This is a genomic window from Promicromonospora sp. NPDC110617 (genome assembly GCF_055598465.1).
The window spans coordinates 674,601-732,271 of record NZ_JBVKBM010000003.1; the positions used below are offsets into that span (position 1 = coordinate 674,601).

The following is a 57,671-nucleotide window of genomic DNA, read 5'->3' on the forward strand; positions in this document are numbered from 1 at the left end:
GTCAGACCCTGCTCGAAGAGGTCGACGAGCGCCTGCGCGAAGTGCTCCGCGTCGAGGCCCGGGTCGTCCTCCCGCGCCTGCTGGTAGCCCTCGACCGCGCAGAGGATCGCATGCGCCGTCCACTCGACCTGGACCGGGCGGACCGTGCCCGCCGCGCTGCCGGCCCGCAGGACGCCCACGAGGGGGTCGCGGAGCAGCGCCTCGTCGAAGGCGGCGGGCTCCCCCGGGCGCTTCCATCCCGCGGACAGCCGCCACAGCGCGTTGACCCCGTCTCGGTGGGTGTCCTGCCAGCGCACGAAGGACGTCAGGTAGGCCGCGAGCCCTCCCTCGGGGGAGCCCGCGGCCGCCACGGCCTCCTCGATCGCGGCCACGCAGTCGCCCAGGACGGTGTCGCAGAGCACCGTGAGCAGCTCGTCCTTGTCCGCGAAGTGGTAGCTGATCATGCCCGGGCTGGACAGGCCGGCCTCGGCCGCGATGCGCCCGAACGTCGCCTTCGACAGGCCCTCGCGCGCGATCACGCGTACCGCCGCCTCGACGATCTGGGCGCGGCGCGCCGTGGTCGTGAAGGACCGGCCTGTCTGCATGACCAGGACTCTAGCCGGGCTACTGAGGCTCTTCCTGCAGCGCCCGCACCTCGATCCGGGACTGCAGGGCCGCCGACGCACGCTCGGCCCAGCCGAGCGCGGCCTCCTGGTCGGCGACGTCGACGATCCAGAACCCGCCGACGTACTGCGGCGCGTCCACGAACGGCCCCGGGACGCGCGTGGGCTCCGCGCCGGTCGCGTCGACGGTGACCGCCGTCGACGGCGGGTGCAGCCCGCCCGCGGTGACGAACGACCCGGACTCGTTGAGCGCGGTGTTGAACGCGTCGACCGCGGCGATCACCGCCTCGAGCTCGGCGGGGTCCATCTCCTGCATCGACTCCATCGTCGGCTCGTCGGCCGTGTCGTGCGGCATGGTCAGGAAGAACTGGGGCATGAGACGTGCTCCGTTTCTGTTCGGTTGACCAGAAATTAGGTCACCCGAGCAAGAGGCGCAAGGAAAACGAGCCGGTACGGGGAGTGCCGGCCCGGAGATCACCCGCCCTCGGCCGCCATGCCGCGCCACGCGACCCGGATGCCCTCGCGGCAGCGGGCCAGCGCCTCGGGGTCGTCCAGGGTCACGCCGCGCACCACGAACTGGTAGTAGAAGACCCCGTTGACCAGGTCGATGCAGGCGTCGACGTCGATGTCGGGGCGCAGCACGCCCCGGTCGATCCCGGCCCGCAGCACCGCGACCATGCCGGCGCGGCGCCGCGAGACGTGCGACCGCCAGTACGCCTGCGCGAGCTTGCGGTCCGTCATGGCCAGCCGCATGCGCAGCCGGAACCGCTCCTCGGAGTACGTCTCGCGCGTCGCGGTCGAGGACCCGGTGGACGACGACGTGGTGGACGACGACATGGTGGACGACGAGGTGGTGTACGCGTCGAGAACGTTCTGCAGGAGGTCGCCCTCCAGGGGGATGGTGTGCGGCGCGCGGCCCCGGTCCAGGGCGGTGGCGACGAGATCGGTCATGCTGGGCCACCGCCGGTAGATCGCCGCCCGGCTGACGCCGCTGCGCTCCACGACGCGGCTGACCGTGATCTCCTCGCCCCGCTCCAGGAGCTCGACGGCGGCGTCCACGATCCGCTCGTCGTGCCCCTGGGCGCGGGGGCGGCCGGGGCCCCGCGGGGTGTCGTCCGCCACCTACGCGGCGTCCGGGCCCGGGCCCGCGAGCGCGCGGGCCCGCAGCTGGGCGACGAGCCCGTCGGTCAGCCCGGCGGCGCGCAGCGGCGCCAGCGGGTCGCCGTGCCGCTCGGTGAGCGCCGCGAACAGCTCGCGCATGGGGGCCGGCGAGAACTCCGTGCTGACGGCGGCCAGGGCCGCGGCGTCCAGCTCGATGCCGAACCGGCTCATCAGCGGCTGCATCACGGGCGAGATGCGCGCCATGATGGCGGCGGAGTTCCCGCCGGTGCGCACGTAGTCGGCCACGATGTGGTCCTGGTCCGCGCCGAGCGCGAGCAGCAGCGACGCGGCGAGCACGCCGGTGCGGTCCTGGCCGGCGGCGCAGTGGAACGCGACGGTGCCCGGTGCGTGGGCGATGATCGCGAGGGCCGTGACGATCTGCGGGGCGGCACCCTCGTACATCCGCAGGTACATCCGGCCGAACCGGGTCTGGTCCATCATCTCGGCCGCCATCCCGGCGGGTTCGGCCTGGTGGGTCGCGGGGTCGCCGGCGGCCGCGCCGATGTCGGCCAGCAGGGGCACGTGGTGGTAGCTCACGTTCGAGTGCGTGCCGAGCGGGCCGCGGCCGGTCACACCGAGCTCGTCCGTCGAGCGCAGGTCGATGATCGCCCGCACACCGCCGTCGACCAGGCCGCGGGCGACGTCGTCCGGCACCAGGGCGAGGTCGTCGGCACGGAGGGCGAAGCCCTCCCGGACGACGCCGCCGGCGACGGGGATGCCACCCAGGTCGCGCAGGTTGACGGGGGCGCTGAGCGTGAGCGCGGGGGTGGTGGTCATGTGATCTTCCTTCGGATGACGGCGCTGGCCTGGTCGATGACCGTGACCAGCACGATGATGCAGATGACGATCGCGCTGAGATGACCGTAGTCGTACATGCGCATGGCCGTGGTCAGCTCCAGGCCGATGCCACCGGCGCCGACCATGCCGAGGATGGTCGCGCCGCGCACGTTGCCCTCGAAGAGCAGCAGCGTGTACGACACCAGCAGCGGACCGGCCTGGGGCAGCACCCCGTACTGGACGACCTGCCGCCGGGAGGCGCCGACCGCGCGCACGGCGGTCACGGGGCCGTCGTCGACGGCCTCCATCGCCTCCGCGAAGACCTTCCCGATCGAGCCGACCGAGCCGACGGTCATGGCGAGGATGCCGGCGAAGGGCCCCAGCCCCACGGCGGAGACGAACATCAGCGCGAACACCAGGTCGGGCAGGGAGCGGATCACGTTCATGACCCACCGCGTGGGGTAGTACAGCCAGCCCGGTGCGATGTTCGACGCCGCGCCGAAGGCAACCACCAGCGAGAGGACCGCGCCGAGCACGGTGCCGACGATCGCCATCTGCAGCGTCTCGACCAGCAGCTCGACGATGGTGCCGAACTTGTCCCAGGTGGGCGGGAAGAGCCGCAGCAGGAAGTCGCCCATGTTCACCGTGCCCTCGCCGAGCTTGGCGAAGTCGAACTCCGCGCCGACGAACGACCACACCAGCAGCACGGCGGCGACTGGCAGGCCCAGCAGGAAACGCGCGCGGGGCACGTTGACGGCGCGTTCCAGGCGGGCGCGCGTGCGCGGGTCGAGCTGCGGCTCCGGGGTGGTCGGGCGGCTCCGGCCGGTCCCGCCGCGCCGGGGCGCGGTCGGGGCGGCGGGATCAGACGAGATCGTCGACACGGGGAGCCTCCTGGTCGTACAGCACGTCGAGCGCCGCGGCGTCGAGTCGATCGGTCGGGGCCGAGACGAGCACCTTGCCGTGCCGCAGGCCCACGATGCGGTCGGAGTGCTCCAGCGCGAGCGGCAGCACGTGCAGGCTCACGAGCACGGGGATCCCGTCCTGGTGCGCGATGTCGCGCAGCAGCTCCAGCACGGCGTGCGACATCCTCGGGTCGAGCGAGGCGACGGGCTCGTCGGCGAGGATGATCCGCGGCTCCTGCATGAGCGCGCGGGCGATCGCGACGCGCTGCTGCTGCCCGCCCGAGAGGGAGCGCGCCTGCTCGGTGGCCTTGTGCGCGATGCCGACCCGGTCGAGCAGCTCCAGCGCGCGCCGACGGTGCGCGCCGGAGAAACCGCCGGCGAGGTTGAGCGGGCCGGCGTCGTGCAGCGCCCCGGTCAGCACGTTGGTGAGCACGCTGAGCCGGCCGACCAGGTTGAACTGCTGGAACACCTGGCCGGCCGACGCGCGCACGTCGCGCAGCCGGCGGCGCGGGAGGTTCGTCAGGTCGTGCCCGACGACGTGCGCCGAGCCGCCGGTGATCGGCGCGAAGCCCGTGAGGCTGCGCATCAGGGTCGACTTGCCGGAGCCGGACGAGCCGAGCAGCGCGACGATCTCGCCCGGGAACAGGTCGAGGTCGACGCCGTCGAGCACGAGCGGGCCGTCGCCGTAGGCGACCCGCAGGTCGCGCACCGAGACGAGTGCTGGGCCGGTCACGGTCAGCCCAGGTCCGAGATGTCGACGTCGGCGATCGCGGCGATGTCGACGAAGGGCTGGAAGATCGACGGGTCGGGGTCGACGATCGGCTCCGTGCCCTGCATCGCCTCGAACATCGCGCCGAGGGCGTCGGCGTTCTCCTCGACGAACACCTTCGGCAGGGCCTGCTGGAGCAGCTCGCGCTTGTCGTCGGCGAGCTCCTGGTCGGCGAGCACGGTGACGGCGACCGGCATCGACGCGCTCTCGCCGATCGAACGGGTCTCGCCCTTCTCGAACGGGAACATCGGGTCGCCCAGGCCAGCCATCGCCGGGAAGATCGTGGACGTGCAGGCCACGTCGACCTGCCCCTCCTTCAGGGCGGTGAAGCTCATGTCGTGCCCGCCGCTGAACATCGGGGTGTAGTCGGTGTCCTGCTCCAGGCCGGCGTCGTGCAGCATGGCGACCGGCATGAAGTAGCCGGAGCTGGACGCCGGGTCGGCGAACGCCACGACGGTCTCGGGCGCGATGTCGTCGAGCGACCGAAGGGGCGAGCCGTCGAGCACGAGGCAGGTCGAGACCGGGTCGTCGTTGCCCGGCCAGGCGACCAGCGAGTCGACCTCCCCCGTGTTGACCGCGAGTGCCGACGGGAAGCCGCTCATGAAGCCGATGTCGACGTGGTGGCTGCGCAGGGCCTCGACGACGGCCGTGTAGTCGGGCACGTCGACGATCTCGACCTCGCGGCCGGTCTCGGCCTCGACCAGGCCGGCGAACGCCTCGATGGGGTTCTCGGCGCCGGGGTCATCGCCGAGCGGGGTGGTGGCGAAGGTGATCGGGGCGTCGGGGTCCGACGCCGCGGAGTCGGCGGAGGCCGTGCCGGAGCAGCCGGTGAGCAGGACGGTGGTGCCGAGGGCGAGCAGGCCCAGAGCCGGGAGTGCGCGGGGGCGCATGGGCGTTCCTTTCGGGAGGCCGACCGGTGGCCGGCGGGATATCGCGACTGGCGATATCGATATGGAACCCCCCGCAGATGGCCGCGAATTACGAGACCGCGGTCCTGTATCGGAAGCGCGGATGAAGATCGGGTGTCGGTTGCGTCGTGCGGTGGTCGTACGGTGGTCGCTCGGTGTCCCGTGCGCACACGTCGGGGTGCCTCGGTCCCCGCTCAGAACGGCGGGTCGGCGGGTCGGCGCGGGGTGCCGGCTTCGGATGCGTGCGCCGGTGCGGGCTGCGCTGCGGACTGTGCTGCGGACGCTGAACCGGCCGTGGCGTAGGCGCGGGGCAGGCGGCGTCCGGTCATGGCACGCAGTGTGAGGTCCTGGCTGGTGCCCGGGTCGATTTGGTCCAGGTCGACCCGGGTGTCCAGGACCGTCGGCGGGCGCGTGTGCGTGCTGCCCGGGGGCGTGGTCCAGGTGGTGATCCCGCTGGCTGGGTCACGTTCGACGCCCCAGCCCGCGTGTGTCTTCAGAAGATGGTGCCGGCGACACAGAGCGTGCAGGTTGTCGGCACGTGTCTGGCCCCGCGCAGTTCTGCCCGCAGCACCGTGGCCGGTGTCCTGGTCGCGGTCGCGGTCGCGGTCGTGGTCGAAAGGCTCGATGTGGTCCAGGTCGCACCACGCCACGGGCTGCTCACAGCCCACGAACGTGCAGGTCCCGTCCCTGGCCTCCACCGCAGCCCGAAGCACCCTGCCCGGCTTGTAGGAGGTGGTCGAGTAGTCGACCAGCACCCCCGTCACCGGGTCGGTCACCAACCGCTGCCAGGTCGCTTCCTGGGCGATCAGCCGGGCCGTCTCGGCCGGGACCGGCCCGAACCCGTCAAGCTCACCCGGCGCATCATCCAGGCCCAGCAGCGTGCTCGCCGGGACCGTGACCCGCACGACCGGCCGCGTGGGCGTCACCCGCACCACGGGCGCCTGCACCACCGTCCCCTGATCAACCGGCTCCTGCGCCACGGTCGCCCGGCCACCACACGGACACACCGTCGGCGCCTGATCGGCGCTCGTGCCCGTGCCCGTGCCCGTGCCCGTGCTCGTGCTCGTGCTCGTATCGACTGTCGGGGTAGCCGGGCTCGCCGGGGTCACGCTCGCCCCCGCCGCCACTACCCCGACCCGCGCAAACCGGTCCGCAGGCACCAGCCGGCCCGTCACGATCCCGGTCAGACAGTCCGCACGCAACTGACCCAACGTCCGCTCCTCACCAGCGACGTACCGCAACTGGTGCGCCATGTCATCCACCACACCCCACACCGCCGCCGCGTCCACCGCAGGCAGATACGCCGACACCCACCCCATGTCGTTCTCCGCCCGATCCACCTGCACGTTACGGTCCAACGCCGCAGCCCGAGCAGACTCCTCAGCACCATGCCGCGCCTTCGCGAACGCCAACAGCTTGCTCCGCAACCACCGCCACGTCCGATACGGCGCCTGCGGCAAATACCTCACGATCGCCTCAGCCCGCTCAGCCACCGTCAGCTGCGCGGCAGACCGCAACAACGTGTGCGCCTTACGCACATCAATCCGACCCGAGACCAGCGCGGCAATCACCGTCGGATGCTCCGCACCCGACTCCGCACGCACCACCACCTCCGACCCCTCAACCTGCGTCACCACCAACTCCGCCGTGACCTGCCCGACCAACGACGCATGAGCCAACGGACTCGTCTCCCGCGCAGCCCGCTCCCCCACGACGAGCGCCTGCACGCCAGCCGCCCACGACTGCAACCGGCCACACGCGGTCATCAGCTCCGCCAGGAGGTCGTCGGACAACGTGTCGAGAGCGGCCGGCCCTGCCCCGGCGGCAGTGCCCGGGCCGGTGTACCCCTCGACCACCCACGCGAGCTCGGCGCCCGGCGCACCGGCCAGCGCCTCGACCGGCCACCGCTCGAGCTCGACAGGTGCGCCCAGGGCGTCATGCCTGTCACGCTCGCCGAACAGAGCCTCCCCCTCGGCGAACAGCGCGGCGAGCCAGGCGTCGTCGGGCATGGAACCGTCCGCGAGATCGTCGTCGCCGGCCATGACAGGCACAGACGGCACGGAACGCACGGACTGCTCGGCACGCGCCGGGTGTACGGCAGATGCCTCGCCCACGGCACCATCGACGCGCCCGATCGGAGCGCCGACCCGCACAGCCATCGCACGGGTGCCGCGTCCGTCCAGGGATGTCGCGGTTGCTCCGCCTCCGCCGTCGTCGCACCACTGCCCGCCCATACCGCCACCCCCCTCGCAGCCAAAACTTAAATCACATCATCATTCCACCGGACGTTTGTTCGATCCTATGGCCGGTCGCCGACAACCACTCGTTGTTCTGCCCGGCGCGTAAACAGCGCCGGTCGCCGCGCGCTGACGCCGTCGCACCGGTAGCCACGTCTCGGTCGTGGTGACGTCCCGCGGTCACGACGACGGCGAGGCCGACGGCTCCGGCTCGCCCACCAGCACGGTCACGGTGACACCCAGGCGCAGCACGGTTCGTGCCGGCGGAGCGCTGCCGACGACCGGGGTGCGCGGCGCCGACCCCGCGACGTCCGGCACCGCCTCGAAGCCGGCGGACTCGAGCTCGGCCGTCGCCGCGCCCAGCGTCATCCCCGCCACGGCGGGCACCGCGTTCCGACCGCTTGCCACGGTGACGTCCACGGCGGCACCGGGCGACGCGGTCCGGCCGGGCGCGGGCTCCTGCGTGAGGACCGTCCCGGCGGGTTCGGGCGAGTCCGCGCGGGTCACGTCGCCGAGCGACAGCCCGATGCCGTGCAGGGCCGCCTGGGCCTCGGCGAGCGTGCCGGTCAGCACGGGCACCACGACCCGGTCGTCCGCGAGGGGCGGTCCGGTCGTCGTCGCGGAGGGGGTGGCCGAGAGCGAGGCACTCGGCGTCGGCAGGACGGCGCGGTCGCTCGGGGAGGCGGACGGCGACGCGGCCGACGACGCCGAGGGCGACGGGCTCGGCGTCCGCGAGGGCTCCGGGGAGGGCGAGCCCGAGCTGCTGACGCTCGGTGAGGGCCCACCCCCGGCCTGCGGCAGTCCGGGGGCCGCGACGGCCGCCCACACCGCCACCCCCGCCACGAGCAGGCCGAGCACCACGGCGCCGACGCCGGCAACGCCTGCCCGGCGGGCGACGACCGGTGTCAGGCCCGACTCTGCCTCGACCGGTACCAGATACGCGAGGTCGCCGGTCCGGCGAGGTCCGTCGCCGGTGCCGTGGTCCCCCGGAACACCGGCAGACCGGCGCCCGCCCGGTTCGCCGCCGCCGCCCTCCCTCAGGCCGGCCCACGACTCCCCCGGCGCACCATCCCGCACCTGGCCTGCCGGGCCGCCCGCATCCGCACCAGGGAGCCCCACCGCACCGGCAAGACCCACCGAGCCCGTGGCCGCCGCCGTCCAGGCCGTGCGGCCCATGGCCTCCGCGAGCGCCGACCGCATCTCGTCGGCGTCCCGGAACCGGCGGACCGGGGTCTTGTTCATGGCCCGCGTCACCACACGATCGAGGGCCCGGGCGGCGGGGACCAGCGCGGACGGTACCGGCGGGGGCGCCGACACGTGCGCGTGGAGCACCTGGGCGTCGGTGTCGCGCGGGAAGGGCGGGCGGCCCGTGAGCAGGTGGTAGAGGAGCGCACCGGCCTGGTAGACGTCGCCGGCGACACGGACGGGTCTGCCCTGGGCCTGCTCAGGCGACATGAACTGTGGGTTGCCCACGACGGAGCGCCGCGCGTCACCCGCGGCGGCCGGGCGCGACCCGTCGGCCCCTCCCACCGGGCCGGCCACGACGGTCCGCCCGATCCCCTGCGCCGCGCCGAGCACCGTGGTCACGGCGGACCCGTCGGCGCCGGGTCCGGCCCGCAGCACGTCCTCGCCCGCGCGCAGGACGCCGCGGCCGACGGCGGTTCGCCCCGCTGCGTCGGCGAGGCCGAAGTCCACGAGCCGCACGTGCTCCGCCCGCAACACCTCGCCGGGACCCGCGCCGTGCAGCAGCACGTTCGCCGGCGAGACGTCGCGGTGCACCAGCCCCGCGGCGTGTGCGGCCGCGAGCGCCGCGAGGACGCCGTCGAGCACCGCGGCGGCCTGGGGTGGTGGCAGCGGGCCGACGTCGGCGACCCGCTCCCCCACGCTCCCGCCGGCGACCAGGTCCAGGGCGATCCACGCGAGCCCGACGCCGGCCGCCTCGTGGACCCCGGAGCCGCGCACGGCCGCGATGTTGGGGTGGCGTAGCTCCTGCGCGGCCCGGGCCTCGGCCAGGAAGGCGACGCGGGCCGCGGCGTCGGCGCCGAGGTGCGGGTGCAGGATCTTGACCGCGACCGGCACGCCCGGTCCGCTCGGCACGGCCCCACCCGCGCCGACGTCCTGTGCCGCGAAGACCGACGCCGTCCCGCCCACCCCGAGCAGGTCGCTGAGCTCGTACCGGCCGCCGAACAGCGCCCCGGACGGCCCCTCGTCCGAGGACCGGGTCGACGAACCGTCCGTCACCCGAACCGGCCGTTGACGTAGTCGTAGGTGCGCTCGTCCTGCGGCTCGGAGAACATCGCCTCGGTGTCGCCGTGCTCCACGATGGCACCGGGCGTGCCCTGTGCGGCGAGGAAGAACGCGCACTGCTGCGAGACGCGCTGCGCCTGCTGCATGTTGTGGGTGACGATCACGATCGTCACCTCCTTCTGCAGCTCGACCATGGTCTCCTCGATGACGCGGGTGGAGGTCGGGTCGAGCGCGGAGCAGGGCTCGTCCATGAGCAGCACCTTGGGCCGCACGGCCAGCGACCGGGCGATGCACAGCCGCTGCTGCTGGCCGCCGGACAGGCCGCCGCCGGGCTGGGCGAGCCGGTCCTTGACCTCTCTCCAGAGGCCGGCGGAGGTGAGCGACCGCTCCACCAGCTCGTCCTTCTCGTCGCGCGACGCGCGCACGCCCGTGAGCTTGAGGCCGGCCACGACGTTGTCGTAGATCGACATCGCGGGGAACGGGTTGGGCTTCTGGAACACCATGCCGATGTCCTTGCGGGCGTCCTGGATCTTCTTGCGGCGGTCGTAGATGTCCTCGCCGTCCAGGCGTACCTCGCCGGCCAGCGCGGCGATGGGCACCAGCTCGTGCATCCGGTTGAGGATGCGCAGGAAGGTCGACTTGCCGCAGCCCGAGGGTCCGATCAGCGCGGTCACCTGCCCGGCGGGCATGGTCAGCGACACCCGTTCGAGCACCTTGTGCGAGCCGAACCAGGCGGACACGTTCCGCGCGTCCAGCACCGACAGGCCCGGGTCCGGCCGCGCGACGTCGGGCCGCGCGACGTCGGGGCGCGCGACCGGCAGCGTGGCGGTCCGCCCGCCGTCGGCGGGCGCCGGGTCGGTGACGACCCCGGCAGCCGCCGTTCCGGCAGCCCCCGTTCCGGCAGTCGCTGTCCCGGCAGTGACAGTCCCGGCTGCGCCGGTCCCCGCGGTCTGGTCCTCTGTGGTCATGACTGGTCCTCTCAGAGCAGGTTCGGCAGCGCGTCCATGACGATGTCGGCGCAGGTCACACTGAGCGCGAGCAGCACCGGGACGCCGATCAGCCAGGCGTGCCACCGGCCCCACGACGTCCACAGCCACCACAGGGCCACGCCCGCGGCCGCGAAGAGCACGAGCACGAAGAACGCGGTGAACCAGGCACCGTCGTCGCCGGCCATCTCGCGCTCCTCGACCGGGAGCGCCGGCTCGGCGAGCACCTTCGTGGGGGTCTCCTGGACGTCGGAGACGAGCTGCGCGTCCACGTGCAGGACGCCGGACGGGAACAGCTCGAGCCCGTCGGCGGTCATCAGCTCCAGGCGACCCTGACCCTCGCCGAGCGGCGCGGGCAGCGGGTCGCCCGCGCGGCGCAGGCCGAACACCTGGAAGGTGTGCGTGCCCTGGCCGGTGGTCACCCGGATCTCGTCACCGGGCACGAGGCGGTCCAGGCTCCCGAACGGCCCGCCGTAGGTGAGCTGGCGCCCCAGGAGCACGGACGTCCCGGCCTGCCCCGGCAGCACGGAGTCGCGCCGGTGGCCGGGCCCGGACCGCAGCACCCGCGAGGTCGAGCCCTCGGCCACCACCTCGGTGACGCCCAGCGCCGGGATCTCCAGCAGGGCCACGGGCGTGCCCGCCTCGACGAGGTCGCCGTTCAGGTCGAGCTGGCCCACCGGTGTCTCCGCCTTGGCCAGCGAGGTCCGCAGCTCGTCGTAGGCGAGCACCTGGGCCCGGTGGTGCTGCGCCGTGGAGAACAGCGCCGTGTGGGACACGAACGCCAGCAGCAGCACGGAGACCGTCAGGAGGGCGGCCCCGGCCCACCATCGGGTGTCGCGCGGAACCTGCTGCCGGGGCGTCGCCGCGGCCACCGCCGCCGCCAGCCGGGCGGTCCGGCGCCGGGCGCCCCAGGTGTTGGGCACGGCGTACGGGTTCGCGGGGTCGGCGGACGCCGGGCTCGGGTTGTCCGGCAGGCCCTGGGCGTCCTGGTCCTTGGTGTCGGTCACCGGGTTGCTCATCAGGCCACCCCCGCGTTCCCGGCCACCGGCAGGCCGGCGCCGGGCGCCCGCATCAGCCGGAGCACGTACCAGCCGCCCACGCCGGCACCGGCCAGGCCGACGCCACCCCCGGTCCACCAGGCCCAGGCCGGGACGCCGGAGCCCGCGTCCGTGCCGGGCGAAGCCACCAGCACCTGCGCGAGCGCGACCCGTCCGCACCAGCCGGTGAGCTGCACCGCGCGCGGGCCGGGCGCGACACCGTCCGGGATCGTGAGCGTCGCCTCGACCGCGCCCCTGGCGTCCGCCCGGACGGTCGTGACCCGCTGCGGCTCGGCGAAGAGCACGACCTGCACCCGCTCGCGGTCCTCGAACCCCTTGCCGTGGACCACGAACCGCTCGCCCGCCGTCCGGACGCTCTCGTCGAGCGTCGCCGGCTCGCCCTCCGCCGCGGGCCCGGTGGGCACCGCGGGCTCGGCGGGCACGCACTTCTCCGGCGAACCGGGCGCGTCCGGAGGGTCGCCGGCCGGAGGGTCGCCGGCCGGAGGGTCGCCTGCCGGAGGGTTGTCGTCCGCGGGGTCGTCACCGCCCGCGCCACGGCCGTCGCTGCCGCCGTCCCCGGCACCACCCGGGCCGCCGCCCGCGTCGTCGCCGGGACGGGTCGGGTCACCGGTGGGGTCGTCCGTCGGCTCGCCAGTCGGGTCGTCCGTCGGCCGGTCAGTGGGGTCGACGTCCGGGATGGTCACGCTGATCCCGGTGTCCTCGGTCTCATCAGCGTGCCCGGCGCCCGCCGGACCGAGCAGCAGCGCGGCGGCAGCCAGCAGGACGCCGGCGAGCCGCAGGGGTCGCGGACTCATCGCAGGACCTCGCTCTCCTGGTCGGATGATCCGGTCGCAGCCCGGTCCTCGGCGCGTGCCTCCGCCCGGACGCGTTCCGTCCAGGCCGCCAGGTCCTCCGCCAGCAGACGTCGGGACCGGCGACGCCACGCCACCACCGCCCACACACCGCCGGCCAGGACCAGCACGATCCCCGCGAGCGGCCACGGCACGGCCCAGGCCTGCGCCGACGCGCGCACGGGCGCCGGCAGCGCGTCGTCGGCGTCCGCACCGGGGCGCTCCGCGGCGACAGGGGTCACGATGACGTCGGCGAACAGGAGCAGCGCGGGCAGCACCCCGGGCACCTCGGCGGTGACGTGCGCCGTGCCGCCGGGCACCAGGTTCTCCACGGCCTGGACCTCGACCCTGCCGAGGTCGAGGCCGAAGGGCCCGCTCACCCGCACCTCCGGCGCGCCCGAGATCCGGGTGTTGCCGGTGTTGGTCAGGTCGAACCCGGCGGTCGCGGTGCCGGCCCCGAACGGGTTGGCCACGCCGTCGAACCCGGCCACCACCCCGGTCACGGCGAGCTCGGGCGCGACCGGCCCGTCCACGCGCAGGTAGATCCGCGTGCCGACGCGCTGCTCCACCTGCACGGCCGAGCCGTCGCCGTCGGCTCCGCCGGAGCGGAACGACGCCACGATCCCCGCGGCGTGGTCGCCCGGCGTCGCGTCGTGCGGCACGGTGATGGTGAAGGGGAGGTCCGCGCGAGCACCGGGGTCGAGCTCGACGACCACGCCGAGCTCGGCCGCGCAGCCGGCCTCCGCGCCGTCGTCGGTGTCGGGGCAGACGGCGGAGCCGGAGTCGACCGACGTCCACGACCCCAGGCCGGTCGAGGCCTGGTCGGCGCCGATCAGCGTGAAGGCCCCGGTCTCGTAGTCGGTGGTCGCGTCGGCGCCGTAGACGCGGAAGGTCGCCGGGCGGTCCGAGAAGTTGGACACCGACACCCGGTCGCTCACGGTGGTGCCGGGTTCGACGTCGTACGTGAGCTCGGTGCGCCCGTCCGGACCCTCGGGGCCGGCGGGCTGCACGCTCCAGGTGACCTCGCGGTCGTCGGCGGACGCCGGCACCGCGGGCGCGAGGGCGCCGATCAGGACGGCGAGCACCCCGGCGGCGAGCGCGCCGCGCGCGAGAGGCCTTCGGACGGTCATCGTGAGGTTCTCCAGACCCGGTCGCGGCCCGTGCCGGACCGCGGGATGCATGCCGGCGTCGCTGGTCCCAGCGGCGCCGGCCCGGACACCCGAATCATCGTGAGGGGCCGTCCGGTCGGGCAAACATCGAGGAGGCGGAGAGCACGTTGCCGCCTGGCGACGCCCAGGTGGACGCCACATGGACGACGCCGGCCACGCTCGCCACAAACAGGCCCTGACCTGCGTCTTTATCTCAGACCCCCGGAGACCCGACGACGGCGGGCGGTGCCCGCCCGGCCGGGCCAGGACCCCAGGACCACCCGAAAGGAGGGGGTGATCCCCGCCCGGATGGGGGGTGGCCGAAGGAGGGTGGCCGAACGAGGATGGCCCCGGCCCGCCTCCTGCGGACCGGGGCCACCCCCACGGCTACGAGCGGCGCGACGTCAGCAGTCGACGCGCACCTTGTTCGACACGGAGCCGTCGTGCAGGGCGTCGCCCGCGTACTGCGCGCGGAAGGTGTACGTCTTCCACGGCTTGAGGCCGGTCACCCGCACGGAGGCGACGCCGTCGGTCACGGTGCCGGTGCCGACGACCTTGCCCGTGGCGACGTTCGTGAACGTCACCGTGCCGGTGGCCGAGGCCGGGCCGACCTCGGCGGTCAGCGTGGCAGAGGTCCCCCGCTGTGTTGCGGTCAGCGTGGTGGTCGTGACCTCCCTGACGTGCTCCCACGTGCCCGTGTTGGTCGCGTCGTCCCAGGTCAGGCGAACATCGACCGAGAAGTACCGCGAGGCCCCGACGCCGTCGCCGGCCGGCGGGAAGGTGTCGCCCGGCACGTCGCCCGGGTCGCAGGTGATGACGTAGGTGGCGACGCCGCTGTGGCCGTCGAACTGGCTGGCCGGGAAGCCGAACGCCGCCCAGCGGGACGCCGAGGTGCCGGTCCGCAGGATCGGTGCGCCGTCGAGGCCGGAGCCCGCGACCGGGGACCCGGCGAGCTGCACCAGCGCGGGCAGGCCCGTGTTGGTGCCGGAGACGGCCGTCGGCCAGGTGCCGTCCGGCCAGACGAACAGCACCCGGGACGAGCCGCGGTACCCCTCGGGGCACCCCGCCCCGGTCGCGAGGGACTGGGGGCCGCCGGCGGCGGAGATCTCGCCGGCGGCCTTGTCGAGGGTGATGCCACCCAGGCGGTTGTCGGGGTCGAGCACCGGGTGCACGGCCTGCGCGGCCGGGGCGGCCACCGCGGCCCCGAGCACGAGGGTCAGCGCAGCCGCGAGGCCCGCAGCCACACGGCTGACAGTGGTATGAGACATGAATCCTGCCTTTGTCGTAGAATTCACCCCAGAGGTCACTGCGACCTGTGCCCAGTCGGGCACTGCCCCTCACCCGGGATTGCGCCCCGGGTGAGGGGCATCCTCATGCGGGCGGGGACGGTACCCGCACGGGAGTCCGTGGGACCCGGCGGGCCGGGTCAGATGAGGGTCAGCGTGAGGGTCGCGGCGTAGTCGCCGGCGGGCGTGCTGGCGGGTGCCCGGAGCGTGATCCCCGCGCCGACGCGCGTCTCGGTCTGCGCCACGCCGTCGGCGGCCTGCGCGAGCGGCTTGTCGGACGAGAGCCCGCCGCCCGCACCCGGCGCGACGTCGGCGCCCGCGGTGCCCGCGTTGCCCGTGCCGACCAGCTCCGGTTCCCAGCCCAGCGCCGACCCGCCGATCGTCGCGTCACCCGGGCCGTCGAAGTCGGACGTGCGACCGTTGAGCGTCCAGCGCTTCCGGTCCGACCGGGTGTCGGTGACACGCACCTCCGCCAGCGTGCCGGTGGCGACGAACTCCTCGCCGTCGAGCTCTGCCTCGGCCAGCGCGACCCCGCCCGGGGTGACGGTGAACCGCAGCCCCTGCGCCGACGCCGGGATGGTCACCGTGACCTCGGTCTGCTGCGGCGGGACCGGCTCGCCCACCGTGGTCACCACGGCGTCGTTCGACGTCGACGCGTCGTGGAGGGTGTCGCCCGCGTACTGCGCGCGGAACGTGTACCGCGTGTCGGCCTCCAGGCCGGAGACGTTCACCGCGGCGCTCCCGCCGTCGAGCGTGCCCGTGCCCACGGTGGCGCCCGTGGCCACGTCCGTGAACGTCACCTCGCCGGTCGCGGCGGCCGGCGCGACGGTGGCGGTGAGCCGCACCGAGCCGTCGTTGCCGGCGGTCGGGGTCAGCGTCGTGGTGGTGTCGACCTTCTCGACCGGGCCGTCCGGGACGACCTCCCAGGTACCCACGTTGGTCGCGTCGTTCCAGGTGATCCGGACGTCGGTGGAGAAGTACTTCGCGTCGCCGACCCCCTCGGCGGCCGGCGGAAGGGTGCCGTCCGGAGCCTGTCCCGGGTAGCAGGTGATCACGTACGAGGCGACGCCGCTGCGCCCGTCGAAGTTGTTGCCGGTGAAGCCGGCGCCGTTCCAGCGGGACGCGAACCGGCCCGTGGCGTCGGTCGGGGTCGCGTTCCGGCGGTCGACCGGTGCGCCGTCCAGGCCGCTCCCGGCGGCCGCCTCGATGTAGGCGAAGGCGGGCGACTGCGACGAGTTCGTGGTCGTCCAGGTGCCGTCCGACCAGACGAACAGCACGCGCGAGGCCCCGCGGAACCCGGCGGGGCACCCGGTCTCGGTGGTCAGCCGCTGCGGGCCGCCCGGCCAGGAGATCTCCCCCTGGGTCACGTCGAAGGTGATGGCGCCGAGGCGGTCGGCCGGGTCCAGCCCGGGGGCCAGGGCCTCGGCCGTCGTCGTCGTCAGGCCGGACAGGGCCACCGCGACGGCGGTGGCCAGGGCGAGGCCCGCGCGGCGGGCCGTGGTCTTTCGCATCGTCATTCCTTGTCGTCAGTCGGGCTGGCTGGGCCGGTGCGCGCGGCGCGACCGGGGCGTCGCCCCGACGAGGTGCGCCTCGTCGGGGCGACGCGTGGAACGGTCGGGTGCGCCCGCCGCGGGGACGGGCACACCCGGTCAGCCGGAGCTGACGAGTTCCGTCAGTTGCTGCGCAGGGACGTGGTGTCACCGGCGCGGTAGGTCACGCCGTTGATCGTGACGCCGTTGACGCCGGTCTCGCGGTTGATGAGCGACCCGAAACCGAAGTCCTCGATCGTGAAGGTGTCCTCGTCGGAGACCGCCGAGTAGACGGCGCCGTCGGCGCCGGCGAACGCGGCCTCGAGGGTGGCGTTCGTGGCGAGCTCGGCGAACTGCACCACCGTGAACACCGGGCGCGCGATCGGGAACGCGGTGTTCAGCGACCCGTCGGTGTTGACCGGCGCGACGGCCGAGCCGCCGCTGGTGACGGTGTGCAGCACCGCACCGTGCCGGCGGTCCTGCACGTCCACGCCGTAGAGGGACGTCAGCGCGTCCGCGTTGCCCTGCGCGATGTGCTGGGCGATCGAGAACGGCGCGATGGAGCCGTCCACGGCCGCCAGCGCGGCGCCGTCGTGCTCCTGGACGGAGCCGCCGGAGTAGGTCCACGCCACGGCCGAGCCGAGGGTGGTCTCGCTCAGGCCGAGCTGACCGACGAAGAACGAGCGGGTGCCCGAGCCGGTCTGCGGCAGGAACGGCACGATGTCGGCGTTGGCGTTGCTCTCCAGGCCGATGGTGTAGGTCTGGCCGTTGCTCAGCGCGACGTCCTGACCGTTCGACGCGCTGTAGATCGCCGTCAGGTCGGCCTTGGTCAGGCCGTTCGGCACACCGGCGGTCGCCGAGGCGTAGGTGACGGCGTCGACCGCGAGCGGGATGTACGAGTACGCCCCGTTGGCCGCCGGCGTCGACGGCGCGCTGGAGGACCGAGCGAACGCGAGGTCCGCGCTGCTCAGCGTGACACCCTGCCACTGCCCACCCGTCTTGGCCGCCTTCAGCGCGGTCACGCCGTTGCTGGAGCCGTTGGGGCGGGCGAAGGACGGCCCGCCGGAGCGGGTCTGGATCGGCGAGGTGCCGGTGGCGTCCCACGAACCGAGGACCAGCTGGCCACCGTTCGTGACCACCGCGGCGAGACCGTTGTTCAGGTCCTGCGTGGTGTCGGAGCCGACGCCGTCGAGCGGCCGGGCAAGGTCGGTCTGGCCGGTCGCGGGGTTGATCGGGTCAGCCGAGGCGCCGAGCGCCCCGCCCAGGAGGAGCGCAGCGGTCGCCGCGCCGGCGAGGAGCGCACGGGCTCCCCGCAGGTGGTGCATGGACATGGCATGCCTTTCCATCTAGGGTCTCCCCCCAAAGGTCGCGTGCGACCCTGTGTCCTCGCGGACACGGCCCCTCACCCTGGTTTTCGCGCCCTGGGTGAGGGGCCTTCCACGTCCGGGCGGGGGGTGGTGCCCGTACGGGAAACCTGTGTGCAGTTGTGCTCGCCGCCGGACACGCCGGGGGCTCAGCCGGTCAGCTCGCGCCGCCGCATGAGGAACGGCGCGCCGACCATGCCCGCCAGCCCGGCCACGAGGGTGCCGCCCAGCGCGACCGACGCGGCCAGCGGCGCCGTGTCCTCGGTCGCGGCGGCCTCGTTCCCGGACGTGGAGCCGCCGCCCGGTCCGCCGCCGTCGCCCGGGCCGGCCGGCGGTCCGTCCTCCGCCGGGTCGTCGCCGTCCACGGGGACCGGCACGGTCGCGCCGGTGTCGTCGGGGTCGCCGGCGCCGTCGGGGTCGACCCCGTCGTCTCCCTCGCCGCCGGCCGGGCCGTCGCCGTCCTCGGGGTCGTCGCCGTCGCCCCGCGGGGCGCGGAGCAGGTCGGCGAGCGCGCGCGTGCGGTCCACCTGGTCGCCGGTGAGCGGCACGTACCCCTCCGGAAGGCCGCCCCGGGCGCCGGTGTGCACGTTCCCGTCGCCCGCCGCGTGGTCGAGCAGGCCGGCGTAGTCGGTGCGCGCGTCCGCCGTGAGGGTCTCCGACTCCAGGTTCACGACGCCGTACAGCGTGCTCGCCAACGGGTACGCGCCCGACGGCAGCGACCCCGGGTCGGTCACCGCGACGCCGGTGCGCGCGTCCACCCGCTGCGCCTCGATCGCGGCGCTGACCGTCTCGTCGTCGTAGGCGACGAACTCGCGCGCGGTCTCCACGGCGTCGGCATCGGTGACCTCGGACAGCGGCAGTGCGAGCCGGGCGGTGCTCAGCCCGTACAGCTCCGCGGCGGGCGCGGTCACCGGGCCGAGCGCCAGCCTGCCCAGGGTGCTGCCGGCCAGGTCCGGGGCGCCCACGGACCACACGCCGGTCGTGCCGACGCCCACGAAGACGTTCGGGTCCCAGGCGAACGTCAGCCGCCGGTCCACCCGGAGCACCCGGGCCGCGTTGGCGTCGAAGGAGCCCGAGTACGGGGAGAAGGCCGTCGAGTCGAGCTGCAGGCCGCGGTTCTCGGCGTCGGCCACGGACTTGCTCGGCGCCACCGACCGGTCGGCCTTGGGGAACGTGTCGAGCGGCGCGCTCAGCAGGTCGGTCCCGCCGCCGGCCGCGTCGGGGTGTCCCGGCGGCAGGTAGTACCGGTTGACGGTGTTCCCCCACGGGTCCGGGGCGCCGCCGAGGAACTCGACCGCGTCGGCGTCGGCGAGCACGTACTCCCACAGCAGCCGGATCGCGTCGTCGCCCTGGGGCCCGACGACCAGCCAGACGGCGCGGCCGCTGACGGGGTGGAGCTCGGGGTTGCCGAGCGCCTGCCACTCCTCGTCCTCGGCGATCGTGTCGCTGCCGAGGAACTCGTAGGACTCGCCGACGATCGACGACCCCCAGGCGCCCGCGACCTGCGGCACGTCGTACCGGAACGACTGGGTGAGGAGCTTCGCCACGAGCCGTGGCGTGAGCTTGAGGTCGGTGTAGACGGGACCGGCGGTGTTCTCCGCGATGTTCCGCGGCCCGTCCGCTACGAAGCCGACGGCCACCGACGTGTTCGCCAGGGGCGCGTACCGCAGGTCCGCGTCGTCGAGCAGCGCGGGGTCGGCGGGGCCGATCGTGTCCGGGGCCAGCGGCTCGGACACGGCGGCGAGATCGGCCTGGCCGGTGAGCAGCTGGGAGCGCGCCAGGTCGCCCGAGTTCGTGGTGAGGCTGAACGTGGCGCCGTCGTCGCCCGCGCACAGGGCCGGCTGCCAGGACGACGACGCCTCCGCGAACAGCTCGCTGCCCACGACGCGCCGCTCCGCGGAGCCCGGCGGGCAGGACTGGAAGGGGTCGTCGAAGTCCAGGGGCACGACGACGCGGTTGTCCCAGAACGTGCAGCGCGCGGCGACCGGAGAGCCCTTCTGCTCGAAGGAGACCTCGCCGAACGCCCCGGGCGAGAGGACGTCCATGCACGGCGTGCCGTCGGCGAGCGAGCCCGAGTGCGTGCCGCGAGGCACCACCACGAGCCAGCACCGCTCACCGGCCGCCTTCGGGTCGCCGCAGCCGAGGTAGGGCTGCGCGGCACCGGTCTGCACGACGAAGCTGGCCTTGGCGGTCCCGTCCGCCGCGACGGGGACGATCGGCAGCTCGTTCGAGGTGGACGCCACGTAGAAGGCGCCGACGCCGGCGTTCGCGCCCGCGCCGTCCGGCGGCACCACCGGCGTGCTGACGTCGCCCCCGACGCTGCGGAACACCGTGCCGTCCCGGCCGGCCGTCCAGCTCGTGACCTGCCCGAGCAGCTCGGAAGCCTTGGACGTCGTACCGCCCACGTCGTTGACGGAGTACCCGCCCCACTGGCAGGTCTCCGCGAAGTCCGCGGCGTTCGGGTCCGCGCCCCAGCACTGCATCACCTGGAGGAAGTTGTTGGCGCCGTTCGGCTGCCCGCGCAGCACGGTGGGGCTCATCCCGGACGCGGTGACCGTGACGGCCTGGTCGGTGAGGTGCTCGGTCTGCGACACGGTGACCTCGAGCTCCTTGAAGTCCTTCCAGTGCCCGGACCCGTCCGCGTCGTCGACCAGGTGCGCGCGGTCCGGCTGGAACCGCTGCAGGTCGCCGTTGCCGCCGGCCCACCGCACCGTCACGGCGGAGTCCGCCCCCTCGCCTGCCGCCCGCGCGTCCGACGGCGCGTACAGCGCCACGAGCCCGCCGGCCGAGGCCAGCGCGACGACCGCGCCGACCGCGCTGATCGTGCGGCTGGGGAGCTTCATCGGGGCTCTCCGTTCGACTCGGGTGCTGCGGGTCCCGACCCCACCGGGCCGGACGCGGAGATCATCGCGGGAAAGCACGCGGACCGGCAACCATTGAGCGGGTGGACAAGCCGTTGAGAAATGCCGACAGGGCGGCGGACGGCAGGTGAACGACACGTTTCCCATCGACCGGAAACGCTGCGACAACTGGCCTCCGCACTCCCGGCCTGCGCGCCACGACACGCCGGCCCCGCGCAGCGTCGCCGCAGGACACCACCCGAAAGGAGGGGGCCGTGCCCCTCCGTCCGCAGGGGGTGGCGGTGCGCGGCACCCTGGCACGGCGACCGCCGCACCGAGCATTTTTCATCCCTTTTTCTGACACCGCCGGGCGCATTCCGCTCGGCATTGTTCGGGCCACCTGGAAAACATCCGGAAATTCCGGAAGAAGATCCGGGAGAAACAGCCGCCGGAATCATCGCGTGGCACCTCCGGCCGGCACGGGAAGCTCCTTGCGGGCCCGCTTGCCGATCAGCGGCGGCAGCACCGCGGCGAGGATCATCACGACGCCCAGGGCGACCATGGCGAGCCGCGGCACGAGCCCGCCGTCAGCCACCGGGATCGACTGCGGGGTCGCCGCCACCAGCACCGGCTCGGCGTCGTCGTCCACGACCGCGGAGTCGCCCCCGCCGTCCGCGGCCGGGTCGTCCGCGCCTCCGTCCGCGCCGTCGCCGCCCCCGCCGCCCCCGCCGCCGGCGTCGTCCTCCCCGCCCGGACCGTCCTGTCCGCCGTCGGCGCCACCGCCCGAGCCACCGGAGCGCGGTCCGCCCGCGCCGCCGCCGTCACCCGCCCCGCCCCCGCCCCCGCCCGACGGCGCCGTCGGCGTGTCCTGGGAGCCGCCCGTACCCGTGGTGCACTGGGTCGGGCCCTGCTTGTCGCACGCCGGCGGGTAAGGCGCCTCCTGGGCGAGCCTGTTGGTGCCGTCGGGCGAGAAGGTCGGGTTGTTGCAGTCGTTGATCCCCTTGATCACCGGATCGCCGCCCGGGATCTTCTGGATCTGCTGCTGGCCCGCGCGGACCAGGTTGATCGGCAGCGGGGAGTAGCCCAGCGTGTCGGCCTGCTGCTGCCCCTCGCACAGGAAGTACGCGCCGAAGTCGGCGAGGGTCAGCCCCTTGTCGGGCGTGAACCCGGCGTCCTGCGAGGTGGGCAGGATGATGTACGAGTAGCTCGAGAGCGGGTACACGCGCCGGTCCGAGAACGTGTAGACGTCCTCCAGGTTCTGCGTCAGGTAGTCCGGTGAGCTGCGGTTCTCGTTGATCTTCGCCCGCAGGAGCGCCACCGCGACGTTCGCCGCCGTCGGCTCCGTGTAGTAGCCCGCGCGGTTGAGCATCTTGGCCACCGGGAAGCCGGCGTTCAGCGCGTAGGAGTACTCCACGAAGGTGATCGCGCCCACCGCGTGGGACTGCGCCACGTAGCCGGCCACGCCGTTCGACCCGGCGCGCGACACGAAGCCCGACCCCGGTGCGACCGGGTAGTTGGACGTCACGCCGCAGTGCCCGTTGACCAGGGGTCGGTTGACCTTGCCGCAGTACGCGTCCCAGGACCTGCTCTGCTCCTGGCGCATCCAGATCGAGAACTGGGCCGTGGCGCCCGAACCGTCCGAGCGCACCACCGGCACGATCGGGATGCCCGGCAGGGCGAGCAGCGGGTTGTCCTTCTTGATGTCCGGGTGGTCCCAGCGCGTGATCTCCCCCGTGAAGATCTCGGCGATCGTCCTGCCCGAAAGCCGCAGGTTGGTGACGCGCTTGCCGCCGACCTGCAGGTTGTACATGAAGGCGGTGCCGCCGGCGACGATCGGCATGTAGGCGAACTCACGGGCCGGGCGCACGTCGCCCTCGTTGGAGTTCGCGATCGCGTACGGGATCTCGCTGACGCCGAAGTCGGCCGTGCCGTTGGCGAAGCTGTTGCGGCCCTGGGTGGAGCCCGACTCGGAGTACGTGATCTTCCACTGGTAGTTGGACCAGACGTTGCGGATCCACTGCTGCAGCGCGTTCGCCGACCAGGTCGAGCCTGCGCCGTTGATCGGCGCGTGCACCTTGCCAGCGGCGGGGCGCACGTCCTGCTGCACGCCCTGCTGCACGTCGTGAGGCGCGGCCTGCGCCGGGACGACGGCGCCCGCGACCACGAGCAGCACGCCGAGGGCCGCGACCAGGGTCTGGACCCGCGGGAGGCGGGGGCGCGGGGTGGTGGCGGTCATCGTCCGGCCTCCGTGCCGTCGGTGGTGTCATCGGGCCTGATCTCTCCCGCTGCGCCGGCCGGCACCGCCGTCGCCCGCCCGCCGTCCCGGAAGCGGGCGGCGACCCGGGCCGAGGCGCGCTGCGCCCGGCGCGCGCCGCCAGGGCCGAGGACGCCCGCGCCCTTGCCGCCGATCAGGCGGGCGAGCAGGAACAGCACGAACACGAGCACCATGAGCACCGCCGCCGCGCCGAACCCGCGGGCGATCTGCGCGGGCTCGGGGCTCTTGACCAGCGTGAAGGTCGCCAGCGGCAGCGAGACCATCGGCCCGTCGAACGGGTTCCAGCTGTAGTAGGTGGTGTACCCGGCGACGAGCAGGATGGGGCTGGTCTCCCCGATGCCGCGCGCGGTCCCCAGCACGATCGCGGTCATGAGGCCCGACTTGCTGGTGGGCAGCACCACGTTCCAGATGGTGCTCCAGTGGCTGGCGCCCATCGCGAACGACGCCTCCTTGAGCGTGGCCGGGACCAGGCGGAGCACGACGTCGGCCGACCGGATGATGATCGGCAGGATCATGATCGTGATCGCGAGCGACGCCGCGAAGCCGGACTTGGGCGCGCCGAGGAGGAGGATGTACGTGGCCAGGATGAACAGTCCGCACAGGATGGACGGCAGCGCCGTCATCGCCTCGGTGACGGTGCGCACGATCCGCGTGAACGGGCTGGGGAACTCCGCCAGGCACACGGCCGTGAGCAGGCCCAGCGGGATCGAGATCAGCAGGGCGAAGGAGATCATGATCAGGGTGCCGACGGCGGCGTGCGCCATGCCCCCGACCGTCAGCGGGTCCAGCGGGCCGGCCAGCGAGAGGTCCTGGGTCCAGAAGTTGAGCTGCGTGAACGCCGGCCGGCCCTCCGCGAGGGCGAAGACCACGACCACCACGAGCGCCAGGAGCAGCACGACCGCACCCGAGTGGATGAGCACGCCCGCGACACGGTCCTTGATGGTGATGCGGTCGTCGTCGAAGCCGATCAGCACCACGAAGAAGCCGAGGAACAGCAGGTAGGCGATCAGCACGAACGGCAGGCTGCCCTGGAACGGCAGGACCTGGGTGAACAGCCACGCCGTGGCCGCGATGCCCGCCGCGGCGGCGCCGACCACCCGCAGCACGTCCTCGCGGCGCAGGCCGGACAGCTCGCGCCGGACCTCCGCGCCCGCGGGCGTGATACGGCCGTCGCGGCCCGGGAGGTGGGTCCGGGTGAACCGCCCGGGCCGGTCGGCGCGACGAGCGCCGTGGGGGGTGTCGGTGACTGTCATGGTGTCCTCAGCTCGCAGCGCCCGACCGGGAACGCTGGATGACGAATCCGGCGACGAAGTTGATCAGCATCGTGATCAGGAACAGGACCAGTCCCGCGGCCATCAGGGCGGAGACCTCGAAGTCGTTGGCCTCGCCGTGCTTGAGCGCGATCAGCGAGCTGATCGAGTTGGTGCCCGTGCTCAGCACCTGCCAGTTGATGACGAACAGCGGGCTGATCACCAGGTAGACGGCGATGGTCTCCCCCAGCGCCCGCCCGAGGCCGAGCATGGTGCCGCCGATGATCCCGCCGGTCCCGAACGGGTAGACCACGTTGCGGATCACGCCCCACTTGCTGGCGCCGAGCGCGAGCGCCCCCTCGCGCTCCCCGACGGGCGCCTGGTCGAACACCTCGCGCATGATCGCCGCCGAGATCGGCGCCACCATCATCGAGACGATCAGGCCCGCGAGGATCGCCGACGCCGTGAACACCGTGGGCGTGGCCAGCGGGTCGTCGGGGTCGAACTGGGACACGGCGAAGATCGGGATCCAGCCGAAGTACGTGGAGACCCACTCGGCGACGGGCAGCAGGTTGCCCTCGAGCCAGTACGCGCCCCACAGCCCGTAGACGACGCTCGGGATGGCCGCCATCAGGTCGATGACGCCGATCAGGAAGCGCTTGATCCCTGCCGGCGCGTACTCCGTGATGTAGGTGGCGGTGACCAGGGCGAGCGGCACCGCCACGCTGATGGCGGTCAGGCCGATCACGACGGTCCCGAACAGCACGGCCGCGATGCCGAACCGGCCCGAGTTGGGCTCCCAGTCCTGCTCGGTGACGAAGTCCCAGCCGGCGACGTCGATCGCCTGGGCGCCGCGGAACAGCAGGAACACCCCGACGAGCGTCATGATCAGGAGCACCAGCGTGCCGCCCGAGTGGGCCGCCGCGCGGAACAGGGTGTCCTGCCAGCCGCGCCGGCTCACGAGCGGGCGGGTCGGGTCCACGAGCGCGTCGCGCGGGGCCGGCGACGTCTCCAGGCCGAGCTCGCGCAGCTCCGTGCGCTGGCGCTCGAGCTCGGCGACCGCCGCGTCCCGTGGGGCGGCCGTCGCCCCCGGTGACCGGTCGCTCCCGTGGTGCTCGCGCACCGGTTCGTCGGGGTCGGGGCTCATCGTGAGGTCCTCCTGACCGGGTCGCGGGGCTGCCGCGGAAGGGGCGCTGGGTGGGCTGGCTGGACGGTGGCATCATCGTCAGGCGCCGACCCGGCGGGCAAACAACGCGGACGCGGCGATCAGATGGACGGACGGCGAGGTCGAGATGGACGCAAGGTGGACGACGGCGCAGCCGGGTCCGGAGACCGGCGAGAAACCGCGGTTCGTGGCGTCCCCGGCCGCGGCCCGCCGGGCCCGGCGGGCCGCCCGCCGAGCCGCGCGGGCCCGCAAGGACCACCCGAAAGGAGGGGCACCGGCCCCTCCGACCGGATGGGCCGGTGCCCCCGCCCTCACGCTCCGCCTGACCCGGTGGGTGGGGCGCGACGTCGTGGCCGTCCTGTTCGTGGCCAACATCGCCGCCTACCTCGGGGCGCTCGCGCTGCTCGACCGGACCGGCGCCGTGCACACCGCGCAGCGCGAGGACTGGCGCGTGGTCGTGGTGGTGCTGCTGGTCTCGTTCCAGGCACTGTGGCTGCACTGGCTCCAGCGCCAGGCGTTCGGGACCCTCTGCGCGTCGCTCGTGCTCTGGTTCGGCGCGCTCCTGATCGGCGGGGCGGACCCGCTCCTGCTGCAGCCGGGCGTGCTGCTGGCCGTGTTCAGCTTCGCCGCGGAACGGTCCGGCCGCTGGCGCGGCACCGTCGTCGCGGGCCTGGTCCTCGCCACGGCCGCGGTGCTGGTCGCGGACGAGGCGCTCCGTCCCACACCGGGGGCACCCGGCTGGACGGCGCCCGCGATGCTCACGGTGTGCGTGCTCGAGGCCGCCGCCGTCGTCGCCGGGCCTGCCCTGCTCGGCGCCTGGTACGCGCAGCTGCGCGACCGGGCCGAGCGGATCGCGGCGCTCGCCCACGAGATCGCCGGCCGCGAGGCGCACCGCACCGCGGACGCCGTGGCCGCCGCCCGGCGCACCGTCGCCCAGGAGCTGCACGACACGTCGTCGGCGCACCTCGCCGCGATCCTCACGCTCAGCACCGCCGCGGAGGCGGCCGCGGCGTCCGGCGGCGCCCCCGACCCGCGCCTGATCGCGCAGATCCGGGACGAGGGCGAGCGGCTCTACCAGGGGTTCGAACGAATGGTCTCGCGGATGCGGCAGGACGACCGCACCCTGACCAGGGTGCCCCAGCAGGGGCAGGCGGCGGGCCAGCAGACGGTCGCCCAGATCGCGGACCTCGTCGCCGAGCACCACCAGGCCACCGGCGTCGTGGTGACCCTGGAGCACGAACCCGGACTCGCCGAGATCGACCAGCGGCTCGGGCCGCTGCGCAGCCACACCGCCCACCGCGTGGTCCAGGAGGCGCTGAGCAACGTGCGCAAGCACGCGCCGGGCACGGCGGTCGCCGTGACCATCGCCGACGACGGCGCCAGCCTGCTGCTCCGGGTCGAGAACGAGACTTCACCCGGCGGCGAGGCGCCCGATCGTGGTGGTGCGCGGGTCGCACCGCATAGCCTCGGCTACGGGATCGACGGCATGCGTGACCGGCTCGCCGCCGTCGGCGGAAGCCTGCGCACCGGCCCCCGGCGCAGCGGTGGCTGGGCGGTGCAGGCGCTGCTTCCCCATCCCCCGCACCGCACCGACGTCAGCGACGGCTAGGCACATACCGGGCACGCTCCCTGGAGGGACGATCGTGATCACAACGCTCGTGGTCGACGACGCCGGGAGCGTCCGGCGGTCGCTGCGGCTGCTGCTGGAGACCACCGACGACATCCGCGTGGCCGGCGAGGCGAGCAACGGGGCCGACGCCGTGCGGCTGGCGCGGCTGCTGCGCCCCGACGTGGTGCTCATGGACCTGCGCATGCCGGGCGGGGGCGGCCTCGACGCCATCGAGGCGCTGAGCGGCCCGGGCGTCGCGGAGCCGATCCCCGTGATCGTGTTCACCACCTTCCACCTGGACGAATACCTCTACGGCGCGTTCGAGCGCGGCGCCGTCGGCTACCTGCTGAAGAAGAACCCGGGCGACATCCCCGCCGCGATCCGGGCCGCCGTGAACGCGAGCGCCCTCCAGTCGCCGGCCGTCCGGGAGCGCCTCATCGCCGAGTACGCGCGCAGCCGGGGCGCGGCGCCGGGCCCGACGGGTACGGCGCCGGCGGAGACGATCGGCGCGCTCCTCACCGACCGGGAGCTGGAGGTCGTCGCCGCGCTCGCCGAGGGGCTGAGCAACAAGCAGATCGCCACGCGCCTGAGCCTGGGCGAGAACACCGTCAAGTGGCACATCGGGAACATGCTCGACAAGACCGGGACGCGCGACCGCACGCAGCTCGCGATCTGGGCGTACCGGCACGGGCTCAACCCGTGAGCGTCAGCCCACCGCCGGCCGCGGCTCGGCGGCGGACCAGGACGCGAGCAGGCGCAGGCCCTCGGCCGACGGCGAGCCGGGCTCGGCGCTGTAGACGAGCATCACCTGACCCGGCTCGGCCGTGAGGGCGAGCTCCTCGTAGACCAGGGTCAGGTCGCCCACGACGGGGTGCCGGAACCGCTTGGTGCCGGCGCCGTGCGTGCGGACGTCGTGCGCGGCCCACAGCGTGCGGAACGTCTCGCTGCGCGTCGAGAGCTCGCCGACGAGGTCCTGGATGCCCTTGTCGTGGGGGTCACGGCCGGCCTCGGCGCGGATGATCGCCACGCACATCCCGGCGAAGAGGTCCCAGTCCGGGTAGAACTCGCGGGACGCGGGGTCGAGGAACTGGAAGCGGGCGAAGTTCGGCGTCCGGCCGCCGTCCCCGATCAGGGGCGAGTAGAAGGCGCGCCCGAGGGCGTTGACCGCGACGAGGTCCTGCCGCTGGTCACGGACGACGGCGACCGAGTCGGTGACGGAGTCGAGCATCCACTGCAGGCTCGGCCGGGGCACCCCCGGGCGGGCGGCCCGACGGCGGCTGCGCCCCGAGGACGGGATGCCGTCGGCGGCCCGGGCGAGGTCGAGGAGGTGGGCGTGCTCGGCGTCGTCCAGGTGCAGGGCGCGGGACAGGGAGTCGAGGACCGCCGCCGACGCGCCGCCCAGGGCGCCGCGCTCCAGCTTCGCGTAGTACTCGACACTGACGCCCGCGAGCGCCGCGACCTCGCTGCGGCGCAGGCCGGCGACCCGGCGCTGCGTCCCCGCGGGCAGTCCCGCCGCCTCCGGCGAGACGCGGGCACGGCGGGTCATGAGGAACTCGCGAACCTCGGCACGGTTGTCCATGCCTCCAGGCTAGGTCGGGCGCCCGGGGCGCGGGGTGCCCTGTCGGTACACCCCACGCCAGGGACTCCCTCTCCCCCGCACCGCCGCCAAGACTGAGGGCGTGCCACCCACCCTGAACCCGCGGACCGTCACCGGACGGATGCCGCCGTCCCTGCTCCTGCTGCTGACGGTGTTCGGCCCGATCTCCATGGACCTCTACCTGCCGGCGCTGCCCGCCCTCACCGCGGAGCTGGGCGCGGCCACGTCCGTCGCGCAGCTGACGGTGACGGCGTGCCTCGTGGGGCTCGCCGTGGGCCAGCTCGTCGCCGGGCCGCTCTCGGACCGCTTCGGACGGCGCGGCATCCTGCTGGTCGGCGTCGCCGCGTACGTGCTCACCTCGGTGCTGTGCGCGCTCAGCCCGAGCGTCGAGACGCTCGTCGCCGCCCGGTTCGTGCAGGGGCTGGCGGGCGGCGTCGGCATCGTGATCGCCAGCGCCGCGGGGCGCGACGTCTACTCCGGGGGCGCGCTGATCCGGTTCTACGGCCGCCTCACCGTGGTCGGCAGGTTCGCCGCGGTCGTCGGACCGCTGCTGGGCGGGCTGCTGAGCACCTGGGTCGACTGGCGCGGCCTGTTCGTGTTCCTCGCCGTCGTCGGCGCCGTGATCCTGGCCGTCGCCGCGCTCGCGTTCCCCGAGACGCTGCCGGTCGAGCTGCGCGTGGCGGGCGGGTTCGGGCAGACCGTGCGCGACTACCGCACGCTGCTCACGGACCGGGCCTTCCTCGGCGCCCTGCTGAACCAGGGGTTCCTCTACGCCGCCCTGTTCGCCTACCTCGCCGGCGCCACGTTCGTGCTCCGGGACGGCTACGGCCTCTCGCCGCAGTGGTACGCCGCGGCGTTCGGGTTCAACTCCGCGGGCTTCATGACGGCGGGCTGGGTGGCAGGCCGCCTCGCGGAACGCTGGAGCGTGCCGGGCACCCTCGCGACCGGGGTCGCGGCCACCGGGCTCGGCGCGGCGGCCCTGCTGCTCGCCGGCCTGACGCCGATGCCGCTGTGGGTGGTCGTCGCCGCCCTGTTCACGCTGGCGAGCGGCGTGGCGATCTCGTCGCCCCCGGCCACCACGCTCGCCCTCGCGGGGTATCCGCGGACGGCGGGCACGGCCTCGTCGCTGCTCGGCATGGTCCGGTTCGGGTTCGGGGGGGTCGCAGCCCCGCTGGTGGGCGTCGCGGGAGCGGCCGCGATCCTCCCGCTCGGAGCCGTCACGTCGGCGGCGGTGCTGCTCGCGGCGGCGTCCTGCCTGCTCCTGGTCCGGCGTCACGACCCGGCGGACGACCACACGGCGCGCAGGGTGGTGATCACCATCTGACCGGCGGCGGCACCACACGCACCACACGCACACGCACCAACCGAAGGACACACACCATGAAGGCCACCGTCATGTACGGCGCGGGCGACGTCCGCGTCGAAACCGTCGCCGACCCGACCCTCCTGCTGCCCACCGACGCCGTCGTGCGCACCGTGCGCACCTGCATCTGCGGCTCCGACCTGCACCCGTACCACTCGATGCCGGGCACGGAGCACGGTCAGACCATGGGGCACGAGCTGCTCGCCGTCGTCGAGGAGGTCGGTTCCGCCGTCACCGCCGTCCGCCCGGGCGACCTGGTGATCGCGCCGTTCGCGTTCGCGGACAACACCTGCCCGATCTGCCGGGACGGCTTCCAGACCGCCTGCCCGCACGGCGGCTTCTACGCGACCCCGGACACGCCGGGGCTGCAGGCCGAGCTCGCCCGCATCCCGCTCGCCGACGGCAGCCTCGTGCCGGTGCCCGGCGTCACCGAGAAGGACGAGGCGGTCCTGCCGTCGCTCCTCACGCTCTCGGACGTGTACCTCACCGGGTACCACGCCGCGTACCTGGCGCGGATCCGGCCCGGCCAGACGGTCACCGTGATCGGGGACGGCGCCGTCGGCCTCTCCGCGGTGCTCGCCGCCCGGCAGCTCGGCGCCGAGCGGATCATCCTCATGGGCCGCCACCAGGCCCGCACCGACCTGGGCCGGGAGTGGGGCGCGACCGACGTCGTCGCCGAGCGAGGCGAGGAGGGCATCGCGCAGGTCGTCGACCTGACCGGGGGCGAGGGCTCCCACGTCGTGCTGGAGGCCGTGGGACACATGCCCGCCTACACGCAGTCGGTCGGGGTCGTGCGGGCCGGCGGCGTCATCTCCCGCGTCGGCGTGCCGCAGTACGAGGACGCGCCGGTCGGCTTCGGCTCGCTGTTCGGCCGGAACATCACGCTCACCGGCGGGCCCGCCCCGGTCCGCGCCTACATGGAGCAGGCGATCCCGCTCGTGCTCGACGGCACGATCGAGCCGGGCAGGGTGTTCGACCGCACTCTGTCGATCGACGACGTGCCCGCGGGGTACGCCGCGATGGACGCGCGCGAGGCGCTGAAGGTGCTCGTCACCGTGTGAGCGCCGCGCCTCCTCCGGCGGTCAGCACCTCCACGCCCAGCTCGTGGACCTGCCGAAGGACCGGGTCGCTCGGGTCGGCGTCCGTGATCACGCCGGTGACCTGCCCCCAGGGCAGCACCCGGAACCGCGACGCCGTCCCGATCTTCTCCGACGAGGCGAGGACGTAGGTCTCCGCGGCCCGCGCCGACAGGGCGCGCTTCATCGCCGCCTCCTCCGCGTCCCCCGTGGTCAGACCCGCCTCGGGATGCACCCCCGTGACGCCGACCAGGCAGAGGTCGGCGGAGACGTTCTGGGCCGCCTCGACGGCCGCCGCGCCGTAGGCCACCGCCGAGTGCTTGAACACCCGGCCGCCGAGCAGGTAGATCTCGGCGGCCGGGTGGTCGAGCAGGGCCACGGCGATCGTCGGGCTGTGCGTGATCACCGTGCACGCCAGGTCCGGCGGGAGCGCCCGCGCGACGGCGAGGGCCGTGGTGCCGCCGTCGAGGATCACCGCCCCGCCGGGCCGCACCAGACCGGCGGCGACCGCGGCGACCGCACGCTTGCCGTCGGGGGCCACGGAGCGCCGGGCCGCGTAGTCGACCACCGCCGGCGAGACCGGGAGCGCGCCGCCGTAGACCCGTTGGACGAGGCCCTCGGCGGCCAGGTCCCGGAGGTCACGGCGCACGCTGTCCTCGGAGATCCCCAGGTCGGCGGCCACGTCCTTGGCGACGACCTTGCCCTCACGAGCCAGTAGTCCGAGCAGGTGATCTCGGCGTTCCGCTGCCAGCATCCGCACTCTCTCCCGTTGTTGCACGTTTCTGCATGTACGGTAGCACTCGTGACCGACGAACCGCTGCCCCTTCACGCGATCAGCCGCCCCGGCGTCGACGTCCCGGACCACCGCGGGCGCACGGGTCTCGACCAGGCCGGGCGCGACCTGGACCGCAACCCCCGCGTCGTGGTCCGCGACGTCGAGCTCACCTCCCAGGGCTGGCACGTCCTGCGGCGCACCACGTACGACTACCGGCGCCGTGACGGGCGGTGGGAGAACCAGCAGCGCGAGACGTACGACCGCGGTAACGGTGCAGTCGTCCTGCCCTACGACGTCGGGCGCGGCCGCGTCCTGCTGACCCGGCAGTTCCGCTACCCGGCCTACGTCAACGGGCACCCCGACGGCATGCTCGTCGAGGCGGCCGCCGGGCTGCTCGACGCCGACGACCCCGAGACCGCCGTCCGCCGGGAGGCCGCCGAGGAGCTCGGCGTCACGCTCGGGGAGCTCACCCACGTGCTCGACACCTACATGAGCCCCGGCTCCGTCACCGAGCGGCTCCACTACTACGCCGCCCCCTACACGCCGGCCGACCGGACCGGGGCCGGCGGCGGGCTCGAGGAGGACGGCGAGGACATCGAGGTCCTGGAGGTGCCGTTCGCCGAGGCCCTCGCCATGGTGCGTGACGGTCGCATCGTCGACGGCAAGACCATCCTGCTGCTGCACTGGGCGGCGCTGGACGGTCCGTTCGCCCGGGTCGCATCATCGTGAGGAGGACTCGTCGTGAGTTCTCGTCGTGAGGAGGCCGACGGGGTGACTGTTCCGTTCACCGACGAGGTCGGCGGGCTGCTGCTCGCCGACCGCGAGCGCACCGCGGAGCTGATCGCCTCCCTGACCGGGAGCATCGCCTCGATGGTGGAGGCGACGCAGCTCTCCGCGTCCGACGACGAGCACGACCCCGAGGGGTCGACGATCGCCTTCGAGCGCGCGCAGGCGAGCACTCTGCTCGGATCGGCCACGGAGCACCTGGCCGACGTCGAGGCGGCGCTGACCCGGATCGCCGACGGCACCTATGGCCGCTGCGAGCGCTGCGGAGGAGCCGTCGCCCGCGAGCGCCTGCTGGCGCGGCCCACGGCCCGTACCTGCATCACCTGCGCGACTGCGGGTTAGGCGGGTTCCACGGGTGTCGCGGGCCGGGTGAGGGTCGCTCGCGCGGCGTCCAGCACGGCCCGGAGCTGGGCGTGGGGAAAGGCGTCGCCCGCGCCGGTGTCCGGCCCGATCCGGGTGCTGTAGAAGGGTTCGGCGTCGACGTCAGGCTGACCGGCCCACAGGTTGCCGGCGTCGTCGCGCGCCCACGTGACGCCCTCCCCGCGGAAGTCGGCGCGCTCGAGCCAGTCGGTGCCGCGCGGCCAGTAGCCCTCCCAGTGCGCGGGGCGCAGGGCGGCGTACGCCTCGTCGACGGCGGCGACGGCCTGGTCCACGTCGTCGTCGTCGAAGACGGCGGCGAAGCGGCACAGCAGGGCCAGCGCTGCGCCCGGGGGCAGCTCGGGGCTCCTCGCGGCGACGGCCCGGCAGAGCAGGTCGAGCTCCGACCAGCGCAGCGCGTACGGATGCCAGTGCGCCATGTCGTCCCAGCCGAGCTCGGCCGGCTCGGTCGCGCCGGGCGTGGTGATGCCCAGGCTGTGGAAGCCGACGGAGACGTCGATGCCCAGCACCACGTGGTGGCCGGGGCCGACCTCGAAGGGCACGTCGAGGGACGTGTCGTCGTCCTCGTCGTCAAGGCCCTCGTCGTCGTCGAAGTCGTCGTCCTCCGCGTCCAGCAGGTCCCGGAGGGCACCGAGCCGGTCCGCGCCCGGCCCGTCGTCGTGGGCAAACGTGTACCGCGCCCAGAACTCGGGGGCGTGGACCGGTGGGATCGTCACGGGAGAAACATAGGGCACGGGGGCTCAGGCGAGCGTCAGCTGCCGCTCGTGGGCGACCCACAGTGCGCTGCCCGGCCGGCCCGATCCGGCGGCGCACCCCGTTGCGTACAGCGCGGACCAGACCGCGGAGAGAAAGGGGCCGATGCCGGGCCACCGCCCGTCGACGTCGAACACGGTGAAGGTGGCCCGGCGAGCCGCCAGGGCGGCGGAGACGTCGATGTCGTCCCGGTCGATCGCACCGAGCGTCGCGATCGCCTGTTCGAGGCAGTCCTCGAACTCGTCGTCGGTGCGCCGGCCGAGGGCCGTGAACTCGAGCACGAGGTCGATGTTCACGCCAGTGCCCCCACCCAGCAGGTGTCGCGCCGCAGCCTGCGCTGAAACAAGGAACCCCGCCCTCTGGGGAGGCGGGGCGCCTTGCCGTCGTACCGGGCATCCCCGGCTGCAGCGGGGATCGCGTGCGGTCTCGTCCTCGAGATGCCCTCCCTGCGACGCCAGGGCACGCGTCTTCAGACTATGAAAACGTGCTGGCGACTGCTCGCGAGCTACCAGCGGCCCCGTGCCCGAGTCGTCGGAAATGTCGCTCCTCGTTGATGCATGCGGATGGGACTCGGACCAGACCGCGACCCCACCGCCCGATGCCCGCACTCCTCGCCACCGGCCCGATCGCCAAGCCCGCACTTCCCGTCGTCGGGCTCCGGGTGCCCCAGCGCGCACCTGCGGTGCCCGCCGGCGCAACGGCCCGGCCTTGTCGTGCGTTTCTCGCATTCCTCACCCGTCGAGCGGGATGCGAACGGGCGCCGCTGCGGGTCACGATCGTCCAATGGACAACCAGGTGACGACGGCGGAGTTCCGTGCCGACGACGCCGCCACCATGGAACAGGCGATCGGCAGGCTCTTCCCGGGCGCGTCGTTCGGCTCCAGCCCGGCGTTCCACGAGTTCCTGCTGCGCACCGCGGTGATGCCGGGCTTGTCCCTGGCCGGCTAGCGGCAGGCCCGCCTCGACGGGGCCCACCGCGACCTCGCGGGTGCCGATCCGCAGACCACCACCGTGGCCTCCGTCGCCCGCCGCTGGGGCTTCGTGCACCTCGGTCACTTCGCGACCGCCTACCGGGCCGCGTACGGGGAGCGGCCGGCGCAGACGCTCGCCCGCTGACGCCGATCGCGCGGACCCTGCCGGCAGGCCGGTGAGCCGGCGGAGAATGGCCAGCATGGCCGACGTGCGCGACGCTCCCAAACCCCGACCGAAGCAGGACGGGCGTGTGCCGCTGGCCGACCTGCCGGGCTGGCTGCCCGCCTGGTGCACCGATCACCTCGGCAGCGAACCCGACGCCGTGCTGTTCCGGGTGCACCAGGTCTCCATGGTGTTCGGGCTCCGCCTGCGCGACGGCACGGAAGCGGTGGTCAAGGCCCGCCCCGACGACGGCCGGGCGGCGTCCTGCGTCGCGGCGCAGGCCCGGCTGTCCGCAGGAGGTTTCCCGTGCGCACGGCCGCTCACGCCGGTCACCCGTGCCGGTTCGCTGGCCGTGCACGCCGAGGAGCTCCGGGCCGCCGGCGAGGTGCGGCACGGTGACTCGCCGGCGGTCGCCGTGCGCTGCGCGCAGGTGTTCGCCCGGCTCATGACCGAGCTCGCGGGCGTGACCGTCGCACCGCCGCTGCCCAACCCGCCGTGGGTCCGCTGGGACCACGCCGACGCCGGGGTGTGGCCCGCGGTCGACGGCCTCGCAGGCCGGGACGACGACGTGGCCGGGCCCGTCGTCGACGCGGCCCACCGGGCCCGGCGGCGGCTGCTCGCCGCCGACCTGCCGCACGTGCTCGGCCACGCCGACTTCGAGGCGCAGAACCTGCGCTGGGACGGCGAGCAGGTGCGGACGGTGCACGACTGGGACAGCCTCGCGTGGCAACCGGAGGCAGCGCTGGTGGGGGCGGCCAGCGGCGCGTTCGCCAGCGCCGGGCCGCCCGTGCTGGCCCCGCTCGAGAGCTCCGAGGCGTTCCTGGCGGCTTACCAGGATGCCCGAGGCCGCTCGTTCGACCCCGAGGAGCAGGAGGTCGCGTGGGCAGCCGGCCTGTGGATGGCCGCGTACAACCTCTGGGAGGGACTGGGCGGCACCACGTCGAGCGAGGCGTTCCTGGCGCAAGCGGCCGAACGCCTGCGCCGCGCAGGTGCCTGACCAGGGTTGATGGCCCTACAGCACCGAGATGCCGTCGCCCATCATCTTCGCCCCGAGGACGACGAGCAGGACGGCCATGATCACCGCGTTGTTGTGGACCATCCAGACCTGCAGGCCGTGCAGGATCCGTGCCGCCCGGGTGCCCATGGCCAGGTAGATCACCAGCGGCACCGCGACGCCGGTGGTGGCCACGAGCGCGAACACCAGCGAGGCGACGATCGTCGGTCCCGTACCTTGCGCGGCCGCCGCGACGGCCGTACCCCCGGACACCACCAGGAGCAGGTTCTTCGGGTTCACCACGGCCAGCAGGACCGCCAGGCCCGCCGACCTCACCGGTGTGAACTGGTCGATCGCCGCCATCCACTTCGGGGCCGGGGGCTCGACGCCGGGCCCCGGCCGGCCCAGGAACTGCCGGACGCCGAGAAACAGCAGCAGGATGCCGAGCACGATCTTGAGCCAGCCGGTCCACGCAGCCGGGCCGTCGGCGTCGGCGGTCGCGCCGCCCGCGAGAAAGGCGATGGCGGCGACCGCGGCGAGCACCGCGACGAACCACGCGACGACGAACGCCCAGGCGTTGGCGCGCGCCCGCTCGCTCGTCAGCATCAGCACCACTGCCACGACCGGCAGCGGACTGATGAGCACGCCCACCGCGACCGGCAGGGACTGACCTATCGCGGCGCCCATCGCGTCTCCTCCTGACGAACCTGACCTGCGAGATCGCGAACCTACGCACCGGTACCGCCAGCGGCGTCACCCGATCCAGGTGACCCGTCCCGGCGAACGGGCTGCGGACGATGACCCTGGCCGGCCGCGGTCCGGCCGGCTCGCGTGTCGTCACCAACCGATGTCGTCACCAACCGATGGGGTGGAGAACATGGTGGAACCGTTCAACGGTCGTATCGAGCTGGACGTGCGGGACTCCGTCCCGGACTGGGCCCCCTACGAGCTGCGGAAGGCGCCGGAGGGATCACCGAACGTCCTGGTGATCCTCTACGACGACACCGGCATGGCCGCGTGGTCCACGTACGGCGGGCGCATCTCGATGCCGACCCTCGACCGCCTGGCGGCGGGCGGCCTGACCTACTCGCAGTGGCACACCACGGCCCTGTGCTCCCCCACCCGGTCCGTCTTCCTCACCGGCCGCAACCATCACGTCAACCGCTGCGCGGCGATCATGGAAGCCACCAACGGCTTCCCCGGTGCGGCGGGACGGCTTCCCGCCGAGTGCGCCACCGTGGGCCAGGTGCTCCAGGACAACGGCTGGTCCACCTTCTGGCTGGGCAAGGACCACAACGTCCCCGAGGAGGACATCGCGAGCGGCGGCAGCCGCTCCGAGTGGCCCCTGCAGAAGGGCTTCGACCGCTTCTACGGGTTCCTTGGCGGCGAGACCAACCAGTGGTACCCCGACCTGGTGGAGGACAACCGGTTCATCGAGCCGCCCTACACCCCCGAGGAGGGCTACCACCTCTCCAAGGACCTGGCCGACCAGGCGATCCGCATGCTCCGCGACCAGAACTCGTCCAACCCGTCCAAGCCGTGGTTCATGTGGTACTGCCCGGGCGCCAACCACGCCCCGCACCACGCGCCCCAGGAGTACATCGACAAGTACCAGGGGATGTTCGACGACGGCTACGAGGCCTACCGCGAGTGGGTGCTGGCCCGGATGATCGAGCGCGGCATCGTGCCCGAGGGCACCGACCTCACCCCGCTGGACCCGCTGCCGGAGGACGCCGCCAACCCGGCGGACCACGTGCGGCCCTGGGCGGAGCTGAGCGACGACGAGAAGCGCTTGTTCAGCAGGATGGCCGAGGTGTTCGCCGGGTTCTCCGAGTACACGGACGTGCAGATCGGCCGCGTCATCGATTACCTGGAGCAGACCGGGCAGCTGGACAACACGCTGATCTTCTACTGCGCCGACAACGGCGCCTCCGGCGAGGGCAGCCCCAACGGGTCGGTCAACGAGAACAAGTTCTTCAACGGCTTCCCCGACGACCTCGCGGAGAACCTGGGGTACCTGGACGCCCTGGGCAGCCCGGAGACCTACAACCACTACCCCACCGGCTGGGCGGCCGCGTTCTCCACGCCGTTCCAGATGTTCAAGCGCTACGCCCAGTACTCGGGCGGCACGTGCGACCCGATGGTGGTGCACTGGCCGGCCGGGATCAGGGCGCAGGGTGCCGTGCGCCACCAGTACCACCATGCGACCGACATCGTGGCGACCATCCTGGACGTGACCGGCGTCGAGATGCCCGACACCTACCGCGGCGTGCCCCAGCACCCCCTGAACGGCGTGTCGATGCGCTACAGCTTCGACGACGGCGACGCCCCGACCACCAAGGACCGCCAGTACTACGCGATGCTCGGCACCCGTGCCATCTGGAAGGACGGCTGGAAGGCCGCCGCGGTCCACGCCCCGATCAGCGGGCACGGGCGGTTCGACCAGGACGTCTGGGAGCTGTACCACGTCGACGAGGACCGCGCCGAGGCCCACGACCTGGCCGCCGAGCACCCCGAGAAGCTGCGCGAGCTGATCGCCGCCTGGTTCGAGGAGGCGGAGCGCAACGACGTCCTGCCCCTGGACGACCGGTCCGCCGTCGAGCAGCTGACGGTCGACCGGCCGCAGGCCGAGCCGCCCCGCAGCCGGTACGTCTACTACCCGGACGCGGCCCCGGTCCCCGAGGGGGTGGCGGTCAACATCCGCGGACGCTCCTACAAGATCGTGGCCGACGTCGACCTCACGCCGGACGCCGAGGGCGTCCTGTTCGCGCACGGGTCGCGCTTCGGCGGGCACACGCTCTTCGTCAAGGACCATCGCCTGCACTACGTCTACAACTTCCTGGGCATCCAGCCGGAGCAGGTCCTCACCTCGCCCGGGCTCGAACCGGGCAAGGCCGTGCTCGGCGTGGAGTTCCTGCGGGAGTCCGCGGGCGACCACGGCGAGTCCGTGGGCCGCGCCCGGCTCTTCGTCGGGGAGGAGGTCGTGGCCGAGGGGCCGATGCGCGCGCAGGTGGGCAAGTTCACCCTGTGCGGTGACGGCCTCTGCGTCGGCTACGACAGCGCGGACCCCGTCAGCCGTCTGTACCAGGCACCGTTCCGGTTCACCGGGGGCACGATCCTCGGCGTCGGGGTCGACGTGAGCGAGGAGCAGTACCTCGACCTCGAGCGGGAGGCTGCCGCGGCCCTGGCCCGCGAATGACCGGGAGCTCGTCAGGCGAGCAGCCGGGACAGCCCGCGCACGGTGAAGATGACGCCGAAGACCAGCAGGACGGCGGCGCCGATGACCCGGTCGCGGCGGATCAGCCAGAACCGCAGCTCGCGCAGCTGACGGCGCCCGGGGATCCCCGCGGTCGCGTGGAGCACGGTCGGGATCACGTAGTCCAGCACGCTCGCCACGACGAGGAGCAGCACGCCGATCTCCTGCGCCCCGAGGGGGACGTCGGAGGTCACCACCGTCGTCAGGCCCGAGATCAGGATCGCCACATTGGGATTGAGGAGGGCGAGCACGACCGCTATCCCCATGAGCACCGGCACCGTCGGCACGGACAGCTTGCGCGCCCACGCCGGCATCGTGTCGCCTCGTCCCGCCGACTCCGGGGCCGGGACCGGCCGCCTGGTCGCCGCGACGATCCCGACGGCCAGGAACAGGACGCCCACCACCAGGCTGACCCAGCCCGCGCCGGCGGGGCCGGCGCTCCGCGCGCCCGTGGCGTTGCCGACCACCAGGGCGATCGCCCCGAGCATCGCGTAGACCACCAGCACCGTGCCGCCGAACACCGCCACGTTGCGGTAGGGCCGCACCGACCCGAGCAGCAGGAGACACGCGATGATCGCCGCGGGCGTCACCGCCAGTCCGACCATCTCGGGCAGCAAGGCCACCAGCATGTCCCCCATGGCGCGACCTTCGACGACACGGGGCCCGTGGCGGTCACCCCTAACGGGTGACCTGGGAGGTCCGGGCCCTGCCTACGGTCTGCGCAGTCAGCAGCCCCTGCCGAGACCCCTACCGAGAGGCGCCCCCGTGGCCAGATTCGTCGGTCCGTCGTTCTCCGGCTTCCAGCGCTCGTGGCTCCGGCCCGACATCGTGGCTGGTCTCGCGGTGTGGGCGGTGCTCGTCCCCGAGGCACTCGCCTACGCCACCATCGCCGGCGTCCCGCCCGTCGTCGGCCTCTACGCAGCCGTGCCCGCCCTGGCCCTCTACGCGATCGCCGGCACCTCGCGCCAGCTCGTCGTGTCGCCGATGTCCGCGACCGCGGCCCTGTCGGCGGGCATCGTGGCGAGCGTCGCTGGGGCGGACGGCGACCCCGTCGCGCTGACCACGGCGCTCGCCGTGGCCACGGGCATCGTCGCGATCCTGGCGGGCCTGCTCCGCCTCGGCTTTCTCGCCGCCTTCATCTCGGAGCCGGTCCTCAAGGGCTTCATCATCGGGCTCGCCCTGACGATCATCGTCGGCCAGGTGCCCGACCTCATCGGTGTCGAGGGCGGCTCCGGCAGCTTCTTCGAGAAGACGTGGGCCCTGCTGGGCCAGCTCGGCGACATCGATCCGCTCACCATCACGGTCGGGCTCGCCAGCCTGGCGGCCCTGGTGCTGGTGCGTCGCACCATGCCGTTCCTGCCGGGCTCGCTCGTCGTGGTGCTGCTGGCCATCGGCGCCACCATCCTGTTCGGCCTGGGCGACCAGGGCCTCGCCGTCGTCGGTCACATCGACGCGGGGCTGCCGCAGGTCGGGGTGCCCGACGTGACGGCCGCGCAGTTCGCGGAGCTGCTCGGCGGCGCGGTGGGCCTGATGCTCATCGGCTTCGCCGAGGGCCTCGGGGCGGCGAAGACCTACGCCGCGAAGTGGGGGTACGACGTCGACCCGAACCGCGAGCTGGTCGGACTCGGGCTGTCGAACCTCGGCGCCGGGTTCGTCTCCGGCATGGTCGTCAACGGGAGCCTGTCCAAGACGGCGGTGAACGCGGGCGCCGGGGCCCGCTCCCAGATCTCGGCGCTGACCGCGGCCGCCCTGACGGTGCTCACCCTGCTCTTCCTGACGGGCGTCTTCGAGCAGCTGCCCCTGGCCACGCTGGCCGCGGTGGTCGTGGCAGCCGTCGTCGAGCTCGTCGACGTCGCCTCCCTGCGGCGGCTGTGGCGGGTGCGGACCGGGCGCCTGGCGCGCGTCTACCAGGTCACCGCCCGCGCGGACTTCATGGCGGCGGGCGCGGCCCTGCTGGGCGTGCTCGTCTTCGACACGCTCCCCGGCCTGGTCATCGGGATCGCCGTGTCCCTGGTCCTGCTGCTGGCCCGGACCTCGCGCCCGCGCGTCGCGATCCTGGCCCCGGTGGGCAAGGACGTCGGCCGGCCCTGGGTGGACGTGGGACGCAACCCCGACTACGCCACCCTGCCCGGGGTCCTCGTCGTCCGGGTCGAGGGCCCCCTGATCTTCGCGAACGCCGAGTACGTGCGCTCGCGCGTGCGGGAGCTCGCGGCGGCCACGCCCGGTCTCCGGCTCGTCGTCCTGGACGGGCGGTCCACGCCGTCCATCGACGTGACCGCGGCGGCGATGCTCGTCCAGCTGCGCGCCGACCTCCGGCGGGACGGCGCCGAGCTGGCGCTGGCCGAGGGCATCGGACAGGTGCGCGACGTGCTGGCCCGTGCAGGCGAGGAAGGCGAGCCCGAGCTGTTCCCGTCGCTCGACGACGCGGTCCGCAACGGCCGGCACGACGACGGGGGCGGGTTCACCGGGAACGGGTGAGGACGCCCGGCACCGGGACCCTGGAGTGTGCGGGATGAAATCCACCGCACGCGACACCGAAGGAGAACGCACATGGCTCAGGCAACGCTGACGGTCTGGAAGTTCAAGACCGCGGAAGGCGCGGACACCGCCTCGACGACGATCCAGCAGCTCGCCCGCGAGAACCTCATCACGGTCCGCGACGCCGCCACCGTGCGGTGGGAGGAGGGGGCGAAGAAGCCGAGGACGAGACAGCTCAACTCCACCACCGGGGCGGGAGCCCTCGGCGGCTCCTTCTGGGGGATGCTCTTCGGGCTCCTCTTCTTCGTCCCGCTGCTCGGCGCGGCCATCGGCGCCGCGACAGGCGCGCTGAGCGGCGCGCTCACCGACGTCGGGATCGACGACGGCTTCATCAACCGTGTCCGCGACGAGATCACGCCCGGCACCTCGGCACTCTTCCTCATGTCCTCCGACGCGGTCATCGACAAGGTCCGCGACGCCCTCGCCGGCCAGGAGACCGCTGAGCTCATCTTCACCAACCTCAGCACGGAGCAGGAGACCGCGCTCCGCGAGGTCTTCGGTGAGGAGTAGTCCCCTCGTCTCGCCGCCGTCTTCCTCCGCGCCCTCGGTGGCCGGCGGCGAGTGCGTCTCCGCGCTCGCCGCCAGCTCCGGGGGCGGGATCATTCTCGCAAGGCTGACGAGCCTTGCGAATTTTGCATTCCTGCCTAATCGCCACATTTGGATGCGCATCATCTATTGCATTCCGCGCACCGGTGATCTGGGCCCTGAGCAGGCCTTTTACCGCAGAGACCTGAGGGAAGAAATCACCGCCGCCGGGTGAACTCGGAATCAGCGCGGGCGAAATTACCGGGGGGCACGCATGATGAACAAGGATGCATATTTCCCGAGAGGGAAATGAGAGACATGCGAGCTCGAGATCCGGGGCGCCGACCCCGCCACGGATCGGCGGTGCTGCCACGGCCGCCACTTCACCTTTCGAGTGGAGGACCCCGCGGTATGCACATCGACACCAGCTCCGTCTCCGAGCGGAGCACGAGCCTGACAGCGAGACTCCTTCGGCCCACCGGTCCGCACGTCGAGCCCGTCCGGGTCCACCGCCACCCCGAGGACTCCCCGGCGCCCCGCCTGCCGCGCGTCTACGTCCCGCGGCCCCGCCTCTGGCAGCGGCTCGACGAGGTGACCGAGGGCTCGGTCACCCTGATCGCGGCGCCGGCGGGGGCGGGCAAGACCCTGGGCGTCGCCGGCTGGCTCCGGACCACCGCGTCCCCCAACGCCCGGGACGCCGTCTGGCTGGACGCCGACCACACGTGGACGCCCGAGAGACTCGAAGCCGTGCTCGACGCCGCGAGCTCGTCGGCGGTCCTGGTCGTGATCGACGACGCGCACCTGCTCCCCGCCGCGACCCTGCGGCTCGTCGACGAACGGCTCAGCGGCGCGCCGGAGTCGATGCGGGTCCTCCTGCTCAGCCGCCGGGCGCTGCCGCTGACCCGGCTGGTCCCCGAGCTCCTGGGCAACTTCGCGATCCTGCCGGGGAGCCTGCTGCGCCTCGGCGAGACCGAGTGCCGGTCGCTGGTGGCGGGGCACTCCCGGTCCGAGGACCGGCGGGTGCTCGACGCCGTGACCCGGCACGCCGACGGCTGGTGCGCGGCCGCTGTCCTCGCCGCGCGCGAGCTCAGCTCCGCACCGGACCCGGTGGTCGCGGCGCGCCTCCTCTCGCACGACACAGCGTCGATGGCGACCCGGGTGGCCGGTGAGGTCTTCAGCATGCTCACGCCACGGCAACGACACCTGCTGCTGTGCATCGCCGGCGAGGGCGTGGTCAGCGTCGCCACGGCCGCGCACCTCACCCACGACGCGCATGCCGGGGAGGTCCTCGCGGAGCTGGAGGACACAGGCCTGCTCGTCACCCGCGTGACGAACCACGACTGCGCCGGGTCGGCGGACCCGACGGACGCTCCCGCCGACGACGGCTTCCGGATCCATCCGCTCCTCATGGAGATCGTCCGGCAACACCTTGTCGCCGGCGGCGTCGACGCGGTCCGCGCCCGCTCGACCGTCGTGCGCGCGGTCCGCCTCGACCTGGCACGCGGCCACCTCTCCGGCGCGTTCGAGCGCCTCGTCGGTATCGGCGCGTCCGTGGAGGCCGCCGACGTCCTCGCGCGCGACGGCGTGCGCCTGGTCCTCGACCGGTGCGAGCAGGACGAGGTGGCCGGGTTCGTCCGGGCGCAGGCCGAGTTCGTCGAGGACCGGCCCGACACCTGGTTCGCCATCGCCCTCGGGTGCTGGCTCGACGACGACGTCGAAGGAGCGCGGCACTGGGGAGACCGGATCCTGAACGCCGGCCGCCGGACGTCGTCGACGCCGGGGGACGACGGGGAACGGCTCGACGCGCGGGTCGCCTGCGTCCGGCTGTGGCGCTTCGCCCTGGGTCTCGAGCCGGCCTACGCCGCCGTCGGCCACGCGAAACGGGTGCTGGCCGCGGCACAGGCACGCGCCGGCACACGTGAGGCCGACGCCGAGATCCTGCCCGTGCTCGCCAACGAGCTGGGCATCGCCCAGAACTGGCTGGGCGAGCTCACCGACGCCGAGGCCAACCTGAGCCTGGCCGTCAGCCTCGCCCACAACCAGGGTCTGGGACATCTCGAGGCCTGCGCGCTGAGCCACCTCGCCTTCACCCAGTACATGCGCGGCCGGGAGCGGGCGTGCGTCGAGCTGGCCGGCGACGCGCTCGCGACGGCCGCCGCCCGCGGCGGGCAGCCGCTCCGGTTCGTCTCGGCGCGGGCCAACCTCGCTGGTCTGCTCGCGCGCCTGCTGGACGTCCCCGCGCCCACCGACACCCCGGTGGCGGACTTCCCTGGTGCCCGGTACCACAACGGCGACCTGTGCACCCGGTTCTGGTTCCGGATCTACGACGCCCGGCACGAGGTGCTCGCCGGCAACGTCGCCGAGGCGCAGCGGCTCCTGTCCGGCCCCGGTGAGTGCCTGCGCCTCACCGACGAGCAGCTGCCGGAGCACCTGCGGGTCGCCCTGCTCGTCGAGCGGGCGTTCGTCGCCACGCTCGCGAGCGACCGGGACACGCTCAGGTCGCTGCACGGCACGCTCGAGCTGCTCGGCGCCGTCGGCGAGGCCGCGCTCGTGCAAGGGTTGCGGGCCGACCGGGACGGTGAGCGGCGGGTCGCCGCCGCCGCGTTCGAGGTGGCCTCGGCGGACGCCACCTACGCGCAACCGCCCACCCGTGCGCTCGCCCTGGCGTGCGAGGCCCAGCTGCTCGACGCGCTGGGTGACCCGCACGCCGCCCGCGACCGGCTGGCGGAGGCGGTCGCGGTGACCGAGACCCGCAGGAACGCCTCACCGTTCCTCGGCTGGGTCCGGCAGGGAACTCCCATCGAGACGCTGCTGCGCCGGTTCGTCGGACGCCCGGCGGTCGGCTGGCTCCACGAGCTGGTGACGATGACGACCGGCCGGGCCGACATCACGGCCGTCTACGCGTCCGTGACCGCGACACCGCACGAGCTGGACGAGGTCGGTCAGGCGCTCGTCCCGCCCGCGCTGAGCCCGCGCGAGCGGGAGGTGCTCAACGAGCTGGCGCGCGGGGCCACCTACGCCGACATCTCCGTCGCGCTGTTCGTCTCGGAGAACACGATCAAGACGCACGTGTCGAGCCTGTACGTGAAGCTGGCGGCGTCGTGCCGCAGCGAAGCCCTCAAGGTCGCCCGGAGCTTCCACCTGATCTGAGGCGTGCCAGCCGAGCGCGGCGCCCGTCAGTCGCGGGCCATCGCCGCCCGGAGGTGCGCCTCCAGGTCGACGTACGCGTCGTCCGCGACGTCGAACACGACCTTGTGGATGGTGCCGCCGGTGAACTCGAACCGGGAGCCGGCGTACTCGCGGGAGACCGCGTCCCCGCTGTCGTAGCCGATGCACAGCCCCTCGCCGCACAGCGAGAAGTGGCCCAGGACGGTCCTGATCTCCTGCTCCGCGACCACCTCGTCGTCGATCCAGAGCCGCAGCGGGCCGATCCCCTCCCGGTGCTCCCCCGTCCGCTCCTTGGCGAAGTCCACGCCGATCACGTGCCGGCCGTCCCGGGGCACGGGGGCGGAGATCCGGTCCTCGGGCGGGATGCCGAGGAAGTTGTAGGCGTAGGTGACCGTGCCGTCCTTGACGAAGAGCGCGTGGCCGCCGAACCGGGAGCCGTGGGCGAAGACCACGCCGGCGGAGCCGGGGGTCAGGTCCAGGTCCGCCAGCACCTTGTAGGAGACGCCGTGCACGTTGGCCGCCGAGCGCTCGGGGATCTCGGACGTGCCGGGGTAGTAGGTGTACTGGCCGCTCGGCGGGACGGGGATGTGGAACTCCATCCTCACGAACGTCTCGAAGTCCTTCGGGTTGCCGATGATCTGGAGGTCGTTCAGGGGCAGCACGTTGTTCGCCGTCGCCTCGGAGAGCCAGAGCGCCTTGAGCTCCTCGACCTTGTCCGGGTGCTCGGCGGCCAGGTCGTGGGCCTCGGCACGGTCGGTGTCGGTGTGGAAGAGCTGCCAGGCGTCGTCGTCGAACCGTCCGCGGCCGCTGACCGGGCCGTGCTCCGTGACGGCCTTCCACCCCCTGTGCCAGATGCCGCGGTTGCCGAACATCTCGTAGTACTGGGTGTCCTTGCGCGTGGGTGCCTCGGGCGCGTCGAAGGAGTAGACCATCGACACCCCGGACAGCGGCGTCTGCTCGACGCCGTCGAACACCTTGGGGAACTCCACCCCGCACGCCTCCAGGATGGTGGGGACCACGTCGGTGCAGTGGTGGTACTGGTCCCGGACCTCGCCGCGAGCGCTGATCCCGGCGGGCCAGTGGATCACCATGGGGTCGCTGATGCCGCCCTGGTAGACGTAGCGCTTGAACATCCGGTACGGGGTGGAGAACGCGGCGGCCCACCCCGTCGGGTAGTGGTTGTACGTGTCCGGGGTGCCGAGCTGGTCCACCATCGCCAGGTTCTGCTCGAGGTCGTCCGGGTAGCCGCCGAAGATCTTGCCCTCGTTGACCGAGCCGTTCGGGCTCCCCTCCCCCGACGCGCCGTTGTCGGCGCAGTACAGGATGAGGGTGTTCTCGAGCTGGCCCGACTCCTCCAGGTAGTCGACGATGCGACCCACCTGGGCGTCCGTGTACTCCGACAGGCCGGCGTACACCTCTGCCATGCGGCAGAACATCGCCTTCTCCTTGTCGTTCAGCTCGGCCCACGGCCGCACCAGGTCGGACTCCGAGAAGGTGCCGTCGGGCATGGGGTTGAGGTCGGTGAGCTCGGTGCCCTCCGGGAGGATGCCGCGCTCGATCATCCGGGGCAGCACCCACTCGCGGTAGGCCTCGTACCCGTCGTCGAACACGCCCTGGTACTTGTCGATGTACTCCTGGGGCGCGTGGTGCGGGGCGTGGTTGGCGCCCGGGCAGAACCACAGGTACCAGGGCTTGTCCGGCTCGGTCTGCTTCGAGTCCCGGATCATCCGCAGCGCCTGGTCCGCGAGGTCCTTGGACAGGTGGTAACCGTCCTCGGGGCCGTAGGGCTGGTCGATGTACCGGTTGCCCTCCGCCAGGGACGGGAACCACTGGTTCGTCTCACCACCGATGAACCCGTAGAACTGGTCGAAGCCCTGCCCGAGCGGCCAGCGCTTCTTCGAGGCGCCCATGGTCCACTCGTCGATCGGCACGTTGTGGTTCTTGCCCACCCAGAACGTGCTCCAGCCGGCCTCGCGCAGCACGCTCGCGATGCTGGCGTTGGACGGCGGGATGTGCGAGCTGTAGCCGGGAAAGCCCGTCGAGCTCTCCGAGATCGTCGCGAACCCGTTGAGGTGGTGGTTGCGGCCCGTCAGGAACGTCGACCGCGTGGGCGAGCACAACGCGGTCGTGTGCCACTGCGAGTACGTCAGGCCCCCGGCCGCGAGGCGCTCCATCGTGGGCATCTGGATCCGCCCGCCGTACGGCGACCAGGCCGCCTGCCCGGTGTCGTCGTACAGCACGACCAGCACGTTGGGCGCGCCCTCGGGCGCCTTGCCCGGGAGGAACGCCGGCCAGTCTCCCTGCGAGTCGCGGACGTCGAGCTCGATCCTGCCCTGGAACTCCCGTGCCATGTCGGTCCTCCTCGTAGCGGGTGTGCCCCGGGATCATCCGCAGGGGCGGCGACGGGGCACCTCACCCGAACCAGGTGAACGCCCCGGTGCGCCCACCGACTTGGCTGACCCGCGTGGACCAGACCTCGGCTGCACCCCGCTGGCTCGGCCCCTCGCTCCGCGGGTACCGCAGGACGTGGCTACGGGCCGACGTCGTCGCGGGTCTCGCCGCCGGGGTCGTGGTGGTCCCGCAGGCCATGGCCTACGCGACCATCGCCGGGCTGCCGGTGTCCGTCGGGCTCTACACCTGCATCGTCCCCGTGCTGCTCTACGCGCTCCTCGGCGGATCGCACACCCTGAGCGTCTCGACCACGTCGACCATCGCGGTGCTGACCGCCTCGGCGCTCGCGGCGTCCGGCCAGGCCTCCGACGACCTGCTCGCGGCCGCCTTCACGCTCACCGCCCTGGTGGGGGTGTGCCTGCTGGCGATGCGTCTCCTGCGGCTCGGCTCGCTGGTGGAGCAGATCAGCCCCGCGACCCTGACCGGCGTGAAGGCCGGCGTCGGGCTCACGGTCGCGGTCACCCAGCTGCCCACCCTCCTGGGCCTGACGGTGCCGGACCGGGACGCCGGGTTCTTCGGCAAGCTCGCCGACGTCGTCGCCGCGCTCCCCACGACGCAGGCCCTCACGGCCGTCTTCTCGGTCCTCGCCGTCGCCACCCTGCTCGTGCTGCGCCGCGTGGCGCCGCGGGTGCCCGCCGCCCTGGTCGTGGTGGTGGCCTCCATCCTGCTGGTCGTCCTGACCGCCGTCGAGGAGCAGGGCCTCGCGCTCATCGAGCCGGTGCCCGCCGGCCTGCCGGACCTCAGCCCGCCCCTGTGGGACGCGATACCCGGCCTGCTCCCGGCCGCGCTGGCGATCGCCGTCATGGCCTTCCTCGAGACCGTCCTGGTCGCCCGCGCACAGCGGCAGCGGTCCGAGCCGGTCGTCGACAGCGACCAGGAGCTGCTCGCGGTCGGGGTCGCCGCGCTGGGCGGCGGCCTCACGCAGTGCCTCCCGCCCGCGGGAGGGTTCTCGCAGAGCGCCGTCAACCTGGGAGCGGGCGCCCGCACCCAGGCGGCCGGCCTCACGACGGCGGCCCTCGCCGTGCTCGTCGCGCTCTTCCTGGCGCCCGTGCTGAGCGACCTGCCGGCCGCGACGTTGAGCGCCCTGGTGCTGGTCGCGGTCGTCGGGCTCGTGGTTCCCGCCGAGTACGTGCGGCTGTTCCGCATCGACCGCACCGAGTTCTGGGTCGCGCTCGGCACGACGGCGATCGCGCTCACTGCCGGCCTCCTGGCGGCCGTCGGGGCCGGCATGGTCCTGACGCTGTTCCTGGTGCTGCGCGCGGTCAGCCGCAGCGCCGTCCGCCCGCTGTACGCCGCGCCCGAGGGCGGCTGGACCACGAACCCGTCCGCGGGCGGTGGCGCCACGCCCGCCGGGGTGGTGCTGCTGCACCTCGACCGGACGATCTTCACGGGCAACGCGCGCCCGACGCAGGACGACGTCCTCGCGGCCGCGCTCAGCCCTCGACCCGCACCGCACGCGGTGGTGCTGGAGGGCACCGCGGTACTCCAGGCGACCATCCCGCTGCTCGACGCGCTCGAGGCGCTCGACGCCGACCTCGCGCGCGAGGGCACGACGCTGCTGCTCGCGGCGTTCCCCCCGGACGTTGGCCGCCAGGCGGCGGCGTCCCCCTGGTGGGCCGGTGCGGACCGCGACGGGCGGGTGCTCCCCACGGTCGAGGCCGCCGTGACCGCCGCGAGCGCCCGGGACGCCCAGCCATGACCGAGCCGCACGAGCCATCCCCGGCCGCCACCGCGCCCCGCGGCGACGCCGCCTCCCGCCGGCCGCCCCGGTGGCTGCCGCGCGCGCTGGCCCTGGTGGTCGTCGCCGTCTACCTCGGGGCGTTCGGCTGGTACGCGATGGGTGCCCTGCGCGGCCTCGCGGTGAACGTGCTGATCGCGTTCTTCCTGGCGCTGGCCCTCGAGCCGCCGGTGGTCTGGTGCGTGCGGCACGGGTGGCGCAGGGGCGCGGCGGCGGCCGTGGCGCTCGGCGGCTCGCTCGTCGTCGCGGCGCTGGTGCTGGGGCTGTTCGGCAACCTCTTCGTCCAGCAGCTCCTCCAGCTCCTCCAGAGCCTGCCCGACGTGTACGCGGCGATCCAGGACCGCGTGGCGCAGCAGTTCGGGGTGGCCCTCCCCGACTCCGAGGACCTGGCGCGCGAGGTGCTGACGAACTTCGGGGACGACGTCGCCTCCGGCGCGCTGCTGGTCGGAGCCTCGGTGGTCGGCGTCCTGTTCGCGATGCTGACGATCCTGCTGGTGACGTACTACCTGCTGGCCGCGGGGCCCCGGCTCCGGGTCGCGGTGTGCCGCTGGCTCACGCCGGCCCGCCAGGAGGAGGTGCTCACGCTGTGGGAGATCACCCAGGTGAAGGTCTCGGACTTCATCAGCTCCCGCATCGTGCTCGCGGCCCTGTCGAGCGCGTTCACCCTGGTCTTCCTGCTGATCGTCCGCACCCCGTACGCGCTGCCGCTCGCGGTCTTCGTCGGCGTGGTGTCGCAGTTCGTCCCGACCATCGGCACCTACCTCGGTGGCGCGCTGCCGGTCGCCGTGGCGCTGACGTCGCAGGGCCTGCCGCAGGCGCTCGCCGTCCTCGCGTTCATCATCGCCTACCAGCAGCTGGAGAACCTCTACTTCTCCCCCAAGGTGTCCGCGCGGGCGCTGGAGATGAACCCCGCGGTGAGCTTCCTCGTGGTGCTCGGGTTCGGCGCCGTGTTCGGGGCGCTCGGGGCGTTCCTGGCGCTGCCGATCGCCGCCACGATCCAGGCGACGGCCAACACCTACCTGCGGCGGCACGACCTCGTCGAGTCGCACATGCTGCGGGACCCCGACCGGTGGCGGGAGGTCGACGGCGGCAACGGGCAGCGCCGGACGCCGCCGGAGTCCTAGACGATCTTGGGGAAGGCCACCAGGAAGCCCACGCCGAGCAGCAGGAAGACGCCCGCGCCCGCGAGCACGGTCCAGGACCTGCGCGGTGAGTCGAACCGGTTGGCGAGCGCCCCGAAGAACAGCACGAGCGCGAACAGCACGGTGAGCAGCGTGTAGTTGTCACCGCGCCGGTTGTCGGTGAGCGCGTCGGCGAAGTACTCGTCGGCGCGGGCGTCGGCCTCCTGCGCCGCCACCTGACCGGGCGGGACGTAGGTGTCCAGCGCGAAGGGGCTCGCGGGCGCGTCCGGGTTCTCCAGCGGACGCGCCGCGAGCCACTCGTCGAAGGCGGGCGTGAAGTGCTCCGTGAACCGCTCCCGCGTGAACTCGGCCAGCGCCTGGTCGTCCTCGGCGGTCGCCTGCAGCCAGATGCCGAACGTCTGCAGGTCGATCGCCCGCGCGGCCTCCGCGGTCGTCGCCTGGCGCGTCGCCTCGATGCGCTGGGTCGAGGCGCGGGAGAAGGCGATGGACATCTCCCCGCTCCACTTGCTCGCCTCGAACCCGCTCCACGCGGTGAGCACCGCGGTGATCGCGAGGAGCGCCACGGCGACGTTCTCGACGGACCAGCGGGACTCGGTCCGCCGCTGCTGCTCGCTCATGGCGTCCCCCTTCGTCGCGACCTACGTCAGCAGCCGAGCTCGTCCACCATGGCCTGGCGTGCGTCCTGGACGTTCGCTGCCTCGTCCTTCAGCGACGCCGCGGCGTCGGACACCGTCTCGTCCCCCTGGACGTCTTCGACGGCCTGCTCCAGGCCGTCCCACGCGTCGTCGAGCGCCTGGCCCCGGTCCTCGGCCACGTCGCCGGTGGCGTCCTCCAGCTCCTCCCACGCCTGGCGCACCTCGTCCCGCGCCGCGCTGACCTCGTCCACCGTGGCCTCCGGGGTCACCGTGGTGTCGAAGTCGCTGAGCGCGACGTCGAGCTGCTCCGCCGCGGCACAGGCCTGCTCGGTGTTCTCCTCGGGCGTGTCGCCGGAGCACGCTGCCGTGCCCAGCAGCATCAGGCCTACCGTGACCGCTGTCGTGACCGCTCTCGTCCGTCTCATCGTGATCCCCTCTCAGCCCAAGAGCTTTGCTTTGGCGTCCGCGAACTCGTCGTCGGTGAGCACGCCCTTGCCGTGCAGCTCGCCGAGCTGCGCGAGCTGGGTCAGGAGCGCGTCGTTCGCGCCGTCCGACGGCGGCGCGGCGGGTGGTTGCTGCGCGGGGGCGTACTGCGGGGGCGCGGGCTGCTGCGGCGGGTACTGCTGAGGCGCGGCCTGCTGCGCCTCGTACTGCTGGGCCTCGTACTGCTGCTGCGCACGGCCCGCCTGCCGGCGGCTGATCGCGCCGGCGGTGGCCTGCGCGGTGCCCGCGATGACGGCCGTGCGAGCGGCGGTGCCGATGAGGCCGGGTCGGCCGAAACGTCGGAGTGGTGCCATGTCGATGCTCCGTTCGATGGTGGTGGTGTTGCGGGGCCCCGCTCAGAGCGGGGATGCGGCGGTGTCCGCCAGCGCGGCGATCTCGTTGACCGTCACGGCGGGCACCCGTTCGTGCAGGATCACGTCGGCCTCCGCGGCGACCGCCGCCGCGACCAGCTCACGCGACCACGTGTGCTCGACCGCCAGGACGAGCACCGACGTGCCCGGTTCGACCGCTTCGGCGATCTCTCGCAGGTCCTCGTCACCGGTGAGCCCGGACGCAGGCAGCTCCACGGCGACGAGGTCGACCTCGTCGCCGAGCTCGTGCGCCTCCAGGATGTCGATGTTGCCGTCCTGGTCGCGGCGCACCACGGCGAGGTCGAGCAGCGTGACGGCGCCGGTCGCGCCGACGTCGAGCACGGCCTGGGCGACCGAGGGCGGGATGCGCGGGGTGTCGAAGGCGAGCGCGACGAGCTCGACGGGTCCGAACGAGGGTTCCATGACTACCTCCAGGGCGAGAAGAACGCTGCGACAACGACAGGTGCGGCAGCAGGTACGACAGCAGGTGCGGTCCGGCGGGTGCCGGCCGGTTCAGTGGTTTCCGGGGCAACCCCGCATCCGACGGCTGACCGTGAGGACCACGCCGCCGCCCGCGAGGAACAGCAGGGCGAGCAGGGCCGCCGGGAGCGGGTTCGCACCCGTCCAGGGCAGGGTGTCCGGCGGGGCACCGGGCGCGGGCTCGTCCGGGCCGGCGCCGGTGTCCGGCCCGCCCGGGTCCCCGCACTCGTCGGGCAGCGCGCCGTCGTCCGACGCGAAGGCGTCGGCCAGGGCAGTGAGGGTGGGCGCGGTGAGGGTCGGCGCCGCGAGTCCGCCGGTCGTCGCGCCCCAGGTGTTGGTCACCTCGACCGGCAGGCAGACGTCGTCGCCGGCCGGCAGGTCGAACGTCGCCGACGGGTCGCCGGCCGCCGGGTCCGTCTCGGTGGTGGTCCCGTCGACGACGATGGTCACGCTGTCCGCGCTGCCGGCGTCCGTCTCGGTGACCTGACACGTCGCCCCCTGCGGCAGGTCCTCGTACACCGCTGTCCAGTCGTCGGCGGCCGACAGCGTGCGGGTCGGGCCGCCCGGGATCTCGACGTCCACGACCGCGCCGTCGACGTCCCGCGTGCAGGCCAGCTCGACGGTGAAGACGTCGTCCTGGTGCGCGGCGGCGTCCGGCCCGGACAGGGTCTTGACCACCTCGACCCGCCCGACATCGAACGTGTTCGTCACCGTGAGCGCCGCCGGATCTCCGGCCGGCACGACGGCCGTACCGGGGTCCCCGTCGCCCACGGTGGAGAGCGTCGTCGACGTGGCGCCGCCCGTGGCGGTCTCGGTGACGGCGCACTGCGCGCCGACCGACAGACCGGCGTAGACGACCGGGTCGCCCGGCACGAGCGCACGCACCGCCCCGCCGGGGATCGCGATCGGCGCGCCGTCGAAGGTGCAGGCCAGGGACACTTCGAACGGTCCGGCGCCGTACAGCTCCGCGCCGGCACCGTCCACCGCCTTGTCCACCGTGAGCGCGCCCAGGTCGAACGTGTTGGTGACGGTCACCTCGACGGTGTCGCCCGACCCGACGGTGACGCGGCGCGGCGCGACGCTCGTGGACGTCGCCCCGCCGTCGCCGGGCTCGGTGACCCGGCAGACGGCGCCGGTCGGCAGGTCCGGAATCTGCGCCGTGAGCGGGCCGGCGGCGCCGAGCGTGACGGTGCCGTCGTAGACGACGCGCGGCTCGTCGCCGGTGTCGTCGAGCGTGCACCGCACCGCGAGCGTGAAGGGTCCGGCGCCGTAGGCCTCGGCGCCCTCGCCGTCGACCACCTTGACGAGGTCGAGCGCGCCCACGTCGAACGTGTTCGTGAAGGTGACCTCCGTCGTGCTCTCGCCCGACTCGTCCGGCGTGACGGTGGTCGTGGCCTCGGTCCCGTCCGTGACCACGGGCTCCTGGCCGTCGTGCGTCACCGTGACGTCGACGGAGGCCGCGCCGCCCGTGCCGGTCTCCGTGGCGGTGCACTCGGCGCCGACCGGCAGGCCGTCGAGCACCACCTCCTCGCCGTCCTCGATCGTCACCACCATCGGGCGGAACGGCCCGTAGCCCGTGGCGTAGACCGGCTCGCCGAGGAACGTGCAGTCGACGGTGACCTCGAACGGCCCGTAGCCGACCGGGTCGCCGTCCTGGTCGACGGCCGCGGTGACCACGTCCTTCGACAGGACCAGGCTCGCCAGGTCGTAGCGGTTGACCGCGGTGAGCGTCACGACCTCGGGCTCCCGGCCGATCGTCACCGACCCGACCACGAGCTCCGTCTGGCCACCCACGGGGTCCTCCGTGACCGTGCACTCGGCGCCGTACGGCAGGTTCGGCACGGTGACCGGGGTGCCCGGCGACACGGTGACCAGGATCGGGTCGAGCGGTTCCTCGACCCAGGTGCCGACGGCCGAGGTGCACTCCACGTTCAGCTCGAACGAGTCGGGCGCGTACGCGGCGCCCTCCCCGGTGACCCGCTTGACGACCTGGAGCGAACCCGTGGCCGTCGCGACCCCGACCTTGGTGCCCTCGGTCGGCAGCAGGTTCAGCGGCCCCTGGGGGGTCTGCACCACGCCGGAGGCGGCCGCGGAGTTGTAGGCGATGGCCCCGTCCCCGGCCTCGGGCGCGACGGGCGGCGTGGTCGTCGTGCCCTCGTAGGCGATGGACTCGCCGGGCTGCAGCGGGTCGTCCTGCGTGAACGTGACCACGACCTTCAGGGCGGTGATCGTCTCGAAGACCTCGTCGCCCTCGTCGCCGGTGAGCGGCACCCAGCCGGCCTCCGGGTCATCCGTGGGACACACCGGCTCACCGCCGGGGTTCTCGATGTCGTCCCGGCAGTAGTCGGTGGCGGTCGTGTAGGAGAAGGTCACCTCCGCGCCCGGAGGCGGGTTCACGAGGGTGGGCGGCGGGTCGTCCGTGGGGATCGGCCTCCACTGGGAGCCGCGGGCGGACTGCGCGTAGGACCCGGTGTCGCCGGGGACCGGCAGGCGGTCGTAGCTGACCACCTTGGTGATGGGCAGGTTGCCGACGTTGTCGATCCGCACGCGCCACGTCTCGTCGTGCCCGGGCGCCGTCACCGGCGTGCAGGGGTAGGCGTAGAACCCGGCCGCGTCCGGCGCGCACTGCGTGTCCGGGTCGGCCGCGGGGTCGACGACCACGTCGAGCTCGTCGTCGTCCGTGGCCTTGACCACCTTGGACTGCGCGAGCACACCCGCCGGGATGGTCGTGACGTCGGCATCGGCCTCGCAGGCGCCGGTGGCCTCGTCGAGCCGGGCCGCACACTCGTCCCACGGCCGGTCGCCGGTGACGCCCACGGTGTTGTCCACCACGGTCTGCGCGGGCAGCCCCACCCGGAACCGAACCTGCACCGTGATCGTGTAGGTCTGCCCGACCTCGAGCACCGCCCCCTCCGGGAACGTGAACTCCAGGTTCTCGAGGTCACCGGTCTGGTCGACCGTCACGTCGCCGGGGTCTGTCGGCAGCGGCGTGCCGTTGGCGGGGTCGGGTCCCGCGCCCGCCAAAGCGTAGGAGAACGGCTCGTCGACGTCCGCGAGGCGCAGCTGCGCTCCGTCGGCGTCGACCGGCATCGGGTCGGTGACCACGAGGTCGAAGACGGGGCGGTTCCCGGTGTTCGTGACCGCGATGTTCATCGGGAACACGGCGTTCGGTGCCTCGGTGCCGCCCGTCACCGTGCCGTCGAAGTCCTTGACCACCTCGACCCCGTTCTCGGCGTGCACATAGCGGACCTGCGCCGTCGCGCTGTCGCCCGCGCTCACCGGGACGGTGTCGCCCGTCTCCGGGTCCACCACGAGGTCGGCACCCGTCACCGTGCCGTCCACCTCGTTGCTCGCGACGCCCGGCGCGGTCTCGCCCGGCGCGGGCGGGTTCGCGGCGAGGTCCGGGAGCACCGGGCCGCCGGTGCGAAGGTCCTCGCGGCGCTCCACGTCCATCGGAACGGTCTGCGTCGGCGTGGCCGGGTTCTCCCAGATCGAGCCGTCGGTCCGCGTGAACGTGAACCTCAGCCCCTGCACGTCGCCCGGGGCCACCCCGTCGGGCAGCGCGAAGGTGCCCGACGGCGTCCCGGTCACCCAGGAACCGCCGCTCACCGTCACGCCGTCGCCGTCGTCGGTGAACGTGCCGCCGGTGAACGCGTCGACCCGCACCTGCTGGATCGGCGCGGTGAGCGTGGCGTCCGCGAAGCCCACGAAGTCGTACTGGTTCCAGAAGCGCGGCTCGTCGTCCACCAGGACCATCTCGACGGCACGGGACGGCCCCTGGGGCGTCCCCGACAGTGTCATGCGCACGGGCCCGGTGCCGGGCTCGACCACCTGGTCGGGGTCGAACGACTTGCCGACCACCACGCCGATGCCCGGCTGCTGGAGCACCATGTCGGCGCCGTCCCAGGCGAGCGGGGTGTCGTCGTCCGTCCCACCCGGGTCGGTCACCTGGGCCGCCGCGACGTCGGGCACGGGCGAGTAGCCGGCCACGGTCACCGGATCGCCTGTGTACCGGTCGAGCTCCCGGAGCTGGAGCGTCAGCTCCAGGGTCCCGGTCGCCTCGGCGGCGATCCGCCCATCGAACGCGACCTCGACGCCGATCACGTCGGCCAGGTCGCCGGGCGTCAGGGCCTCGGCCTCCGCCTCCGTGACGTCCGCGCTCGTGCCGTCGGCGTACGTGAGCGTGACGGTCGTCGTGTCCGTCCCCTCCGGGGGTGTGATCACCAGCGCCCGGAGCGTGAAGGCGTCGAACGGTGAGGTTCCCTCGGCCACCTGCACGTCGCCGCTGCCCGCCAGACCCGGCTCGACCAGCCGGAGCTGGTCGACACGGGCCAGCGACTCGTTGGTGCCCTGGATGGTGACGGTGGTGGACGGGTAGAACGCGGCGGGCGTGCCCGCGGGCGGGACCGACACGGGGCCACCAGTCCAGTCCTTGGTGACGCCGACATTGATGGGGCGGTCGATGATGAGCACGTCGGCGTCGTCGACGTCGGTGTACGTCTCGCCGTCGTAGGTCGCCGTCGCCCGGGCGGTGTCGTTCACGAGCCCGGGGTCCGCCGTGTTGTAGAGGGTCCCGTTGGTCGAGCCCAGCACGGGCTCGCCGTCGCTGCGCCGCTCGTCGCGCACCTGGAACGTGAGCTGGAGGTGGCGGCCGTCGGCGAGCGTCGACCGGGCGACGCCCTCGCCGGGCTGCGGGGCGGTCGGGTCGGCGCCCGCCGTGCGCGAGGGCGACTCGACGTAGGTGAGCCGGACCGACGTCGCGGCCGCCCGCTCGTCGGCCGTGAGCGTGTAGCCGGGGAACGTCCCGTCGCACGCCTGCGGGCAGGGGTCACCCGACGCCTCGACCCACGCGCCGTCGACGAACAGCTCGACGCTCTCGACCTGGTCGTAGCCGATCAGCGGGTCCATCGAGGCGTCGATCGGCTCGACCCGGACGAGGTCGAACGCTTCGTAGAACGAGTCGGCGACGTCGGTGGACGCCGGGTCGGCGATGTCGGACAGGACCATCGGGTCGACGCCGGAGAAGCCGTCGGTCGACCACGTGAGCTGCGCCGTGGCCTGGTCCTCGGACCGGGCCAGGACCGT

The 57,671-nt window shown here is 73.4% G+C and carries 46 protein-coding genes and 1 pseudogene (2 of these 47 cut by a window edge); 15 read left to right on the plus strand and 32 right to left on the minus strand.

Going from position 1 to position 57,671, the window contains the following annotated elements; translation table 11 throughout:
- The 20 genes from ACZ7LE_RS20770 to pstC all read right to left on the minus strand — a co-directional run.
- A protein-coding gene (locus ACZ7LE_RS20770; RefSeq protein ID WP_470405133.1) for a TetR/AcrR family transcriptional regulator crosses the window boundary here: on the minus strand, positions 1–584 show its 5' portion. 10 nt of this gene lie to the left of the window's left edge; 584 of the gene's 594 nt are visible here — the first part of the coding sequence; its start codon is at positions 582–584; its stop codon lies off the left edge, out of view.
- A 19-nt stretch (positions 585–603) separates the two neighbouring features.
- Positions 604–978, minus strand: a complete 375-nt coding sequence (locus tag ACZ7LE_RS20775) for a YciI family protein (RefSeq protein ID WP_470405134.1) — start codon at positions 976–978, stop codon at positions 604–606.
- Positions 979–1,076: 98 nt separating this feature from the next.
- Positions 1,077–1,724: a TetR/AcrR family transcriptional regulator gene (locus ACZ7LE_RS20780; protein ID WP_470405135.1), complete on the minus strand. Its 648-nt coding sequence runs from the start codon at positions 1,722–1,724 to the stop codon at positions 1,077–1,079.
- The gene (locus ACZ7LE_RS20785) at positions 1,725–2,540 is read right to left on the minus strand and encodes a tyrosine-protein phosphatase (protein ID WP_470405136.1); all 816 of its coding nucleotides are present in this window, start codon (positions 2,538–2,540) and stop codon (positions 1,725–1,727) included.
- A complete protein-coding gene (phnE, locus tag ACZ7LE_RS20790; RefSeq protein ID WP_470405137.1) occupies positions 2,537–3,421 on the minus strand; it encodes a phosphonate ABC transporter, permease protein PhnE in 885 nt (294 codons plus the stop codon). The genes ACZ7LE_RS20785 and phnE overlap by 4 nt, the downstream gene beginning before the upstream one ends.
- Positions 3,402–4,175, minus strand: a complete 774-nt coding sequence (locus ACZ7LE_RS20795) for a phosphonate ABC transporter ATP-binding protein (RefSeq protein WP_470405138.1) — start codon at positions 4,173–4,175, stop codon at positions 3,402–3,404. Before ACZ7LE_RS20795 ends, phnE begins: the two co-directional genes overlap by 20 nt.
- 2 nt (positions 4,176–4,177) lie before the next feature.
- Entirely contained in the window at positions 4,178–5,101 is a 924-nt protein-coding gene (gene phnD, locus ACZ7LE_RS20800; RefSeq protein ID WP_470405139.1) for a phosphate/phosphite/phosphonate ABC transporter substrate-binding protein, read from the minus strand.
- Between the two features lie 212 nt (positions 5,102–5,313).
- Complete coding sequence (locus ACZ7LE_RS20805; protein WP_470405140.1) at positions 5,314–7,161, minus strand: HNH endonuclease signature motif containing protein; 1,848 nt, start codon at positions 7,159–7,161, stop codon at positions 5,314–5,316.
- A 375-nt stretch (positions 7,162–7,536) separates the two neighbouring features.
- Positions 7,537–9,597: a serine/threonine-protein kinase gene (locus ACZ7LE_RS20810; protein ID WP_470405141.1), complete on the minus strand. Its 2,061-nt coding sequence runs from the start codon at positions 9,595–9,597 to the stop codon at positions 7,537–7,539.
- A complete protein-coding gene (pstB, locus tag ACZ7LE_RS20815) occupies positions 9,594–10,367 on the minus strand; it encodes a phosphate ABC transporter ATP-binding protein PstB (protein WP_182618666.1) in 774 nt (257 codons plus the stop codon). Before pstB ends, ACZ7LE_RS20810 begins: the two co-directional genes overlap by 4 nt.
- Positions 10,368–10,582: 215 nt before the next feature.
- Positions 10,583–11,608 carry a sortase gene (locus ACZ7LE_RS20820; RefSeq protein WP_470405142.1) on the minus strand — a complete coding sequence of 342 codons (1,026 nt, stop codon included), beginning with the start codon at positions 11,606–11,608 and terminating at the stop codon, positions 10,583–10,585.
- Positions 11,608–12,441, minus strand: coding sequence for a hypothetical protein (locus ACZ7LE_RS20825; protein WP_470405143.1), 834 nt, complete (start codon positions 12,439–12,441; stop codon positions 11,608–11,610). The genes ACZ7LE_RS20820 and ACZ7LE_RS20825 overlap by 1 nt, the downstream gene beginning before the upstream one ends.
- Positions 12,438–13,607 carry a hypothetical protein gene (locus tag ACZ7LE_RS20830; RefSeq protein ID WP_470405144.1) on the minus strand — a complete coding sequence of 390 codons (1,170 nt, stop codon included), beginning with the start codon at positions 13,605–13,607 and terminating at the stop codon, positions 12,438–12,440. Before ACZ7LE_RS20830 ends, ACZ7LE_RS20825 begins: the two co-directional genes overlap by 4 nt.
- A 422-nt stretch (positions 13,608–14,029) precedes the next feature.
- Positions 14,030–14,893, minus strand: a complete 864-nt coding sequence (locus tag ACZ7LE_RS20835; protein WP_470405145.1) for an Ig-like domain-containing protein — start codon at positions 14,891–14,893, stop codon at positions 14,030–14,032.
- Between the two features lie 158 nt (positions 14,894–15,051).
- Positions 15,052–16,422 (minus strand): Ig-like domain-containing protein, encoded by a 1,371-nt coding sequence (locus ACZ7LE_RS20840; protein WP_470405146.1) that lies wholly within the window; start codon positions 16,420–16,422, stop codon positions 15,052–15,054.
- A gap of 161 nt (positions 16,423–16,583) precedes the next feature.
- The gene (locus ACZ7LE_RS20845) at positions 16,584–17,771 is read right to left on the minus strand and encodes a substrate-binding domain-containing protein (protein WP_470405147.1); all 1,188 of its coding nucleotides are present in this window, start codon (positions 17,769–17,771) and stop codon (positions 16,584–16,586) included.
- A 182-nt stretch (positions 17,772–17,953) separates the two neighbouring features.
- The gene (locus tag ACZ7LE_RS20850) at positions 17,954–20,647 is read right to left on the minus strand and encodes a hypothetical protein (RefSeq protein WP_470405148.1); all 2,694 of its coding nucleotides are present in this window, start codon (positions 20,645–20,647) and stop codon (positions 17,954–17,956) included.
- A gap of 451 nt (positions 20,648–21,098) precedes the next feature.
- Positions 21,099–22,880, minus strand: a complete 1,782-nt coding sequence (locus ACZ7LE_RS20855) for a phosphate ABC transporter substrate-binding protein PstS (protein ID WP_470405149.1) — start codon at positions 22,878–22,880, stop codon at positions 21,099–21,101.
- On the minus strand, positions 22,877–24,172 hold the full coding sequence (locus ACZ7LE_RS20860) for a PstA family ABC transporter permease (RefSeq protein ID WP_470405150.1): 1,296 nt from the start codon (positions 24,170–24,172) through the stop codon (positions 22,877–22,879). Before ACZ7LE_RS20860 ends, ACZ7LE_RS20855 begins: the two co-directional genes overlap by 4 nt.
- Positions 24,173–24,179: 7 nt before the next feature.
- The gene (pstC, locus tag ACZ7LE_RS20865) at positions 24,180–25,316 is read right to left on the minus strand and encodes a phosphate ABC transporter permease subunit PstC (RefSeq protein WP_470405151.1); all 1,137 of its coding nucleotides are present in this window, start codon (positions 25,314–25,316) and stop codon (positions 24,180–24,182) included.
- A gap of 145 nt (positions 25,317–25,461) precedes the next feature.
- Here pstC and ACZ7LE_RS20870 point away from each other — a divergent pair, with 145 nt between their 5' ends.
- Complete coding sequence (locus tag ACZ7LE_RS20870) at positions 25,462–26,943, plus strand: sensor histidine kinase (protein ID WP_470405152.1); 1,482 nt, start codon at positions 25,462–25,464, stop codon at positions 26,941–26,943.
- Between the two features lie 34 nt (positions 26,944–26,977).
- Positions 26,978–27,646: a response regulator gene (locus ACZ7LE_RS20875; protein ID WP_470405153.1), complete on the plus strand. Its 669-nt coding sequence runs from the start codon at positions 26,978–26,980 to the stop codon at positions 27,644–27,646.
- 3 nt (positions 27,647–27,649) lie between these two features.
- Here ACZ7LE_RS20875 and ACZ7LE_RS20880 read toward each other — a convergent pair whose 3' ends face one another.
- On the minus strand, positions 27,650–28,522 hold the full coding sequence (locus ACZ7LE_RS20880) for a helix-turn-helix transcriptional regulator (RefSeq protein WP_470405154.1): 873 nt from the start codon (positions 28,520–28,522) through the stop codon (positions 27,650–27,652).
- 139 nt (positions 28,523–28,661) lie between these two features.
- On the opposite strand from ACZ7LE_RS20880, the gene ACZ7LE_RS20885 reads away from it, so the two are divergent.
- Positions 28,662–29,864 carry a multidrug effflux MFS transporter gene (locus ACZ7LE_RS20885; protein ID WP_470405327.1) on the plus strand — a complete coding sequence of 401 codons (1,203 nt, stop codon included), beginning with the start codon at positions 28,662–28,664 and terminating at the stop codon, positions 29,862–29,864.
- A gap of 56 nt (positions 29,865–29,920) precedes the next feature.
- Positions 29,921–30,964: a zinc-binding dehydrogenase gene (locus ACZ7LE_RS20890; protein ID WP_470405155.1), complete on the plus strand. Its 1,044-nt coding sequence runs from the start codon at positions 29,921–29,923 to the stop codon at positions 30,962–30,964.
- Here the strand turns inward: ACZ7LE_RS20890 and ACZ7LE_RS20895 are convergent.
- Positions 30,954–31,733: a DeoR/GlpR family DNA-binding transcription regulator gene (locus tag ACZ7LE_RS20895; protein ID WP_470405156.1), complete on the minus strand. Its 780-nt coding sequence runs from the start codon at positions 31,731–31,733 to the stop codon at positions 30,954–30,956. The two genes, ACZ7LE_RS20890 and ACZ7LE_RS20895, sit on opposite strands and share 11 nt — an antisense overlap.
- 48 nt (positions 31,734–31,781) lie before the next feature.
- Between ACZ7LE_RS20895 and ACZ7LE_RS20900 the strand changes: the two genes are divergently transcribed.
- Both ACZ7LE_RS20900 and ACZ7LE_RS20905 read left to right on the plus strand, forming a co-directional pair.
- Positions 31,782–32,483: an NUDIX domain-containing protein gene (locus ACZ7LE_RS20900; protein ID WP_470405157.1), complete on the plus strand. Its 702-nt coding sequence runs from the start codon at positions 31,782–31,784 to the stop codon at positions 32,481–32,483.
- A 12-nt stretch (positions 32,484–32,495) separates the two neighbouring features.
- Positions 32,496–32,882 carry a TraR/DksA family transcriptional regulator gene (locus ACZ7LE_RS20905; RefSeq protein ID WP_470405158.1) on the plus strand — a complete coding sequence of 129 codons (387 nt, stop codon included), beginning with the start codon at positions 32,496–32,498 and terminating at the stop codon, positions 32,880–32,882.
- On the opposite strand, the gene ACZ7LE_RS20910 is transcribed toward ACZ7LE_RS20905, so the two are convergent.
- Positions 32,879–33,634 carry a hypothetical protein gene (locus ACZ7LE_RS20910; protein WP_470405159.1) on the minus strand — a complete coding sequence of 252 codons (756 nt, stop codon included), beginning with the start codon at positions 33,632–33,634 and terminating at the stop codon, positions 32,879–32,881. The genes ACZ7LE_RS20905 and ACZ7LE_RS20910 overlap by 4 nt on opposite strands.
- Before the next feature lie 24 nt (positions 33,635–33,658).
- A complete protein-coding gene (locus ACZ7LE_RS20915; RefSeq protein ID WP_470405160.1) occupies positions 33,659–33,967 on the minus strand; it encodes a hypothetical protein in 309 nt (102 codons plus the stop codon).
- 487 nt (positions 33,968–34,454) lie between these two features.
- On the opposite strand from ACZ7LE_RS20915, the gene ACZ7LE_RS20920 reads away from it, so the two are divergent.
- The 3 genes and pseudogenes from ACZ7LE_RS20920 (at position 34,455) to ACZ7LE_RS20930 (ending at position 35,802) form a co-directional block, all read left to right on the plus strand.
- Positions 34,455–34,619 (plus strand): hypothetical protein, encoded by a 165-nt coding sequence (locus tag ACZ7LE_RS20920; protein WP_470405161.1) that lies wholly within the window; start codon positions 34,455–34,457, stop codon positions 34,617–34,619.
- Between the two features lie 12 nt (positions 34,620–34,631).
- Positions 34,632–34,787: pseudogene (locus tag ACZ7LE_RS20925) on the plus strand (helix-turn-helix domain-containing protein); the annotation flags it as partial.
- Positions 34,788–34,842: 55 nt separating this feature from the next.
- Positions 34,843–35,802: a phosphotransferase gene (locus tag ACZ7LE_RS20930; protein WP_470405162.1), complete on the plus strand. Its 960-nt coding sequence runs from the start codon at positions 34,843–34,845 to the stop codon at positions 35,800–35,802.
- Between the two features lie 15 nt (positions 35,803–35,817).
- Here ACZ7LE_RS20930 and ACZ7LE_RS20935 read toward each other — a convergent pair whose 3' ends face one another.
- A complete protein-coding gene (locus ACZ7LE_RS20935; RefSeq protein WP_470405163.1) occupies positions 35,818–36,486 on the minus strand; it encodes a GAP family protein in 669 nt (222 codons plus the stop codon).
- Positions 36,487–36,676: 190 nt separating this feature from the next.
- On the opposite strand from ACZ7LE_RS20935, the gene ACZ7LE_RS20940 reads away from it, so the two are divergent.
- Positions 36,677–38,998, plus strand: a complete 2,322-nt coding sequence (locus ACZ7LE_RS20940) for an arylsulfatase (protein WP_470405164.1) — start codon at positions 36,677–36,679, stop codon at positions 38,996–38,998.
- Between the two features lie 11 nt (positions 38,999–39,009).
- On the opposite strand, the gene ACZ7LE_RS20945 is transcribed toward ACZ7LE_RS20940, so the two are convergent.
- Entirely contained in the window at positions 39,010–39,693 is a 684-nt protein-coding gene (locus tag ACZ7LE_RS20945) for a GAP family protein (RefSeq protein WP_470405165.1), read from the minus strand.
- Positions 39,694–39,820: 127 nt separating this feature from the next.
- Here ACZ7LE_RS20945 and ACZ7LE_RS20950 point away from each other — a divergent pair, with 127 nt between their 5' ends.
- The 3 genes from ACZ7LE_RS20950 to ACZ7LE_RS20960 all read left to right on the plus strand — a co-directional run bounded on the left by ACZ7LE_RS20950 (position 39,821) and on the right by ACZ7LE_RS20960 (position 45,268).
- The gene (locus ACZ7LE_RS20950) at positions 39,821–41,533 is read left to right on the plus strand and encodes a SulP family inorganic anion transporter (protein ID WP_470405166.1); all 1,713 of its coding nucleotides are present in this window, start codon (positions 39,821–39,823) and stop codon (positions 41,531–41,533) included.
- Positions 41,534–41,605: 72 nt separating this feature from the next.
- Entirely contained in the window at positions 41,606–42,103 is a 498-nt protein-coding gene (locus tag ACZ7LE_RS20955) for a DUF1269 domain-containing protein (RefSeq protein WP_470405167.1), read from the plus strand.
- Positions 42,104–42,529: 426 nt separating this feature from the next.
- Positions 42,530–45,268, plus strand: a complete 2,739-nt coding sequence (locus ACZ7LE_RS20960) for a helix-turn-helix transcriptional regulator (protein WP_470405168.1) — start codon at positions 42,530–42,532, stop codon at positions 45,266–45,268.
- A gap of 26 nt (positions 45,269–45,294) precedes the next feature.
- Here the strand turns inward: ACZ7LE_RS20960 and ACZ7LE_RS20965 are convergent, their stop codons facing one another.
- Positions 45,295–47,637, minus strand: a complete 2,343-nt coding sequence (locus tag ACZ7LE_RS20965) for an arylsulfatase (RefSeq protein ID WP_470405169.1) — start codon at positions 47,635–47,637, stop codon at positions 45,295–45,297.
- A gap of 113 nt (positions 47,638–47,750) precedes the next feature.
- Here ACZ7LE_RS20965 and ACZ7LE_RS20970 point away from each other — a divergent pair, with 113 nt between their 5' ends.
- Complete coding sequence (locus ACZ7LE_RS20970; RefSeq protein ID WP_470405170.1) at positions 47,751–49,436, plus strand: SulP family inorganic anion transporter; 1,686 nt, start codon at positions 47,751–47,753, stop codon at positions 49,434–49,436.
- On the plus strand, positions 49,433–50,599 hold the full coding sequence (locus ACZ7LE_RS20975; RefSeq protein ID WP_470405171.1) for an AI-2E family transporter: 1,167 nt from the start codon (positions 49,433–49,435) through the stop codon (positions 50,597–50,599). The genes ACZ7LE_RS20970 and ACZ7LE_RS20975 overlap by 4 nt, the downstream gene beginning before the upstream one ends.
- Here the strand turns inward: ACZ7LE_RS20975 and ACZ7LE_RS20980 are convergent.
- The 5 genes from ACZ7LE_RS20980 to ACZ7LE_RS21000 form a co-directional block, all read right to left on the minus strand.
- A complete protein-coding gene (locus ACZ7LE_RS20980) occupies positions 50,596–51,234 on the minus strand; it encodes a hypothetical protein (RefSeq protein ID WP_470405172.1) in 639 nt (212 codons plus the stop codon). The two genes, ACZ7LE_RS20975 and ACZ7LE_RS20980, sit on opposite strands and share 4 nt — an antisense overlap.
- 26 nt (positions 51,235–51,260) lie before the next feature.
- Positions 51,261–51,677, minus strand: a complete 417-nt coding sequence (locus tag ACZ7LE_RS20985; protein ID WP_470405173.1) for a hypothetical protein — start codon at positions 51,675–51,677, stop codon at positions 51,261–51,263.
- Between the two features lie 12 nt (positions 51,678–51,689).
- On the minus strand, positions 51,690–52,049 hold the full coding sequence (locus ACZ7LE_RS20990; protein WP_470405174.1) for an SHOCT domain-containing protein: 360 nt from the start codon (positions 52,047–52,049) through the stop codon (positions 51,690–51,692).
- Between the two features lie 42 nt (positions 52,050–52,091).
- A complete protein-coding gene (locus ACZ7LE_RS20995; RefSeq protein ID WP_470405175.1) occupies positions 52,092–52,529 on the minus strand; it encodes a DUF6325 family protein in 438 nt (145 codons plus the stop codon).
- Between the two features lie 90 nt (positions 52,530–52,619).
- Positions 52,620–57,671: the 3' portion of a DUF5979 domain-containing protein gene (locus tag ACZ7LE_RS21000; RefSeq protein WP_470405176.1), read on the minus strand. Its footprint extends 2,130 nt past the window's final position; the window shows 5,052 of its 7,182 coding nt (coding positions 2,131–7,182); its start codon lies off the right edge, out of view; the stop codon is at positions 52,620–52,622.

Excerpts from the sequence above, each read along its gene's own strand:
- ACZ7LE_RS20850 (WP_470405148.1), bottom strand. The coding sequence starts at position 20,647 with ATGAAGCTCCCCAGCCGCACGATCAGCGCGGTCGGCGCGGTCGTCGCG.
- ACZ7LE_RS20935 (WP_470405163.1), bottom strand. The coding sequence starts at position 36,486 with ATGGGCGCCGCGATAGGTCAGTCCCTGCCGGTCGCGGTGGGCGTGCTC.
- ACZ7LE_RS20930 (WP_470405162.1), top strand. The coding sequence starts at position 34,843 with ATGGCCGACGTGCGCGACGCTCCCAAACCCCGACCGAAGCAGGACGGG.
- ACZ7LE_RS20985 (WP_470405173.1), bottom strand. The coding sequence starts at position 51,677 with ATGAGACGGACGAGAGCGGTCACGACAGCGGTCACGGTAGGCCTGATG.
- ACZ7LE_RS20825 (WP_470405143.1), bottom strand. The coding sequence starts at position 12,441 with ATGAGTCCGCGACCCCTGCGGCTCGCCGGCGTCCTGCTGGCTGCCGCC.
- ACZ7LE_RS20895 (WP_470405156.1), bottom strand. The coding sequence starts at position 31,733 with ATGCTGGCAGCGGAACGCCGAGATCACCTGCTCGGACTACTGGCTCGT.
- ACZ7LE_RS20965 (WP_470405169.1), bottom strand. The coding sequence starts at position 47,637 with ATGGCACGGGAGTTCCAGGGCAGGATCGAGCTCGACGTCCGCGACTCG.
- ACZ7LE_RS20785 (WP_470405136.1), bottom strand. The coding sequence starts at position 2,540 with ATGACCACCACCCCCGCGCTCACGCTCAGCGCCCCCGTCAACCTGCGC.
- ACZ7LE_RS20960 (WP_470405168.1), top strand. The coding sequence starts at position 42,530 with ATGCACATCGACACCAGCTCCGTCTCCGAGCGGAGCACGAGCCTGACA.
- ACZ7LE_RS20945 (WP_470405165.1), bottom strand. The coding sequence starts at position 39,693 with ATGGGGGACATGCTGGTGGCCTTGCTGCCCGAGATGGTCGGACTGGCG.
- ACZ7LE_RS20955 (WP_470405167.1), top strand. The coding sequence starts at position 41,606 with ATGGCTCAGGCAACGCTGACGGTCTGGAAGTTCAAGACCGCGGAAGGC.
- ACZ7LE_RS20820 (WP_470405142.1), bottom strand. The coding sequence starts at position 11,608 with ATGAGCAACCCGGTGACCGACACCAAGGACCAGGACGCCCAGGGCCTG.
- ACZ7LE_RS20990 (WP_470405174.1), bottom strand. The coding sequence starts at position 52,049 with ATGGCACCACTCCGACGTTTCGGCCGACCCGGCCTCATCGGCACCGCC.
- ACZ7LE_RS20885 (WP_470405327.1), top strand. The coding sequence starts at position 28,662 with ATGCCGCCGTCCCTGCTCCTGCTGCTGACGGTGTTCGGCCCGATCTCC.
- ACZ7LE_RS20845 (WP_470405147.1), bottom strand. The coding sequence starts at position 17,771 with ATGTCCATGCACCACCTGCGGGGAGCCCGTGCGCTCCTCGCCGGCGCG.
- pstC (WP_470405151.1), bottom strand. The coding sequence starts at position 25,316 with ATGAGCCCCGACCCCGACGAACCGGTGCGCGAGCACCACGGGAGCGAC.
- ACZ7LE_RS20840 (WP_470405146.1), bottom strand. The coding sequence starts at position 16,422 with ATGCGAAAGACCACGGCCCGCCGCGCGGGCCTCGCCCTGGCCACCGCC.
- ACZ7LE_RS20775 (WP_470405134.1), bottom strand. The coding sequence starts at position 978 with ATGCCCCAGTTCTTCCTGACCATGCCGCACGACACGGCCGACGAGCCG.
- ACZ7LE_RS20920 (WP_470405161.1), top strand. The coding sequence starts at position 34,455 with ATGGACAACCAGGTGACGACGGCGGAGTTCCGTGCCGACGACGCCGCC.
- ACZ7LE_RS20860 (WP_470405150.1), bottom strand. The coding sequence starts at position 24,172 with ATGACAGTCACCGACACCCCCCACGGCGCTCGTCGCGCCGACCGGCCC.
- ACZ7LE_RS20855 (WP_470405149.1), bottom strand. The coding sequence starts at position 22,880 with ATGACCGCCACCACCCCGCGCCCCCGCCTCCCGCGGGTCCAGACCCTG.
- ACZ7LE_RS20880 (WP_470405154.1), bottom strand. The coding sequence starts at position 28,522 with ATGGACAACCGTGCCGAGGTTCGCGAGTTCCTCATGACCCGCCGTGCC.
- ACZ7LE_RS20835 (WP_470405145.1), bottom strand. The coding sequence starts at position 14,893 with ATGTCTCATACCACTGTCAGCCGTGTGGCTGCGGGCCTCGCGGCTGCG.
- ACZ7LE_RS20995 (WP_470405175.1), bottom strand. The coding sequence starts at position 52,529 with ATGGAACCCTCGTTCGGACCCGTCGAGCTCGTCGCGCTCGCCTTCGAC.
- ACZ7LE_RS20975 (WP_470405171.1), top strand. The coding sequence starts at position 49,433 with ATGACCGAGCCGCACGAGCCATCCCCGGCCGCCACCGCGCCCCGCGGC.
- ACZ7LE_RS20890 (WP_470405155.1), top strand. The coding sequence starts at position 29,921 with ATGAAGGCCACCGTCATGTACGGCGCGGGCGACGTCCGCGTCGAAACC.
- ACZ7LE_RS20940 (WP_470405164.1), top strand. The coding sequence starts at position 36,677 with ATGGTGGAACCGTTCAACGGTCGTATCGAGCTGGACGTGCGGGACTCC.
- phnD (WP_470405139.1), bottom strand. The coding sequence starts at position 5,101 with ATGCGCCCCCGCGCACTCCCGGCTCTGGGCCTGCTCGCCCTCGGCACC.
- ACZ7LE_RS20830 (WP_470405144.1), bottom strand. The coding sequence starts at position 13,607 with ATGACCGTCCGAAGGCCTCTCGCGCGCGGCGCGCTCGCCGCCGGGGTG.
- ACZ7LE_RS20870 (WP_470405152.1), top strand. The coding sequence starts at position 25,462 with ATGGACGCAAGGTGGACGACGGCGCAGCCGGGTCCGGAGACCGGCGAG.
- ACZ7LE_RS20980 (WP_470405172.1), bottom strand. The coding sequence starts at position 51,234 with ATGAGCGAGCAGCAGCGGCGGACCGAGTCCCGCTGGTCCGTCGAGAAC.
- ACZ7LE_RS20805 (WP_470405140.1), bottom strand. The coding sequence starts at position 7,161 with ATGGCCGGCGACGACGATCTCGCGGACGGTTCCATGCCCGACGACGCC.